This window comes from Glycomyces mayteni, assembly GCF_042428885.1.
Lineage (GTDB): Bacteria > Actinomycetota > Actinomycetes > Mycobacteriales > Micromonosporaceae > Glycomyces > Glycomyces mayteni.
Genome location: NZ_JBHMBP010000004.1, coordinates 951,214 through 1,008,884 on the forward strand (window position 1 = coordinate 951,214; position 57,671 = coordinate 1,008,884).

45 protein-coding genes (2 of these 45 only partly in view) are annotated in these 57,671 nt (G+C 71.7%); 24 read left to right on the forward strand and 21 right to left on the reverse strand.

Going from position 1 to position 57,671, the window contains the following annotated elements; translation table 11 throughout:
• From ACFFXY_RS19725 to ACFFXY_RS19740, 4 genes are all read right to left on the reverse strand, one after another.
• Nucleotides 1-4, reverse strand: the beginning of a protein-coding gene (locus tag ACFFXY_RS19725; RefSeq protein ID WP_382355529.1) for a peptide ABC transporter substrate-binding protein. 1,661 nt of this gene lie to the left of the window's left edge; 4 of the gene's 1,665 nt are visible here — the first part of the coding sequence; its start codon is at nt 2-4; the stop codon falls past the left edge of the window.
• A gap of 214 nt (nt 5-218) precedes the next feature.
• Nucleotides 219-923: a carbohydrate kinase family protein gene (locus tag ACFFXY_RS19730; protein ID WP_382354477.1), complete on the reverse strand. Its 705-nt coding sequence runs from the start codon at nt 921-923 to the stop codon at nt 219-221.
• A gap of 149 nt (nt 924-1,072) precedes the next feature.
• Nucleotides 1,073-1,456, reverse strand: a complete 384-nt coding sequence (gene erpA, locus ACFFXY_RS19735) for an iron-sulfur cluster insertion protein ErpA (RefSeq protein WP_382354480.1) — start codon at nt 1,454-1,456, stop codon at nt 1,073-1,075.
• Nucleotides 1,457-1,636: 180 nt separating this feature from the next.
• On the reverse strand, nt 1,637-2,755 hold the full coding sequence (locus tag ACFFXY_RS19740) for a glycerate kinase (protein ID WP_382354483.1): 1,119 nt from the start codon (nt 2,753-2,755) through the stop codon (nt 1,637-1,639).
• A 262-nt stretch (nt 2,756-3,017) separates the two neighbouring features.
• Between ACFFXY_RS19740 and nadA the strand changes: the two genes are divergently transcribed.
• The 5 genes from nadA (at nt 3,018) to ACFFXY_RS19765 (ending at nt 8,788) form a co-directional block, all read left to right on the forward strand.
• A complete protein-coding gene (gene nadA, locus ACFFXY_RS19745) occupies nt 3,018-4,184 on the forward strand; it encodes a quinolinate synthase NadA (protein ID WP_382354486.1) in 1,167 nt (388 codons plus the stop codon).
• Between the two features lie 293 nt (nt 4,185-4,477).
• A complete protein-coding gene (gene murA / locus ACFFXY_RS19750; protein ID WP_382355532.1) occupies nt 4,478-5,803 on the forward strand; it encodes a UDP-N-acetylglucosamine 1-carboxyvinyltransferase in 1,326 nt (441 codons plus the stop codon).
• A gap of 69 nt (nt 5,804-5,872) precedes the next feature.
• Entirely contained in the window at nt 5,873-6,523 is a 651-nt protein-coding gene (locus ACFFXY_RS19755) for a DUF3043 domain-containing protein (protein WP_382354488.1), read from the forward strand.
• Between the two features lie 130 nt (nt 6,524-6,653).
• Entirely contained in the window at nt 6,654-7,733 is a 1,080-nt protein-coding gene (locus ACFFXY_RS19760; protein WP_359947689.1) for a WG repeat-containing protein, read from the forward strand.
• A 59-nt stretch (nt 7,734-7,792) separates the two neighbouring features.
• Nucleotides 7,793-8,788 carry an aldo/keto reductase family protein gene (locus ACFFXY_RS19765; protein ID WP_382354492.1) on the forward strand — a complete coding sequence of 332 codons (996 nt, stop codon included), beginning with the start codon at nt 7,793-7,795 and terminating at the stop codon, nt 8,786-8,788.
• Here ACFFXY_RS19765 and miaA read toward each other — a convergent pair.
• Nucleotides 8,745-9,731 carry a tRNA (adenosine(37)-N6)-dimethylallyltransferase MiaA gene (gene miaA / locus ACFFXY_RS19770; protein WP_382354495.1) on the reverse strand — a complete coding sequence of 329 codons (987 nt, stop codon included), beginning with the start codon at nt 9,729-9,731 and terminating at the stop codon, nt 8,745-8,747. The genes ACFFXY_RS19765 and miaA overlap by 44 nt on opposite strands.
• 82 nt (nt 9,732-9,813) lie before the next feature.
• Between miaA and ACFFXY_RS19775 the strand changes: the two genes are divergently transcribed.
• From ACFFXY_RS19775 to ACFFXY_RS19790, 4 genes are all read left to right on the forward strand, one after another.
• Entirely contained in the window at nt 9,814-11,031 is a 1,218-nt protein-coding gene (locus tag ACFFXY_RS19775) for a DUF349 domain-containing protein (RefSeq protein ID WP_382354498.1), read from the forward strand.
• Nucleotides 11,032-11,223: 192 nt separating this feature from the next.
• Nucleotides 11,224-11,973 carry a tyrosine-protein phosphatase gene (locus ACFFXY_RS19780; RefSeq protein ID WP_382354500.1) on the forward strand — a complete coding sequence of 250 codons (750 nt, stop codon included), beginning with the start codon at nt 11,224-11,226 and terminating at the stop codon, nt 11,971-11,973.
• Nucleotides 11,974-12,151: 178 nt separating this feature from the next.
• On the forward strand, nt 12,152-13,870 hold the full coding sequence (locus ACFFXY_RS19785; RefSeq protein ID WP_382354503.1) for an ABC transporter ATP-binding protein: 1,719 nt from the start codon (nt 12,152-12,154) through the stop codon (nt 13,868-13,870).
• Entirely contained in the window at nt 13,867-15,729 is a 1,863-nt protein-coding gene (locus tag ACFFXY_RS19790) for an ABC transporter ATP-binding protein (RefSeq protein WP_382354506.1), read from the forward strand. Before ACFFXY_RS19785 ends, ACFFXY_RS19790 begins: the two co-directional genes overlap by 4 nt.
• Nucleotides 15,730-15,778: 49 nt before the next feature.
• Here ACFFXY_RS19790 and ACFFXY_RS19795 read toward each other — a convergent pair whose 3' ends face one another.
• Nucleotides 15,779-16,582 carry a class I SAM-dependent methyltransferase gene (locus ACFFXY_RS19795; RefSeq protein ID WP_382354508.1) on the reverse strand — a complete coding sequence of 268 codons (804 nt, stop codon included), beginning with the start codon at nt 16,580-16,582 and terminating at the stop codon, nt 15,779-15,781.
• 46 nt (nt 16,583-16,628) lie between these two features.
• Entirely contained in the window at nt 16,629-18,137 is a 1,509-nt protein-coding gene (gene miaB / locus ACFFXY_RS19800; RefSeq protein ID WP_382354511.1) for a tRNA (N6-isopentenyl adenosine(37)-C2)-methylthiotransferase MiaB, read from the reverse strand.
• Nucleotides 18,138-18,459: 322 nt separating this feature from the next.
• On the opposite strand from miaB, the gene ACFFXY_RS19805 reads away from it, so the two are divergent.
• The 6 genes from ACFFXY_RS19805 to ACFFXY_RS19830 are packed head-to-tail and all read left to right on the forward strand — an operon-like array spanning nt 18,460 to nt 25,951.
• The gene (locus ACFFXY_RS19805) at nt 18,460-19,635 is read left to right on the forward strand and encodes an ABC transporter substrate-binding protein (protein ID WP_382354514.1); all 1,176 of its coding nucleotides are present in this window, start codon (nt 18,460-18,462) and stop codon (nt 19,633-19,635) included.
• Nucleotides 19,636-19,686: 51 nt separating this feature from the next.
• Nucleotides 19,687-20,565, forward strand: a complete 879-nt coding sequence (locus ACFFXY_RS19810; protein WP_382354517.1) for a branched-chain amino acid ABC transporter permease — start codon at nt 19,687-19,689, stop codon at nt 20,563-20,565.
• On the forward strand, nt 20,565-22,253 hold the full coding sequence (locus ACFFXY_RS19815) for a branched-chain amino acid ABC transporter ATP-binding protein/permease (RefSeq protein ID WP_382354520.1): 1,689 nt from the start codon (nt 20,565-20,567) through the stop codon (nt 22,251-22,253). Before ACFFXY_RS19810 ends, ACFFXY_RS19815 begins: the two co-directional genes overlap by 1 nt.
• Entirely contained in the window at nt 22,246-22,956 is a 711-nt protein-coding gene (locus tag ACFFXY_RS19820) for an ABC transporter ATP-binding protein (protein ID WP_382354523.1), read from the forward strand. The genes ACFFXY_RS19815 and ACFFXY_RS19820 overlap by 8 nt, the downstream gene beginning before the upstream one ends.
• 29 nt (nt 22,957-22,985) lie before the next feature.
• Nucleotides 22,986-25,517, forward strand: a complete 2,532-nt coding sequence (locus tag ACFFXY_RS19825) for a sensor histidine kinase (protein WP_382354526.1) — start codon at nt 22,986-22,988, stop codon at nt 25,515-25,517.
• A 14-nt stretch (nt 25,518-25,531) separates the two neighbouring features.
• On the forward strand, nt 25,532-25,951 hold the full coding sequence (locus ACFFXY_RS19830; protein WP_382354528.1) for a roadblock/LC7 domain-containing protein: 420 nt from the start codon (nt 25,532-25,534) through the stop codon (nt 25,949-25,951).
• A gap of 89 nt (nt 25,952-26,040) precedes the next feature.
• Here ACFFXY_RS19830 and ACFFXY_RS19835 read toward each other — a convergent pair whose 3' ends face one another.
• From ACFFXY_RS19835 to hemE, 13 genes are all read right to left on the reverse strand, one after another.
• The gene (locus tag ACFFXY_RS19835) at nt 26,041-26,472 is read right to left on the reverse strand and encodes a type II toxin-antitoxin system VapC family toxin (protein ID WP_382354531.1); all 432 of its coding nucleotides are present in this window, start codon (nt 26,470-26,472) and stop codon (nt 26,041-26,043) included.
• Complete coding sequence (locus ACFFXY_RS19840) at nt 26,469-26,723, reverse strand: type II toxin-antitoxin system VapB family antitoxin (protein WP_382354534.1); 255 nt, start codon at nt 26,721-26,723, stop codon at nt 26,469-26,471. The genes ACFFXY_RS19835 and ACFFXY_RS19840 overlap by 4 nt, the downstream gene beginning before the upstream one ends.
• An 82-nt stretch (nt 26,724-26,805) precedes the next feature.
• Complete coding sequence (gene ilvC / locus ACFFXY_RS19845) at nt 26,806-27,786, reverse strand: ketol-acid reductoisomerase (protein WP_382354537.1); 981 nt, start codon at nt 27,784-27,786, stop codon at nt 26,806-26,808.
• Between the two features lie 19 nt (nt 27,787-27,805).
• Nucleotides 27,806-28,327 carry an acetolactate synthase small subunit gene (gene ilvN, locus ACFFXY_RS19850; protein WP_359948678.1) on the reverse strand — a complete coding sequence of 174 codons (522 nt, stop codon included), beginning with the start codon at nt 28,325-28,327 and terminating at the stop codon, nt 27,806-27,808.
• 3 nt (nt 28,328-28,330) lie between these two features.
• Nucleotides 28,331-30,211, reverse strand: coding sequence for an acetolactate synthase large subunit (locus tag ACFFXY_RS19855; RefSeq protein WP_382354540.1), 1,881 nt, complete (start codon nt 30,209-30,211; stop codon nt 28,331-28,333).
• 227 nt (nt 30,212-30,438) lie between these two features.
• A complete protein-coding gene (locus ACFFXY_RS19860; RefSeq protein WP_382354543.1) occupies nt 30,439-33,156 on the reverse strand; it encodes a putative bifunctional diguanylate cyclase/phosphodiesterase in 2,718 nt (905 codons plus the stop codon).
• A gap of 96 nt (nt 33,157-33,252) precedes the next feature.
• Nucleotides 33,253-34,830: a hypothetical protein gene (locus ACFFXY_RS19865; RefSeq protein ID WP_382354546.1), complete on the reverse strand. Its 1,578-nt coding sequence runs from the start codon at nt 34,828-34,830 to the stop codon at nt 33,253-33,255.
• A gap of 103 nt (nt 34,831-34,933) precedes the next feature.
• Nucleotides 34,934-36,712, reverse strand: a complete 1,779-nt coding sequence (ilvD, locus tag ACFFXY_RS19870; protein WP_382354548.1) for a dihydroxy-acid dehydratase — start codon at nt 36,710-36,712, stop codon at nt 34,934-34,936.
• Between the two features lie 65 nt (nt 36,713-36,777).
• Nucleotides 36,778-37,218, reverse strand: coding sequence for a S26 family signal peptidase (locus ACFFXY_RS19875; RefSeq protein ID WP_382354551.1), 441 nt, complete (start codon nt 37,216-37,218; stop codon nt 36,778-36,780).
• On the reverse strand, nt 37,205-37,417 hold the full coding sequence (locus ACFFXY_RS19880; protein WP_382354554.1) for a hypothetical protein: 213 nt from the start codon (nt 37,415-37,417) through the stop codon (nt 37,205-37,207). The genes ACFFXY_RS19875 and ACFFXY_RS19880 overlap by 14 nt, the downstream gene beginning before the upstream one ends.
• A gap of 9 nt (nt 37,418-37,426) precedes the next feature.
• Entirely contained in the window at nt 37,427-38,140 is a 714-nt protein-coding gene (gene hemQ, locus ACFFXY_RS19885; protein ID WP_382354557.1) for a hydrogen peroxide-dependent heme synthase, read from the reverse strand.
• A gap of 12 nt (nt 38,141-38,152) precedes the next feature.
• Nucleotides 38,153-39,550, reverse strand: coding sequence for a protoporphyrinogen oxidase (hemG, locus tag ACFFXY_RS19890; protein ID WP_382354560.1), 1,398 nt, complete (start codon nt 39,548-39,550; stop codon nt 38,153-38,155).
• Nucleotides 39,547-40,587, reverse strand: coding sequence for a uroporphyrinogen decarboxylase (hemE, locus tag ACFFXY_RS19895; protein ID WP_382354563.1), 1,041 nt, complete (start codon nt 40,585-40,587; stop codon nt 39,547-39,549). Before hemE ends, hemG begins: the two co-directional genes overlap by 4 nt.
• Nucleotides 40,588-40,797: 210 nt before the next feature.
• Between hemE and ACFFXY_RS19900 the strand changes: the two genes are divergently transcribed.
• The 6 genes from ACFFXY_RS19900 (at nt 40,798) to ACFFXY_RS19925 (ending at nt 52,664) form a co-directional block, all read left to right on the forward strand.
• On the forward strand, nt 40,798-42,012 hold the full coding sequence (locus ACFFXY_RS19900) for a ribonuclease D (protein ID WP_382354566.1): 1,215 nt from the start codon (nt 40,798-40,800) through the stop codon (nt 42,010-42,012).
• Nucleotides 42,013-42,222: 210 nt separating this feature from the next.
• Complete coding sequence (locus ACFFXY_RS19905; RefSeq protein WP_382354569.1) at nt 42,223-43,410, forward strand: thiolase family protein; 1,188 nt, start codon at nt 42,223-42,225, stop codon at nt 43,408-43,410.
• Nucleotides 43,410-45,488: a 3-hydroxyacyl-CoA dehydrogenase NAD-binding domain-containing protein gene (locus ACFFXY_RS19910; RefSeq protein ID WP_382354572.1), complete on the forward strand. Its 2,079-nt coding sequence runs from the start codon at nt 43,410-43,412 to the stop codon at nt 45,486-45,488. The genes ACFFXY_RS19905 and ACFFXY_RS19910 overlap by 1 nt, the downstream gene beginning before the upstream one ends.
• Before the next feature lie 249 nt (nt 45,489-45,737).
• On the forward strand, nt 45,738-46,550 hold the full coding sequence (locus ACFFXY_RS19915) for a hypothetical protein (RefSeq protein ID WP_382354574.1): 813 nt from the start codon (nt 45,738-45,740) through the stop codon (nt 46,548-46,550).
• Between the two features lie 290 nt (nt 46,551-46,840).
• Entirely contained in the window at nt 46,841-49,096 is a 2,256-nt protein-coding gene (locus ACFFXY_RS19920; RefSeq protein ID WP_382354577.1) for an SCO7613 C-terminal domain-containing membrane protein, read from the forward strand.
• A gap of 829 nt (nt 49,097-49,925) precedes the next feature.
• Nucleotides 49,926-52,664, forward strand: coding sequence for an SCO7613 C-terminal domain-containing membrane protein (locus ACFFXY_RS19925; RefSeq protein WP_382354579.1), 2,739 nt, complete (start codon nt 49,926-49,928; stop codon nt 52,662-52,664).
• 95 nt (nt 52,665-52,759) lie between these two features.
• On the opposite strand, the gene dxs is transcribed toward ACFFXY_RS19925, so the two are convergent.
• A complete protein-coding gene (gene dxs / locus ACFFXY_RS19930) occupies nt 52,760-54,697 on the reverse strand; it encodes a 1-deoxy-D-xylulose-5-phosphate synthase (RefSeq protein WP_382354582.1) in 1,938 nt (645 codons plus the stop codon).
• Between the two features lie 297 nt (nt 54,698-54,994).
• On the opposite strand from dxs, the gene ACFFXY_RS19935 reads away from it, so the two are divergent.
• From ACFFXY_RS19935 to ACFFXY_RS19945, 3 genes are all read left to right on the forward strand, one after another.
• Nucleotides 54,995-55,894: a hypothetical protein gene (locus tag ACFFXY_RS19935; RefSeq protein ID WP_382354585.1), complete on the forward strand. Its 900-nt coding sequence runs from the start codon at nt 54,995-54,997 to the stop codon at nt 55,892-55,894.
• Between the two features lie 283 nt (nt 55,895-56,177).
• A complete protein-coding gene (locus tag ACFFXY_RS19940; RefSeq protein WP_382354588.1) occupies nt 56,178-57,227 on the forward strand; it encodes a quaternary amine ABC transporter ATP-binding protein in 1,050 nt (349 codons plus the stop codon).
• Nucleotides 57,224-57,671, forward strand: partial view of an ABC transporter permease gene (locus tag ACFFXY_RS19945; protein WP_382354591.1) — the beginning only. Its footprint extends 452 nt past the window's final position; only the first 448 of its 900 coding nucleotides appear in the window; it begins with the start codon at nt 57,224-57,226; its stop codon lies beyond the right edge, outside the window. Before ACFFXY_RS19940 ends, ACFFXY_RS19945 begins: the two co-directional genes overlap by 4 nt.

Sequence of the window (57,671 nt, forward strand, 5' to 3'; positions counted from 1 at the left end):
GCATTCGTCGCACTGGGAACGCTCCAGGGTGTGAGTGGGTCGTGGGATAACTCACACCATGTCGCACAACACAACAGAATAAAAGAGTGCGTTGTGAAATCGTTACCTGTCGGACGGTAAGCAGAGACCTTTCGCGCGGGATGTCACGGCGGTATTACCGGCTATATCCCGCTTTGTGAGACGAGTGTTTCCGTTGCGGGTCAATACGACGCGTGAGTTCACTCGGGCAACAGGTATGCGGACGCCTCGGCCGCCGCGGCGGGCCCGTAGGACTGCTCCAGGCGGTTGACGAAGTCCACCGGGTTGACCGAGTACCCCTGCGGGCCGACCGATTCGAGCGCCAGCGCGGTGAGCTGGCTGCCGACCTCGGAGGCGCGGCGCAGGCTCATGCCCCACCCGAGCCCGGCGAGGAGCCCGGCGGTGAACGCCTCGACGCCCCCGGCGGGGTCGATGATCTCGCGGGCGCGGGCGAAGGGGACGCGCACGCGGTCCATGTCGTGGCCGGCGATCTCGACGCCGTCCTGGTCCAGTGTGGTCACGCGGACGCGGACGCGCTCCAGGATCTCGTCGTCGGCGAGGCCGGTGGTGGCCTGGAGCAGGTGGTACCGGTCCTCGCTGGTGACGAGGAACTTGGCGCCGGAGAAGAACTCGACGGCCTCCTCGCCCTCCAGGTCGCCGGGGTCGGCGCTGAACTCCAGTCCGAGGTCGCGGGCCTGGTCGGCGTAGGCGTGCATGGCCTTGGCCTCGGACGGTCCGATGTGGATGAGTCCGAGGGAGCCGCCGCGCTCCATGACCTCGATGAGGTCGAGCTCGTCGCGGCCGAGGACGACCGGGGCCTGCCCGAGGCGGGCGAGGCCGTTGCCGACGGCTTCGGCGGTGGTTCCGGTGACGGCGGTCTTCATGCCTTGCACGACAAGTGCCACTGAGCTGGTCCTCGCATCGGGGACGGGAAGATCGGAAAAGGAAAGCGCGGGACGAAAGTGGTGCGTCCGGCGGGGGGCGCCAAGCCTAGCGCACGGCGAAGCCCGGTCGGCGAAAGCGTCCGACCGGGCTGCGCGAGTCTGGCCGGGGCCTAGTGGAACGAGTCGCCGCAGGCGCAGGAGCCCTGGGCGTTCGGGTTGTCGATGGTGAAGCCCTGGGCGTCGATGCGGTCGGCGAAGTCGATGTTGGCGCCGATGAGGTACGGGACGCTCATCTTGTCGACGATGACGCCGAAGCCCTCGTAGTCCTGGACGACGTCGCCGTCGCGCACGTCGGTGTCGAAGTACAGGCCGTAGCGCAGGCCGGAGCAGCCGCCGGGGCTGACCTCGACGCGCAGGCGCAGGCCCTCTTCGCCTTCCTGCTCGATCAGGGCTTTGACCTTGGTGGCGGCGGCGTCCGTGAGCACGACGCCGACCTTGGCGGTGTCCTTGGCGTCGGTGGACTGCTCGGTGTCAGCCTGCTGAGTGGCGCTCACTTGCTACTCCTCTGATGTGTGCGAGACCCGGGTCGACCGGGCCGATTCGACCCGTCAACAGTACCCAACCGCATCGGCAGTGTCCCTATTCCCTGAGCGAAGCGGCGGGAATCCGGAACGGCGTCCGAGATCACTCGTGGAGTGCGGTGACGTGCTTGAGCGGCCGGTGTCCGACGGTACCTATTCCTGCCATTCCTTCGCCACTTTCTCGGCGAGTGCGGTGAGTCCCTCGACCGGCCTGGCCATGGCCTCCTTCGCGCTGCCGAGCAGTTCGGTGACCGAATGCACGCCCACGAGGTCCGGGTGGGTGTCGTTCGGAAGCATCGCAAGATCGGAGCGCCCGGCCATGACGAGGCAGGGCTTCCCGTGGGCGGCGGCGCCGGAGGCGACCTCGGCGGCGAGCTTGCCGCGCAGGCTCTGGGCGTCGAAGGAGCCCTCGCCGGTGACGACGAGGTCGGCGGCGGCGATCTTCGCGTCGAGTCCGACGGCGTCGCAGGTCAGGCGGGCCCCGGAGGCGCGGGTGCCGCCGAGGAGGAACAGCGCGAAGCCCATCCCCCCGGCGGCTCCGGCGCCGGGGCTGTTCACCGCGCCGGTGCGCCCGGCCGCGGGTTCGACGGTGCCCGCGAAGTGGGCCACGGCCTGTTCGAGGAAGGCGACCTGCCGGGGGTCGGCGCCCTTCTGGGGGCCGAAGACGTGGGCGGCGCCGTGGGGGCCGAGGAGGGGCGAGTCGACGTCGGTGGCGGCGATGAACTCGGCGCCGCGGGTGCGCGGGTGCCACTCGACGGTCGCGGTCTCGGGGAGGCCGATGCCGCCGTAGGCGATCGGGCGTCCGGCGGCGTCGCGGAAGGTGCAGCCGAGGGCGGTGAGCATCCCGGCCCCGGCGTCGGTGGTGGAGGAGCCGCCGAGGCCGACGACGACGCGGCGCGCGCCGTGCTCGACGGCGTGCGAGACGAGGAGGCCCACCCCGTAGGTGGTGGCGCCGAGCGGGTCGCGCTCGCCGGGGCCGAGGAGGTGGAGGCCGCAGGCGGCGGCGGACTCGATGTAGGCGGTGTCGCCATCGAGGAGGTATTCGGCCTCGATCCTGCGCCCGAGGGGGTCGGTCACGGCGACCGTCTGGAGGGCGGCGCCGGGCTTGGCGCGGGCGAGGACCTCGACGAACCCGGGGCCGCCGTCGGCGAGCGGGAGGGTCTCGGCGGTGTCGCCGGGGCGGGCGCGCAGCCAGCCTGCGGCGATGGCGTCGGCGGCCTCGCCGGCGCTCATGGTTCCGGCGAACTTGTCGGGGGCTATGAGGATGCGCACATCTAGAGGGTAGTGGATGGCCCGGAACGAGAGGTAACCGCTTGCCGGTGCTGAGTCGCCCCCGGCTTCAACGGTGCCTGCCGGGTACGACATCGGGGATCGGGCCGGTGTGCGCGGGCAGCCGCGATGGTGGCGATCCCTCCGGGCCCCCGGACTCTAGGGTGACCCAGGGGTGCGACAAAACGGCCGGGGAGGGCCGAGGCGGACGGACGGTGGATTTCTTCGACCTGAGCGGGGCTCGGAAAGGTCTAGGATTGCGGCCATGACGGGCTTCACTGAACCTGCGAACACCCAGACCGCGCTCCTGCTCCTCGGCCGCGGCTCCGACGCCGGGTCCGAACGCGGCGTCGACTGCCCCGGCGAGCTGCCCGCGCCCTCCGACCCCGACCTGGTCGCGCGCGCGAAGGCGGCGAAGGAGGCGCTGGGCGGCAACGTGTTCGTCCTGGGCCACCACTACCAGCGCGACGAGGTGATCCAGTTCGCCGACGTCACCGGCGACTCGTTCAAGCTCGCGCAGCAGGCGGCGGCGCGGCCGGACGCCGAGTACATCGTGTTCTGCGGCGTGCACTTCATGGCCGAGAGCGCCGACATCCTCACCGGCGACCACCAGCAGGTGGTCCTCCCCGACATGGCCGCGGGCTGCTCCATGGCCGACATGGCGACCGCCTCCCAGGTCGAGCAGTGCTGGGAGGACCTCCAGCGCGTCGGGATCGCGGAGGTCACCGTCCCGGTCACGTACATGAACTCCACCGCCGCGATCAAGGGCTTCGTGGGCCGCGAGGGCGGCCTGGTGTGCACCTCCTCGAACGCCGAGCGGGCCCTGCGCTGGGCCTACGACCACGGCGAGAAGGTCCTGTTCCTGCCCGACCAGCACCTGGGCCGCAACACGATGGTCCGCGACATGGGCTACTCGCTCGACGACTGCGTGCTCTACAACCCGCACAAGCCCAACGGCGGCCTCACCGACGACGAGCTGCGGAACGCGAAGATCATCCTGTGGAAGGGCCACTGCTCGGTCCACGGCCGGTTCACCCTCGAATGCGTCGAGGAGATGCGCCGCGTCGACCCCGACGTGAACATCCTCGTCCACCCCGAGTGCAAGCACGAGGTCGTCGAGGCCGCCGACTACGTCGGCTCGACCGAGTACATCATCAAGCTGCTCGAAGCGGCCGAGCCCGGCTCCTCGTGGGCCATCGGCACCGAGCTGAACCTGGTGCGGCGCTTGGCGAACCGCTTCCCGGACAAGAAGATCTCGTTCCTGGACAAGACGGTCTGCTACTGCTCGACGATGAACCGGATCGACCTGCCGCACCTGGTGTGGGCGCTCGAAGAGCTCGTGGCCGGGCGCGTGCCCAACGTCATCACCGTGGACGAGCAGACCGCCGTCTACGCGCGCGAGGCGCTCGACCGGATGCTCGCACTGCCGTAGCGCCGGAGGCCCGGAGTCGTTCGCCACAAAGTCGTCCGCGAGGTGAACGGTTCCGGGTCCCTCGAACGTGTATCCATGGAGGCCGCGGGTGCGCATGATCACCGAGGGTTATACGGCTACCTGGGCGTTTTCCATGTGGCTATTCCGTTATCGTTGGTCCGCCAAGTTGTTTCCCGGTGAACGAGACATCGCCGCGAGACGGCCGTCGCATTGACGCTTCCCGGCTTCCGTAACCAGTACTCCCTTCCATCCGAGGAGATCTGTTGAGCAGCACCGACGCCACCCCCGAAGACATGCTGATCATCCACGGCGGCACCCCCCTGGAAGGGGAGGTGACCGTCCGCGGGGCGAAGAACCTCGTCTCGAAGGCGATGGTCGCCGCCCTCCTGGGGACGTCGCCGTCGGTCCTGCGCTCGGTGCCCGCGATCCGCGACGTCGAGGTCGTCACCGGTCTGCTGCGCGTCCACGGCGTCGACGTCGAGCTCGACGGGGACACGCTCTACATGGACCCGACCTCGGTCGAGTCCGCCGGCGTCGAGGAGATCAACGTCCACGCCGGGACCAGCCGCATCCCGATCCTCCTGTGCGGGCCGCTCCTGCACCGCCTCGGCCGCGCGTTCATCCCCGACCTCGGCGGCTGCAACATCGGCGGCCGCCCCATCGACTTCCACCTCGACGCGCTCCGCCAGTTCGGCGCGGTCGTCGAGAAGGACGCCTCCGGCACGCACCTGTCCGCCCCGAACGGCCTCCACGGCATCCGCTACGAGCTGGAGTACCCGTCGGTCGGCGCCACCGAGCAGGTCCTGCTCACCGCCGTCATGGCCAAGGGCACCACCGAGCTGCGCAACGCCGCGATCGAGCCCGAGATCGTCGACCTGATCTGCATCCTCCAGAAGATGGGCGCGATCATCAAGGTCCACACCAACCGGGTGATCGAGATCGTCGGCGTCGACGAGCTCAAGGGCTACCGGCACCGCGCGCTCCCCGACCGCATCGAGGCCGCCTCCTGGGCGTCCGCAGCGCTCGCGACCGAGGGCAGCGTGTTCGTGCGCGGCGCGCAGCAGGCCGACATGATGACGTTCCTGAACGTGTTCCGCTCCATCGGCGGCGCGTACGAGGTCGACGACGACCCCGTCGAGGGCGGCATCCGCTTCTGGCACCCGGGCACGCCGCTCAAGCCGGTCGCCCTGGAGACCGACGTCCACCCCGGGCTCATGACCGACTGGCAGCAGCCGATCGTGGTCGCGCTGACCCAGGCCGACGGCCTGTCGATCATGCACGAGACCGTGTACGAGAACCGCTTCGGCTACACCTCGGAGCTGCGCCGCATGGGCGCGAACATCGAGCTGTACTCCGACTGCCTCGGCGGCACGCCGTGCCGGTGGGGCCGCCGCAACTACCTGCACTCGGCCGTCATCGCCGGGCCCTCCAAGCTCCACGCCGCCGACCTCCAGATCCCCGACCTGCGCGCGGGCTTCAGCCACCTCATCGCGGCCATGGCCGCCGAGGGCACCTCCCGCGTCTACGGCGTCGACCGCTACATCTCCCGCGGCTACGAGAACTTCGAGGAGAAGCTCCTCGGCCTCGGCGCGAAGATCGAGCGACCTGTCACGAAATAGGCGATGTTCGGGGCGTAGGTATGCTTGCAGGACCACCGCCCGCAGCGAGTTGAGGAAGGCCGATCGTCCGTGGCCAAGAAGTCCGTCCAGGCAGCACCCGAAACCGAGGAACCGAAGCCGGTTTCGGCCACGGACAAGAAGGGGAAGGCCACGCCCAAGCGGCCCAACCAGTCGAAGGCCCGCCCCCCGGTGAACCCGCCGCTCACGAACAAGGAGAAGCGGGAGGCCGCGAAGAAGTCCGGCCCGCTCACCAAGGAGCAGAAGAAGCAGGCGCGCGAAGACGTCAGGGCCGAGCGGGCCCGCATCGCCGAGGGCCAGTGGAAGGGCGACCCGCTCTTCGACAAGTACCACCTCCCCCGCGACCGCGGGGCCGAGCGGCTGCTCGTGCGCGACATCGTGGACGCCCGCTGGTCGATCGGCCAGTACTACATGTTCGCCGCGTTCGCGATCCTCATCCTCTCCACCGGCTCGGTCCAGCTCCAGAGCTACCTGTTCATCGCGCTCCTGGTGCTCACCGGCGCGATCGTGATCGAGTCGGTGTTCCTCACCCGCAAGGTCAAGCGCATCGTCCTCAAGCGCTTCCCGAAGACCACGCAGCGCATGGGCGGCCTGAACTGGTACGCGATCCAGCGGAGCATCATGCCCCGCTCGATGCGCAACCCGCGCGCCCGCATGAGCTACAAGGCCACCGAGGACGACCTCGGCAAGATCGTCAAATGACCAGGCGGGGCCGCCCGGCCCCGCCGCAACGAAGCGATCGCGCCCGGGGTCGCTCGACTGTCCCTCCCCGGTCCCGATGGCTTACCCTCGATACTGACGTAGCCCTCTCTGACCCCGGAAAGTAGTCAACGTGGTTGATGTCGCGGCGGACTTGCGGGCGGGGCTGTTCCGCGCCCTCGGCCCACTCGATCGCGCCACCATGCGCCACGCCATCGCCGACACCGTCGCCCTCCAGCAGATCCGCGAGGAGGCCACGCTCCGGCTCGCACGGCACGCCGCCGAGGCCGACCAGTCGCGCCTCCTCGGAGTGCGGGCCGTCATCCTCCGCGTCCTCGGCGACTTCGACGGCGCCGAGGTCGACGCCGCCGCCGCCGTCAAGTACGCCGAGGCCGTCGGCGCCGACCTGCTCCTGGCCCCCGCCCGCGCCCGCCTCGCCCAGATCCTGCGCGTGCGGGGCCGCTACGAGGAGGCCGACCAGCTCTTCGCGCTCGCCGAGGCCGGGGAGCTGCCGCGGACCCTCACCGGGGCCGTCCGCGCCTACGCCGGGCTCTCGTGCATCGCGCAGGGCCGCATCACCGAGTCGCTCATCCACGTCCAGCGCGCCTCCGAGCAGAACCCGCACGGGTTCGTCATGCAGATCGTGGAGACCGCGCTCAGCCTCATCGAGGAGCACGCCGCGAAGTACGGGTTCGGCGCGCCCCCGCGCGGCTGGGCCGAGCGGGCCGGGCACCCCGCGCCCGAGCGGTTCCAGGACCCCCAGACCGGCCGCTTCGGATACCTCGGGCACGACGGGCGGCCCGTCGTGCAGGCCGCGTTCAGCCAGGCCGGGGACTTCCGCGGCGGCGTCGCCGCCGTCTGCCAGGCCGACTGGGGCGCCATCGACCGCAACGGCACCGTCGTCGTCCCCATGCTCTACGGGTCCATGGAGACCCCCACCGCCGACGGGCGCACCGTCACCGGGTTCGTCAACGGCGTCGCAGTCGCCGCCCAGCGCGGCCGCGTCATCGTCGTCCACAAGACCGGCCGGGTCGTCGTCCCCCCGCGCTACCAGCGCGTCGAGGTCCACCCCGCCGGGTTCCTCGTCACCGACGGGTACTCGTGGGGCGCCCTCGGGTTCGACGGCAACGAGCTCATGCCCGTGCGCTCCGACCGGGCCGAGTCGCTGCGGCACCTCGACGCGGCCGTGTCCATCGACGACGGGCCGCTCTAGACCCCTTGTGATCGCGGTTGCCTTTGCGGCTAGCCGCACGGCAGGTAGGCTCTGTACCCATGGAATTCCGTCATCTCGGCCGCTCTGGCCTCGTTATCTCCGAACTGGTCTACGGCAACTGGATCACCCACGGCGGGCAGGTGGAGGAGGACGCCGCGATCGCGTGCGTGAACGCCGCCCTCGACGCCGGGATCACCACCTTCGACACCGCCGACGTGTACGCCCAGGGCGCCGCTGAAGAGGTCATCGGCCGGGCGCTCAAGGACCAGCGCCGCGACGGCATCGAGATCTTCACCAAGGTCTACTGGCCGATGGGCCCGGGCAAGAACGACCGCGGCCTGTCCGCGAAGCACATCAAGGAGTCGATCAACAACTCCCTGACGCGCCTCCAGACCGACCGCGTGGAGCTGTACCAGGCGCACCGCTGGGACGTGGAGACCCCGCTTGAGGAGACCATGCAGGCGTTCGCCGACGTGGTCCACTCCGGCAAGGCCCACTACATCGGCGTGTCCGAGTGGAACGCCGAGCAGATCCGCGCCGCGGCCGCGCTCGCCAAGGACCTGAAGATCCAGCTCGTGTCCTCGCAGCCGCAGTACTCGCTGCTGTGGCGGGTCATCGAGGAGGAGGTCGTCCCGGCCTCCGAGGAGCTGGGCATCGGCCAGATCGTGTGGTCCCCGCTGGCGGGCGGCGTGCTGTCGGGCAAGTACAAGCCGGGCCAGGCGGCCCCCGCGGGCTCGCGCGGCGCCGACCCGAAGTTCGGGCGGTTCGTCGAGGCGTGGCTCAAAAACGACGTGCTGGAGCGCGTGCAGCAGCTCGGCCCGATCGCCGAGGAGCTGGGCCTGACCATCGCGCAGCTCTCGCTCGCGTGGGTCCTCCAGAACTCGAACGTGTCCGCGGCGATCATCGGCGCGACCCGTCCCGAGCAGGTCGTGGAGAACGTCAAGGCCGTCGGCGTGAAGCTGCCCGAGGACGTCTACGCGAAGATCAACGAGCTGTTCGCGCCGGTGTCGGTCACCGACCCGAAGGAGACGACGGCGCCGAACCCGCGCGCGTGATCGCCTTTTCGACCAGCTGAGGATCGGCCGCATCGAACCATTCGATGCGGCCGTCCCTTTTGAACCAGGAGCGCTGGCGGCGCACGAACCGGCGGGTGCCCTGCGCGGTCAGCCGGAACGCCTCGTCCTCGTCGTACTCGCCCGCGAAGTGCGCGAGCACCTGCTGGTAGCCGAGGGCGCGGGAGGCGGTGCGGCCCTCGCGCAGGCCCTTGGATTCGAGGTCGCGGACCTCGTCGAGGAGCCCGGCGTCCCACATGGCCCGCACGCGGCGCTCGATGCGCTCGTCGAGGGCGGCCGTGTCGAGGTCCACGCCGATGCGGACGGCCTCGAAGTGGGCCTTGGGCTCGGGGAGCGAGGCGGTGAAGGAGCCGGTGAGCTCCACGACTTCGAGGGCGCGCACGACGCGGCGCCCGTTCGAGGGGAGGATCGCCTTCGCGGCCTCGGGGTCGCAGGCCCGGAGGCGCTCCCAGAGTGCGGCGGAGCCGTCGCGGTCGAGGTCGGCTTCGAGGCGGGCGCGGATCGCGGGGTCGGTGCCGGGGAAGTCCATCTCGTCGAGCGCGGCCTGCACGTACAGGCCGGAGCCGCCGACGAGGATCGGCCGGTTGCCGCGGGCGCGGATCTCGCCGATCGCCCCGCGGGCGAGGCGCTGGTAGGCGGCCACGTCGGCGGCCTCGGTGACGTCGAGGACGTCGAACACGTGGTGGGGGACGCCGCGGCGCTCGGCCGCGGTGATCTTCGCGGTGCCGATGTCCATGCCGCGGTAGAGCTGCATCGAGTCGGCGTTGACGACCTCCCCGCCCAGGGCCTCGGCGAGCGCGACCGACAGGGCGGTCTTCCCGGCCGCGGTGGGGCCTACGACGGCGATCACCGGCGGTTGTAGGGTTGGGTTGCCGCCGACTACGCTCCTCAATTGAATGACCCCCTCGGTTCGCGCGGCCCCCACCCGGCTGGCGGCGACCCGCCGACCACCGTAAGGTACGGGAAATACGTCCCTAAGTTCGTGTGAAGGATTTGAGATTACCGCGATGAGTGACCTCGGAGACTGGACCAGCTTCGGCCGCATCGACGCCGACGGCACGGTCTATGTGAAGACCTCCTCCGGCGAGCGCGCGGTCGGCTCCTGGCAGGCCGGCTCCACCGATGAGGGCCTCGCGCACTTCGCGCGCAAGTACGCCGACCTGGTGGTCGAGGTCGATCTCATCGCCGCCCGCCTGAACTCGGAGTCCGCCGACGTCGAGCAGGCCGCCTCGCAGCTGCGCAAGCTCCGCGAGGGCCTGGACACGGCCGCGGTGGTCGGGGACGTCGAGGGCCTGGCGACCCGCCTCGACGGCCTGTCGAAGCACGCCGAGGACAAGCTCGGCGAGTTCAAGGCCGCCAAGGAGACCGAGCGCGCCGAGGCCGTCGCCGCCAAGGAGGCCCTGGTGGCCGAGGCGGAGGACCTGGCGTCCCGCGACAGCCACTGGAAGGCGTCGGGGCAGCGCTTCAGCGAGATGATCGAGGAGTGGAAGGCGATCCACGGGGTCGACCGGAAGACCGATCAGAAGCTGTGGCGGCGCTTCTCCGCCGCGCGCGACACGTTCACGCGCCACCGCGGGGCCTACTTCTCGCAGCTCGATGCCGAGCGCAAGGTGATCGGCTCCAAGAAGGAGGAGCTGATCGCGCAGGCCGAGGCGCTGTCGACCTCCACGGACTGGGGACCCACGGCCGACGCGCTCAAGGGCCTCATGGCCGAGTGGAAGGACGCCGGGCGGCTCGCGCCCGACGCCGAGCAGAAGGCCTGGAAGCGGTTCCGGGCGGCGCAGGACGTCTTCTTCAACGCGCGCTCCGAGGTCTTCTCGGCCCGCGACGCTGAGCTGGAGGCGAACCAGGCCGCGAAGGAGGAGCTGCTCAAGCAGGCCGAGGCCCTCGACATCGAGGCCGACCCGAAGGCCGCGCAGAACGCGTTCCGCGACCTCCAGGCCGGGTGGCACGACATCGGCGCGGTCCCGCGCAAGAACCAGGCGAAGCTCCAGCGGCGCCTGCGGACCGTCGAGGACAAGCTCCGCGACGCGCTCGACACGGCGTGGCGCAAGGTCCCGGTCGAGGAGAACCCGCTGCTGCTCCAGATGCGCCAGCAGGTCGCCGAGGCCGAGGAGAAGCTCGCCCGCGCGAAGGCCGACGGGAACGCCGGCCGGATCAAGAAGGCGGAGTCGGACTTGGCTTCCAAAAAGCAGTTCCTGCAGCTTGCGGAAGGAACCAAGTAGCGCAGCCTGCAGTTGGCTGAGGGCTCGAAGTAGACGACCGCTGCCGTTTCCCCGGGGTTCGCTGGGACGCATGAGGGCGTTCGGCGACCCGTCGGGATAATGGAGCAGGGCTACGACGGCGTGGACCGCACCGGTCTGCGCCGTTCGCTTTGCCCGCAACCGACCATGTCCCCCAGACAGGAAGGCGGCATCATGTCGTTCAAGAGCACCGCGCTTGAATCGCTCCCCCACCAGTTCATCGACGCCGAGAAGGTCTTCAACCTCCGCGACGTGGGCGGCTGGGACGCCGCGGACGGGAAGAAGGTCAGGACCGGCCGGGTCTTCCGCTCCGACAACCTCGGGATGGTCACCGAAGCGGACGTGGACCTGCTGGTGAACCGGCTCGGCGTCCGCCACGTCATCGACCTGCGCCGCGCCGAGGAGTGGGAGGTGGCCGGGCGGTTCCCCGAGACCCCGGGCGTCGAGTTCCACCACTTCGAGCTGCTGCACGTCAGGTGGGAGGCCATCGGCCGCGAGTACCCCGAGGGCGCCGACGTCGTCCCGTTCCTGCGGCAGCGCTACTCGGGCATGTTCGAGTCGGGGTACCGGTCGGTGCGCGACTCGCTCGACGTGATCGCCTCCGGTGAGCCGGTCCTGTTCCACTGCATGGCCGGGAAGGACCGCACCGGCCTGGTCGCGGCCGCGCTCCTGTCGGTGCTCGGCGTCGACGAGGCCGACATCGCCGCGGACTACGCGCTCTCGAACGTCGGGATCGCCCGCTGGCGCGCGTGGCGGGACGCGAACCTCGGCAAGCCCGCCGCCGAGAGCGGCCTCACCACCCCGGCCGAGGCGATGGCCGCGACGATCGCGGAGATGAAGGAGCGCTTCGGGTCGATGCGGGACTATGTGCGGGCCACCGGGTTCGACCGGGCCGAGGCGCTGCGCGAGCAGCTCCTCCACTAGCAGCGGCGCGGGCGGGGCCCGGCCCCGCCCGCTCCTTACCGGTCGGCAGGTGGGAAATCGATTGCGGAATGTCGTAGGCCGCTCGTAGGTTTGAACAGTGGGCTCAGAGCGGTTGAAAACTCCAGAAGAATCCGACAATCCCCCCGAACGTCAGACGGCGCTGACGAACCTCTGGCGGATGAAGAAGTACCTCCATCCGTACCGGTACCGACTCGCACTGCTGTGGTCGATGGTGCTGCTGAACATCGTCTCCGGCCTCGCGATCCCGCCGCTCGTCGGCCGGGCCATCGACGGGCCGATCGCGCACAAGGACGTCGCCGCGCTGTGGGCGATCGTCGGCGCCATCGCCGTGCTCGGCCTCGCCGACGCGGTCCTCAACCTGGTGCGGCGCTACTTCCAGACCACCACCGCGATGGCCATCGAGGCCGACATCCGCGGCGCCCTGTACGAGCACCTCCAGGTGCTCCACACCGGGTTCCACGACCGGTGGCAGACCGGGCAGCTCCTCGCCCGCGTCACCTCCGACCTCGGCATGGTCCGGCGGTTCTTCGCCGGCGGCCTGGTCTTCGCGATCACCTCGATCGGCATGATCACCATCATCATGGGGCAGCTGCTGTTCATCGAATGGCGCCTGGCCCTCATCGTCGCGGCCTCCGCGGTCCCGCTGTTCCTCATCGGCCGCAAGTTCTTCCGCGAGTACCTCCCCGCGGCCCGGTCCGAGCAGGACCAGTCCGGCGAGGTCTCCAGCGCCGCCGAGGAGTCGGCGCTCGGCATCCGCGCCATCAAGGCGCTCGGGCGCGGCCCGCTCATGGCCGCCCGCTTCGAGAAGGAGGCCGAGGAGCTGCGGTCCCGCTCGATCTTCAAGAGCATGATCGCGTCCCGCTCCTGGTCGGGCTATGACGCCATCGCCACCGCCGCGGTCGGCGGCGTCCTCGTGCTCGGCTCGGTCATGGTCGCGAACGGCTCGATGTCCGTGGGCGACCTGACCGCGTTCATCATGCTGCAACTGGCGCTCCTGTGGCCGATCGAGGCCTCCGGCTGGGTCATGGCCCACGGCAACGAGGCCATGACGGCGGCCGACCGCGTCTACGACGTGTTCGACACCGAGCCGGCGATCAAGGACCGCCCGAACGCCAAGGTGATCGAGCGCGGCGAGGTCCGCGGCGAACTCGTCTTCGAGGGCGTGCGCTTCGCGTTCGAGGACGACACGAAGGAAGTGCTCGCCGGCGTCGACCTGCGCGTCAAGCCCGGCGAGACCGTCGCCATCGCGGGGAAGACCGGCTCGGGCAAGACCACGCTCGTGTCCCTGCCCTCGCGCCTGAACGACCCCACGGCCGGACGCATCCTCCTGGACGGCACCGACATCCGCGACCTCAAGCTGGAGAACCTCCGCTCGGTCGTGACCACCGCGTTCGAGGAGGCCACGCTCTTCTCCATGAGCGTGCGCGAGAACCTCGCCCTCGGCCGCCCCGGCGCGAGCGAAGCGGACCTCGAAGAGGCCGTGCGCGTCGCCCAGGCCGAGTTCGTCTACGACCTGCCCTACGGCCTCGACACCCGCATCGGCGAGCAGGGCCTGTCCCTGTCCGGCGGCCAGCGCCAGCGCCTCGCGCTCGCCCGCGCCGTCGTCGTGCGGCCCGCGGTGCTCGTCCTCGACGACCCGCTGTCGGCGCTCGACGTGCACACCGAGGAGCTCGTGGAGCGGGCCCTCGCGGAGGTCCTGCGCGACACGACCGCGCTGGTCGTGGTCCACCGGCCGTCCACGGTCGCCCTGGCCGACAAGGTGGCGCTGCTGCACGAGGGCCGGATCGCGGCGTTCGGGCGCCACTCCGACCTGATGGCGTCCAGTCCCGAGTACGTCGACGTGCTGTCGGCCGAGTCCGAGGAGGTTGCGGCGTGACCGTCACCGAGACCGAGAAGCCCGACAAGCACGCGGCGTGGCGCGGGCGCGCGGAGTCCGCGGAGGCGGACCGCACCAGCGCCGAAGTGGACGACGCGGAGTCGATCAAGGAGCTGCGGCTCAAGAGCCGCGCGCTGCTGGGCTGGATGATGCGCCCGCACAAGAAGGGCATCGCGTTCCTGTGCGCGATCCTGGTGGTGCAGAACTTCACGAGCATGGCGACGCCGCTGCTGGTCATGTTCGGGATCGACAACGCGATCCCGGCGATCTCCGAGCGCGGCGACTACTCGATGCTCATCGGGATCGGCGCGGTGTTCGCGGTCGTGTCGGTCCTGAAGTACGTGTGCGTGCGGCTGTACATCGCGCAGTCGGCGAAGGTCGGCAACGCGATGCTGTTCGCGCTGCGCGGCAGGGTGTTCCGCAAGTTCCAGGACCTGTCGGTGTCGTTCCACGAGCGGTTCACGTCGGGGCGCGTCACGGCCCGGCAGTCCTCGGACATGGAGTCGATCCGGGAGATGACGGAGAACGGCGTCGACGACCTGGTGCTCGCGGCGCTCAACGTCGTGACGATCACGATCGTGATGCTGGTGATCGACCCGCTGCTGGCGGCCGTGTCGCTGCTGACGTTCCCGCTGATGCTGATGCTGGGCCGGTGGTTCAGCCGGGTGTCGGCGGTGGCGTACCGGAAGGCGCGCGAGACCGTGGCGCTCCTGATCGTGTACTTCGTGGAGTCGATGGGCGGGGTGCGCGCGGTGCAGGCGTACCGGCGCGAGCCGCGCGACCGGGAGCTGTTCGCGGGCCTGAACACCGACAACCAGTTCGCGCAGGCGAAGGGGCACCAGCAGAACGCGTTCATGTCGGGCGGGATGCGCGGCATCGGGCACCTGGCGACGGTGGTGGTGCTGCTGTTCGGCGGCTGGCAGGTCATGCAGGGCAACACCGAGCTGGGTGTGCTGGCGGCGTTCCTGCTGTACATGAAGCGGTTCTTCGACCCGCTGAACGAGCTGGTGCAGTTCTACAACGTGCTCCAGTCGGCGACCTCGGCGCTGGAGAAGCTCTCGGGCGTCCTGGACGAGCCGGTGGAGGTGCCCGAGCCCTTGGAGCCCAAGGCGATCGCGTCGCCTCGCGGCGAGCTGCGGTTCGACGCGGTGGAGTTCCGGTACCGGGAGGACCAGGTGGTCCTGCCGGGTCTGGACCTGCGCGTCCCGGGCGGGCAGACGCTCGCGCTGGTGGGCGCGACGGGCGCGGGGAAGACGACGATCGCGAAGCTGGTGAGCCGGTTCTACGACCCGGGTTCGGGTTCGGTGTCGCTCGACGGCGTGGACCTGCGGGACCTGTCGGAGGCGGACCTGCGCGGGAACATCGTCATGATCACGCAGGAGAACTTCCTGTTCAACGGCACGATCGCGGAGAACATCGAGCTGGGCATGCCGGGCGCGCCGCGGGAGCGGATCGTGGAGGCGGCCAAGGTGGTCGGGGCGCACGAGTTCATCGACGCGCTGCCGGACGGGTACGACACGCACGTGCGCAAGCGCGGCGGGCGCCTGTCGGCGGGCCAGCGGCAGCTCGTGGTGTTCGCGCGGGCGTTCCTGGCGGACCCGCGGGTGCTGATCCTGGACGAGGCCACCTCGTCCCTGGACATCCCGTCCGAGCGCCTGGTGCAGCGGGCCCTGCGCACGATCCTGGCCGACCGCACGGCGATCATCATCGCCCACCGCCTCTCCACTGTGGAGATCGCGGACCGCGTCCTGGTCCTGGAGCACGGCCGCATCATCGAGGACGGCCGCCCCGACGAGCTCATCGACCACGGCGGCGAGTACGCGACCCTCCACCGCCAGTGGGAGGACTCGCTCGTGTAAGCGCGCGCCAGGGGCCGGGCCTTCGGCCCGGCCCTGCGGCGTGTCCGGCTCAGCGCGCGCTGACGATGTAGTAGTCGATCCAGCCGTTCTCGTAGCAGCGCAGCCAGTTGCGGCCCCAGGAGTCGCGGAACTCGGTCTGGGACATCCAGCGGTCGAACTGACGCCAGACGTGGTCGCCGACGGGTTCGACGGCGACGTGGGCGAATCCGGCGGCGTCGAGGTCGGCGGCGAAGGCGGTGGCGGGGCGGAGGACGTCGATGCCGGAGGCGACGGTCTCCAGGAGATCGGCGAGGGGGCGGTCCGCGGCGGCGTCGGTGGTGAAGAACGTGGCGGCGGCGAAGTGGCCGCCGGGGCGCAGGACCCGGTGCGCCTCGCGGGCGACGGCGGCGAGGTCGTCGACGTGCTGGAGGGCCTCGACGGAGTAGAGGCCGTCGAAGGAGTCGGCGGGGAAGGGGAGGTCGGTGACCGAGCCCTCCTGGAACTCCAGGCGGCCCGAGAGCAGTTCCAGCGCTTCGGCGTTGACGTCGGCGGCGCGGGCGAGCTGGGCCTTGGAGCGGTCGAGGCCGGTGGTGTAGGCGGCGTACTCGCGGGCGACGAGCGCGGTGCCGACGCCGATGCCGCAGCCGAGTTCGAGCAGCTGCGCGCCCGGGGGCGTGGGGAGGCGCGCGAGGACCCGGCGGTAGAGCTCGGCCTGGCTGGCGGTGCGCTCGGCGAGGGTGAGGTCGCGGCCCGGGTCGATCTCGTCCCAGTACCCGTAGTTGATGAAGGACCCGGAGAAGAGCGTCAGCGAGCCCAGGTCCAGCTCCCCGTACATCTGGTCCCGCTTGGCCTGTACGTCGATTTCCTGTTCCATCGCCCGATTCTGGCACGGGCGGCGGCGGCGCGGATCATGCGCCGGGTCAGCACGACCCGCAGCCGGGGGCCTCCTGCTGCGGAAGGGCCTTGCGGCCGATCGAGGGCATGCCGAGGCTGACGCCGGGGAGCTTCGTGGCCTTGCCGGAGGCCCACGCGTCGCCCGCGCGGGTCGCGCGGTGCGACAGGACCGGGCCGTCGGCGACGAGGTGGTGCGGGGCGCCGTAGGTGATCGCGGTGGTGATGACGTCGCCGGGGCGCACGCCCTCGGCGTTGCCGCACGCGTCCGTTTCGGAAGGGGTGACGTTGAAGTGGACGAGGCGGCCGTCGCGGGCGCGGCCGGAGAGGCGGCCGGTGGCCTCGTCCTTGCGGCCGTCCCCGGCGGTCACCAGGACCTCGACCTCGGCGCCTTCGAGCTTGCGGTTCTCCTCCCAGGAGACGCGCTCCTGGAGGGCCACGAGCCGCTCGTACCGCTCCTGCACGACGGCCTTGGGGATCTGGCCGTCCATGGTCGCGGCGGGCGTGCCGGGGCGGATCGAGTACTGGAACGTGAAGGCGCTGGAGAAGCGGGCCTTCTCGACCACGTCGAGGGTGGCCTGGAAGTCCTCCTCGGTCTCGCCGGGGAAGCCCACGATGATGTCGGTGGTGATCGCCGCGTCGGGCATGGCCGCGCGGACCTTGTCGAGGATCTCCAGGTACTTGCCGGAGCGGTAGGACCGGCGCATCTCCTTGAGGACGCGGTCGGAGCCGGACTGGAGCGGCATGTGCAGCGAGTGGCACACGTTCGGGGTCTCGGCCATCGCGCTGATGACGTCGTCGGTGAAGTTCTTCGGGTGCGGGCTGGTGAAGCGCACCCGCTCCAGGCCCTCGATCTCGCCGCACGCGCGCAGGAGCTTCCCGAAGGCGAGCTTGTCGCCGAACTCGACGCCGTAGGTGTTCACGTTCTGGCCCAGGAGGGTCACCTCGGAGACGCCCTCGGCCGCCAGCGCGCCGACCTCGGCGAGGATCTCGCCGGGGCGGCGGTCCTTCTCCTTGCCGCGCAGCGAGGGCACGATGCAGAACGTACAGGTGTTGTTGCAGCCCACGGAGATCGACACCCACCCGGAGTAGGTGGACTCGCGCTTGGTCGGCAGCGTCGAGGGGAAGGTCTCCAGGGACTCCAGGATCTCGACCTCGGCGGCCCGGTTGTGGCGGGCGCGCTCCAGCAGGACCGGGAGCGAGCCGATGTTGTGCGTGCCGAAGACCGCGTCGACCCAGGGGGCGCGCTTGACGATCTCGCCGCGGTCCTTCTGCGCCAGGCAGCCGCCGACGGCGATCTGCATGTCGGGGTTGGCGCGCTTCGCGGGCGCGAGGTGGCTCAGGTTGCCGTACAGCTTGTTGTCGGCGTTCTCGCGGACCGCGCAGGTGTTGAAGACGACGAGGTCCGGGGCGGACTCCCCCTCGACCGGGACGTAGCCCGCCGCTTCGAGCAGGCCCCCGATGCGCTCGGAGTCGTGCACGTTCATCTGGCAGCCGTACGTCTTCACCTGGTACGTCTTCACACCGTTCGCAACCACTCCCCCAGGATAGACGCGAGGCGCGTCACACGATCAGGGCCGGGAGCGCGACGGGCCAGTGACGCTCCGCTGTCGTCAGACCGCCCACAGTGCACTGTCGTTCGTCCGCCTGTTCACAACCTTTCACAGAGTGCGCGATGTTCACCCTGATTGTTCACGGTAAAGCCCGCTAGTCGCCCAAACTTATCCTTGTCCGGTCTTGTGCGGCTCTCACCGTCCTTATAAGGTGGCCTGCGTGCCGCCTGATCCCCCACGAGACGGTGGCTTCCCCACCAAAGACCCCACGAGCCTCTCTCATCATCATTTCCATTCAAGGAAGAACATGCGCCTCAAATCCACCACCGGCGCGGCTCTGGCCGCCGCCGCACTGCTCGCGACCGGTGCCTGTGTCTCAGACGACACGAACCAAGCCTCCTCCGACAGCGCCCTCTCCGGCTCGGGCACGGGAGCGGACTGCACCATCGACGAGACCGTCAAGATCGGCGCCGTCTTCAGCCTCACCGAGGCAGCCGCATTCGCCGGCACCTACCAGCAAGAAGGCCTCGCGATGGGCTTCGAGGAGCTCAACGCCGCCGGGGGCATCACCTACGAGGTGATCCAGGAGGACGACAAGACCAGCGTCGAGGACTCCGTGGCCGCCTTCGGGAAGCTCATCGACCGCGACGAGGTGAGCGCCATCGTCGGCCCGACCCTCTCGAACATGGCCTTCACGACCTACACCGACGCCGAGAGCGCCGGCGTGCCCGCGCTGGGCGTCTCGACCACCGCCGAGGGCATCCCGGAGATGGGCGACTACATCTTCCGCGCCTCGCTGCCCGAGGAGGTCGCCCTCGCCGCGTCCATCCCGGCCGCCAAGGAGGCCCTGGGCCTCGCCAAGGTCGCCGTCCTCTACGACAACGCCGACGAGTTCACCACCTCCGCGGCCAACACGATCAAGGACGTCCTCACCGACGAGGGCATCGAGATCGTCGCCGAGGAGACCTTCGAGACCGCCGACACCGACTTCGCGGCGCAGCTCACCTCCGTGCTCGAAGCCGAGCCCGACGCCGTCATCCTCTCGGCCCTGCCCGGCGCGACCGTCCCGCTCGTGAAGCAGGCCCGCAACCTGGGCATCGAGGCCCCCATCGTCGGCGGCAACGCCTTCAACTCCCCGGTCCTGGTCGGCGCGCTCGAAGACGCCTCCGAGGGCCTGATCGTGGGCGGCGCGTGGAGCGCCGCCGCCGACACCACCGGCAACGCCGAGTTCATCGCCAACTACACCGAGAAGTACGGCCGCGCGCCCGACCAGTTCGCCGCCCAGGCCTACACCGCCGCGTACCTCCTCGACCAGGCGATCCGCGCCGACTGCGACGCGAACCGCGAGGCCATCAAGGACAACCTCGGCCAGATCCTCGAATACGACTCCATCCTCGGCCCGATCTCGATCGACGAGAACGGCGAGGTCACCCAGGAGGCCGTCGTCCAGATCGTCCACGACGGCGCCTTCACCCTGCTGTAACCGCCTCGCCCCGGCGAGTCCCCGTCCCCATCCCCGTACAGGAATCCAGACATGCTGCAACAGTTGGCGAACGGCGTGTTCGCAGGCTCGATCTACGCGCTCTTCGCGATCGGCTTCACGCTCGTGTTCGGCGTGCTCCGACACCTGAACCTCGCCCATCCGGCGGTGTTCACGGCCGGCGCGTTCGTCGGCATCGAGGTCGCGGCGCGGACCGCGATCCCGATCTGGATCCTGTTCCCGGTGGTGGCCCTGTTCGGGGCGCTCGCCGGGGTCCTGGTGGAGCGCATCGCGTTCCGGCCGCTGCGCGGCCGCGACGACGAGCACTTCGCCGGCCTCATCTCCTCCGTCGCGCTCGGCGGCATCGTCATCGCGCTCCTCCAGGCGCGGTACGGCACCGACCCGCAGCACTTCGCGGCGGACTACTTCCCCAACCGGCTCTTCGAGGTCGCCGGCGTCAGGGTCACCCTGACGCAGCTGGTGACGCTCGGCCTCGCGCTGGTCCTCATGCTCGGCCTCGCGTGGCTCGTCTCGGCGACCTCGCTGGGCCGGTCCATGCGGGCCGTCGCGGAGAACCCGACCGCGGCGAAGGTCCTCGGCGTCAACGTGGGGCGGGTGACCGCCGGGACGTACGCGCTCTCGTCGGCGCTCGGCACCGTCGCCGGGGCCCTCCTCGCGCTCAACCTCGGGCAGGCCGGGCGCGACCTCGGCGCCTCGATCGAGCTGGTCGGATTCGCGGTGATCATCCTCGGCGGCCTCGGCTCATTGTGGGGCGCCATGGCCGCCGGGGTGGTCCTCGGCATCGCCGAGGCCCTGACCATCCACCTGTTCGACTCCACGTGGAAGAGCATGGTCGCGTTCGCGCTGCTCTTCGCCGTGCTCGTGCTGCGCCCGCGGGGCCTGTTCGGCCACGTCAAGGTCAGGGAGGTCTGATGCTCGCCGGATACGAGGCCCTCATCACCACGATCGCGCTCGGCGCGATCCTCGCCTACTCGTTCCACGTGGTCCTCATGGCCGGGCAGCTCAGCCTCGGCCAGGCCGGGTTCGCGTCCCTCGCGGCCTACGTCTCCACGCTGGTCGTCCCCACCGAGCCCATCGCCGGGTCGATCTCCCCCGTCCTCGTCGGCCTCCCCGCCGGGGCGGTCGTCGGCGCCGCCGCCGCGTTCGTCGTCGGCCTGCCCGTGCTGCGCCTGCGCGGGGTCTTCCTCGCCATCGCGACCATCGCCTCCGCCGAGATGATCCGCGTGTTCATCAACAACGCGGAGTGGACGAACGGCGCGCTCGGCATGCGCCTGGAACGCTGGGTCACCTTCGACTTCGCGTGGGCCGTCGTCGCGGTCCTCGCGTACCTGTTCTGGCGCCTCGGGCCCTCCCGCTCGGGCCGCGCGTTCGCCGCCGTCCGCGAGGACGAGCTCGCCGCCGGGTCCATGGGCGTGGACGTCGCCCGCACCCGCATGGCCTCGTTCGTCGCCTCCGGCGCCATCGCGGGCGTCTACGGCGTCATGTTCGCCTACTTCTTCGGGCGCATCACGCCCGTCTCGTTCGACTTCAGCCTCACCGTCAACGGCCTCGTCACCGCCGTCCTCGGCGGCTACCTCGTGTTCTTCGGACCCATCCTCGGCGCCGGATTCCTCTGGGCCGTACCGGAAGTGCAGAACCTGCTGGGCCTCGAAGCGGGCTGGATCCACCCGCTCGTCACCGGCGTGCTCCTGCTCGCGGTGATCCTGTTCCTCCCCGGCGGCCTCTCGACCCTGTTCGCGCGCCTGCGCCGCGCGCCCGAGCGGCCCGGCCCCGACTACGCCCCGCTCGACGCCCTCGACCCGCTCCCCGACCCCGGGACGCCCCTCGCCTCCGTGACCGGCCTCGCCAAGACCTACGGCGCTGTCAAGGCCGTGCGCGGCGTCGACCTGGAGATCCGCGCCGGAGAGGTCCTCGGCGTCATCGGCCCCAACGGCGCCGGGAAGACCACCCTCGTCAACATGGTCTCCGGCCTCGAACCCCCCACGGCCGGAGAGGGAACCGTCCTCGGCGTCCCGATCGGCTCGCGGCCACACCGCTTCGCGCAGGCCGGGGTGAGCCGGACCTTCCAGCACTCCAAGCTGTTCGAGCGCCTCACCGTCCTGGAGAACGTCCTCGTCGGCACGCACGTCGTCAGCCGCCCCACCTACCTGCGCCGCCTCCTGTGGCTCCCCTCGGCCCGCCGCGACGAGCGCCGCGCCCTCGCCCTCGCCTGGGCCCAGCTCGAACGCGTCGGCCTCGCCGAGCGCGCCGGCGTGCGCCCCGGGGCGCTCTCCTACGGCGACCGCCGCCGCCTGGAGATCGCCCGCGCCCTCGCCGCCCACCCGACCCTGCTCATCCTCGACGAGCCGGCCGCGGGCATGAACCACGTCGAGGCCGCCGAACTCGCCGCACTCATCCGCGGCCTCGCCGACGACGGCGTCACCGTCCTGTTCATCGAGCACAACGTGAAGATGGTCCTCGAAGCCTGCACCCGCCTCGTCGTCCTCGACTTCGGCGAGGTCATCGCCGAGGGCGAGCCGCGCGAGGTCGCCGCCGACCCGCGGGTCATCGAGGCGTACCTGGGCACCGAGGCAGAGCACGAGGAGTCCGAACATGTCTGAACCGATCCTCGAAGTCGAGTCGCTCAAGGTCGCCTACGGGCGCGTGCAGGCCGTCAGAGACGTGTCCTTCAGCGTTCCCGAAGGCGGCCTCCTCGCGCTCGTGGGCGCCAACGGCGCGGGCAAGAGCTCCGTGCTCGCCGCCGCCTCCGGCCTCGTCCGGCCCTCCTCGGGCCGCATCCGCTTCCAAGGCGAGGACGTCACCCGCCGCCCCGCGCACCGCCGCGTCGCCGCCGGGCTCGTCCTCGTCCCCGAGGGCCGCCAGATCCTCGGCACCCTCAGCGTCGCCGAGAACCTGCTCCTCGGCGCCCACCGGCGCCGCCGCCTCGCGGCCCCCGAATCCGAGATGTACGACCTGTTCCCCGTCCTGGCCGAGCGGCGGGCCCTGCCCGCCGGATCGCTGTCCGGCGGCGAGCAGCAGATGCTGGCGATCGCCCGCGCGATGATCGCCAGGCCGAGGGTCGTCCTCCTGGACGAACCCTCGATGGGGCTGGCCCCCAAGATGGTCGACGAAGTGTTCACGGTCATCGAGAAGATCCGCGCCTCGGGCGTGACCGTCGTGCTGGTCGAGCAGAACGCCCGCCGGGCGCTGCGCGCGGCCGACACCGGACACGTCCTGGAGACCGGGGAGATCGCCCACAGCGGCCCCGCCTCCGAACTCCTGCAAGACCCCCGAGTCGTGAAAGCCTATCTGGGCGTCGAATAGCGCCGGCGCCCGCCGAAGGAACCCCTGAGATGAACGATGAGCTAGCCGAGTCCCCGCCGTCGCAGTCCAAGCGGCGCCAGCGCGGCGGTCCCTGGTCCCGCATGAGAATCCGGACCAAACTGACGATCATGCTGCTCGTCCCGGCGCTCACCCTGGCCGGGATGGTAGCGCTCCGTCTCGTCGAGTCCGCCGACGAGGCCCAGGACATCGGGGCGACCGCCGACGCGGTCGAACTCGCCCGCGACGTCAACGACGTGATCGTCGCGATCCAGGCCGAGCGCAAGGACGCCGCCAGGCTCGTGTACCAGGAGCAGACCGGCGTCACCGACGTCGAGTCGATCCAGAACTCCTTCAGCGGCAACGAGACCGACACCGGCGACGCGCTCGAATCGCTCGCCGCGACCCGCGCCGCCCTCGACCTGGACGCCGAGTCCGAGTCGCTCCTCCACCGCGCCGACGCGCCCCTGGAGCGGCTCGGCATCGCCCGCGAGGCCGTCCACGACGGCTCCGTCGCCGCAGTCCACCTCACGGTGTACAACTCGGTCGTCTCGCGCCTGGCGGCCGTCCTCGACCACGCCGTCGACCTGGCCGGGACCTCCGAGCTGACCCGGATCGTGCGCACCGCGGCGCTCCTGTCCGCCATCGACGAGTCCTCCGAGCAGATCCGCATGCTCGTGCTCTCGCTGGAGGACGGCAAGCCGCTCGCGGGCAAGCACCGGACCTTCATGCGGCTCACCGCCGCCCGCGAGGAGTCGCTCGCCGAGTACCGGCGCATCGCGGCCCAGACCGACCCCGACGCCGCCGTCTTCGAGGTGGGCGGCCTCGGCGCGGGCGACGCCCGCGAGGCCAACGCGTTCGAGAGCACCATCGCCGGGTCCCGCTCCGACGAGGAGCAGGAGGTCGAGCACTACGCGCTCATGGCCGCCTACGACGCCCGGCACGCCGCGACCGCCGAGCTCGTGGGCGCCTCGCTCGACGAGGCGACCGCCGAGGCGCAGGCCGTCAGCGCCGCCGCGATCCGAAGGCTCGCCACGGAATCGATCATCGCGATCGTGGCGCTGGCCATCGCGTTCCTCATCGCGTTCACGATCGGCCGCTCGGTCACGCGGGGTCTGCGCGACCTTTCGGGCTCGGCCCGGCAGATCGCCATGGTCGACCTCCCGCAGGCCGTCAAGCGCGTCGACCAGCAGCAGGGCCTGGGCGGGCTCAGCCCGTTCGAGTACGCCGCCCGCACGACCCCGCCGATGGCGGTGCGCGGCGACGACGAGCTCAGCGAGGTCGGCGAGGCGTTCAACATCGTCCACCGCGAGGCCATCCGCGTCTCGGCGCAGCAGGCCCTCCTGCGGTACCACGTCGGCGCGATCTTCGTGCGCCTTGCCCGCCGCGGCCACTCGCTCACCGGGCGGCTCACCGCCGAACTCGACGCGGCCGAGCAGAACGAGCAGGACCCCGAGCGCCTCCAGCGGCTGTTCCGCCTGGACCACCTCGCCTCGCTCATCGGGCGCGCGAACGACTCCCTGCTGGTCCTCGGCGGCTCCTCGGCCGCGAAGGTCCGCACCACCGACGCCTCGCTCGACGACGTGCTCATCGCGGCCCAGAGCCGCATCGAGTACTACACGCGCATCGAGGCCGCCGCCGACGAGGGCGCGTGGGTCAAGGCCGACCACGTGGACGACGTCGTGCAGCTCCTCGCCGAGCTCATGGACAACGCCACCCGCTACTCCGAGTCCGCCGCCGAGATCACCGCCCGGGTCCTGACCGGGAAGGTCATCATCCAGGTGCGCGACCACGGCATCGGCATCGAGCCGGACCGGATGGAGCGGTTCAACGACCGCCTCCGCCGCGACACCCCGGTGGACCTGGAGGCCATGCAGGCCATGGGGCTCACCGTGGTCGGGTTCCTCGCGGGGCGCCACGGCATCGAGGTCGAGCTGCGGCCGTCGATCGGCGGCGGCGTCGTCGCCGAGATCGCCGTGCCCGGCACGCTGCTGTCGTTCACGCCGCCGCCGCGCAGCCAGCGCCAGGCGAGCCTGACGGGCGGGACCGCCGGGGCCCGGACCGTCCCGCTGCCGCGCCCGCGGCGCAACGCCCCGCTGTTCGGCCGCCCCGACGGCGCCGACGCCCCGCCCGCCGCCCAGGTGCCGGGGCAGCGCCAGCCCGCCAAGCACGTTGCGCCCGAACCGAAGGCGCTGCCCGCGGGTCCGAGCCCGCGTGTCTCCGCTGTGGACGATACCCGTCCGCTCCCGGTACTCTCCTCCTCGACGACGGCCGTGCTCTCCGAGCTCCCGGAGATCAAGTTCGACGTGACCGTGGTGCACGCCGACCCGTCCCTGCGGGCCGGTCACGCACTCCCCCAACCGAAGAAGCCCCCCACCTTCGGGCCGAACGGCCTGCCGCGGCGGGACCCGATGACGAATCTGGTCCCGGGCGCGGTCGCCCCCAGCCCGGGTCAGGACGGGATGGTCATCGAGCGCAATCCCCGGAGCATCGGCGCGACGTACTCCGCGTACGCCCGCGGCCTTTCGAGCAGCAGGACCGCTGGACCCCAAAATGAGAAATGACCCGGAGAACGATCATGAACACCACTAGTGCGCAACTGGACTTCCTTCTCAACGACTTCGTCGGCCGGGTGCCCCACGTGACGCACGTGATCGCCGTGGCCGCGGACGGGTTGCTCATCGCCTCGAACAACACGCTGCCGCGCGATGAGGCCGAGCGCCTGTCGGCCATCGCGTCCGGTCTGACGAGCCTCCTCGCCGGTGCGGCCCGGTCGCTCCAGGCCGACCCCGTGATCTCGAACCTGACGGAGATGAACGGCGGCTTCATGTTCTCGATGTCGGTGTCGAGCGGCGCGAGCATCCTCGCGCTCGCCGGCCTCAACTGCGACATCGGCCAGGTGGGCCACGAGCTCGCCAACCTCATCAACCAGGTCGGCCCGGCCCTCACCCCGGCCGCCCGCCAGGTCTACGCCGCCCAGTACCAGCAGCAGCGCTGACCTTCCTCCCGCACGCCCGCGGTCATGCAGATCGCACTTGCAAGAAGGGGCCGGGAGCCGCTGAGCGGCTCCCGGCCCCTGCCGGTGGTTCAGGCGGGTTCGGTGGTCCCGGGCGGTCGGAGGACGCCGATGTCGGTCTGGACGAAGTCGTCGCCGACGCACAGGACCGGCCAGTCGAGTTCGGCGGCGACGCCGTAGACGATGCAGTCGCCGAAGTTCAGTTTCGCGGGGTGCCGCCCTTTGCCGAACCGGCGCCATGATTCGAGTGCGCGTTCGGCCGACTTGGCCGTCACATCGACGATGTCGATCTCGGCGTCGCGGGCGAACCGGGCGGCGATCCCGGTCTCGCGCGGGCCGAAGCGGGACTCCAGGACCATGCTCAGCTCAAGATAGGTCGCCGCGGGCATGACCGCCGCGGTCGTCTGCGCGAGCGCGTCGGCGAGCCAGTCGGCGCCGGGCTCGTCGCTCAGGACGGCGACGGCGGCGGAGGTGTCCACCACGAGGAAGTCGGCGTCGGTCACGTGGGGAGGCCGTTCTCGTCGTATCCGAGGATCTCGTCGGGGGCGCGGTCGTCGACGACCGGCGCCTGCCGCAGCTCGGCCCGCAGTGCGTCGAGCCGGTGGCGGATGCGCCGGGAGCGCGCGCCCTGCGTCTGCCGCTCCAGCCGTTCGCGGATCGCGGTCTCCACGGCCTCGGTCAGGGACTCGCCGGTGGCCGCGACCAGTTCGCGCGCGAGCTGATCGGCCGCCGGGCTCTTGATGCTCAGTGCCATGTCCGCCATTCTACCTTTCTTTCTAGAAAGGTAGAAGCGGTTCTGGGGGCGAGGTCCCGGAACGGCAGGGGCCGGGAGCCGCTCAGGGCATGAGGTCGCGCATCTTCTTGCCGACCTCTTCGAGCTGGTTGTCGGTCTGGACGGCCTGGAGCTTCTTGAAGTTCTCGCGCTTCTCGGACTCGGCGACCCACTCCTTGGCGAAGGTGCCGTCCTGGATCTCGCCGAGGATGCGCTTCATCTCCTTGCGGGTGTCGTCGTTGATGATGCGCGAGCCGCGGGAGACGCCGCCGTACTCGGCGGTGTCGGAGACGGAGTACCACATGTTGGTAAGGCCGCCCTCGTAGATCATGTCCACGATGAGCTTGAGCTCGTGCAGGCACTCGAAGTAGGCGGCCTCGGGCGCGTAGCCCGCTTCCACCAGGGTCTCGAAGCCGGCGCGGATGAGCTCGGCGGTGCCGCCGCAGAGGACGACCTGCTCGCCGAACAGGTCGGTCTCGGTCTCCTCCTTGAAGGTGGTCTTGAGGACGCCGGCGCGGGTGCCGCCGATGGCCTTCGCGTAGGAGAGCGCGACGGCCTGGGTGTCGCCGGACGGGTCCTGCTCGACCGCGACGAGGGCGGGGACGCCCTTGCCGTCGACGAACTGGCGGCGGACCATGTGGCCCGGGCCCTTCGGGGCGACCATGGCGACGTTGACGTCCGCGGGGGCCTGGATCAGGTCGTAGCGGATGTTGAAGCCGTGGCCGAAGAACAGGGAGTTCCCGGCGGACAGGTTCGGCGCGATCTCGTCGGCGTACAGCTTGGCCTGCACGGTGTCGGGGACGAGGATCATGATGACGTCGGCCCACGCGGCGGCCTCGGCCGGGGTGAGCACCTTCAGGCCCGCCTCCTCGGCCTTGGGGCGGGACTTCGACCCTTCCTGGAGGCCGATGACGACCTCGACGCCGGAGTCCCGCAGGCTCAGCGAGTGGGCGTGGCCCTGCGAGCCGTAGCCGAGGACGGCGACCTTCTTGCCCTGGATGAGGGCCAGGTCGGCGTCGTCGTCGTAGAACACTTCAGCGGACATGCAAATGCTTCCTTCTTGACTAGCTATTCGGTGAGACGTAGCGCGACAGCGAGGCCATCGATTTGGCCCCCCGCCCGAGTGCGACCGTCCCCGACTGGACGAGCTCCTTGATCCCGAACGGCTCCAGGACTTCCAGGAACGCCTCGATCTTGTCGTGGTTCCCGGTGACCTCGAAGGTGACCGTGTCGGGTGTGACGTCGACCGAGCGGGCCTTGAACAGCTCGGCGGCGGCGATCACCTGGCCGCGGGTGGCGGCATCGGCGCGGACCTTCACCAGCAGCAGTTCGCGCTGCACGGAGGAGCCCGCTTCCAGTTCCACGATCTTGAGGACGTGGACGAGCTTGTTGAGCTGCTTGGTGACCTGCTCCAGCGAGCCCGCCTCGACGTCCACCACGATGGTGATGCGGCTGACGCCGGGGTGCTCGGTCAGTCCGACGGCGAGGGACTCGATGTTGAACCCGCGCCGGGAGAACAGCGCGGAGACGCGGGCGAGGACGCCCGGCTTGTTCTCCACGAGCACGGAGAGCGTGTGCTTGCTCATCATCTAGATCTCCCCCTCGTCGTCGAAGTTCGGGCGCACGTCGCGCGCGTAGAGGATCTCGTCGTTGGAGACCCCCGCGGGGACCATCGGCCACACCATGGCGTCGGGGCCGACGGTGAAGTCGACGACGACGGGCCGGTCGTTGATCGCGTTGGCCTGGGCGATGACCGCGTCCACTTCCTCGGCCGTCTCGGCGCGCAGGCCGACGCAGCCGAGGGCCTCGGCGAGCTTCACGAAGTCGGGGATGCGCGGGGACGCCTCGGAGTGGTGCGTCGACAGGTTCGTGTTGGAGTACCGCTTGTCGTAGAACAGGGTCTGCCACTGGCGCACCATGCCGAGGTTGCCGTTGTTGATGACGGCGACCTTGATCGGGATGCCCTCGACCGCGCAGGTCGCGAGCTCCTGGTTGGTCATCTGGAAGCACCCGTCGCCGTCCACGGCCCACACGGTGCGGTCCATCTCGCCGAGCTTGGCGCCCATGGCCGCCGGAACGGCGAAGCCCATGGTGCCCAGGCCGCCCGAGTTGAGGAACGTGCCGGGGGCCTCGTACTTGATGAACTGGGAGGCCCACATCTGGTGCTGGCCGACGCCCGCGGTCCAGATGGTGTCCTCGGGGGCGAGCTCGCCGAGGCGCTGGATGACCCACTGGGGGGTCAGCAGCCCGTCGTCGATGTCGGTGTAGCCCAAGGGATACCGGCCGCGCAGGTCGTCGAGGGTCTCCCACCAGGTCTTCAGGCGCTCCTTGCCCGGGTCCGCGTAGGCCTCGGTCATGGCGGCGATCGCGGCCTGGCAGTCGCCCACGATCGGGACGTCCACTTCGCGGTTCTTGCCGATCTCGGCGGGGTCGATGTCGACGTGGACGATCTTCGCCTCGGGCGCGAACGTGTCGAGCTTGCCGGTGACGCGGTCGTCGAAGCGCGCGCCCAGGGCGACGATGAGGTCGGACTTCTGGAGCGCGTGGACGGCGGGCACCGTGCCGTGCATCCCGGGCATGCCCAGGTGCTGCGGGTGCGAGTCGGGGAAGGCGCCGCGGGCCATCAGCGTGGTGATGACGGGCGCGCCGGTCAGCTCGGCGAGCTCGCGCAGCTCGGCGTGGGCGCCGGACTTGACGACGCCGCCGCCGACGTAGAGCACGGGGCGCCTGGCCTCGGCGATGAGCGCGGCGGCCTCGCGGATCTGCTTGCCGTGCGGCTGCGTCGTGGGCCGGTAGCCCGGCAGGTCCATCTTGGGCGGCCACACGAACGGCGCGGTGCCCGAGAGGATGTCCTTGGGGATGTCGACCAGGACGGGCCCGGGGCGGCCGGTGGCGGCCACGTGGAACGCCTCGGCGAGCACGCGCGGGATCTCCTCGCCGGTGGTCACCAGGTACGAGTGCTTGGTGATCGGCATGGTGATGCCGACGATGTCGGCCTCCTGGAACGCGTCCGTGCCGATCGCCGTGGAGGCGACCTGGCCGGTGATGGCGACGATCGGGACCGAGTCCATGTGGGCGTCGGCGAGCGGGGTCACCAGGTTGGTCGCGCCGGGCCCGGAGGTGGCCATGCACACGCCGACCCTGCCGGTGGCGAGTGCGTAGCCCTGGGCGGCGTGGCCGGCGCCCTGCTCGTGGCGGACGAGGATGTGGCGCACCTTCTCGGAGTCCAGGAGCGGGTCGTAGGCCGGGAGGATCGCGCCGCCCGGGATGCCGAAGACCGCTTCGACCTCAAGCTCTTCGAGGGCGCGGACGACGGCCTGCGCCCCGGTGAGGACGGGCGCGGCGGCGGGAGCGCCGAGCGGGGGTGCGGGCCTGGGTGCCTTCGGCCTCGCGGGCTGAGCTTTGGCAGCCTGCGTCCCTGCCGTTTTGGCCTGCGGCCCTGGCTTGGGTGCCTTCACTGGTGTGCTCATGTCCTTCGTCCAATAGGGAGATGTGGCTGGTTCGACATGCTGCGTCGTTCCCCGGGCAGAAAAAATCGCCCGCGTGCTAGGACGCACGGGGCGAGCGCACCGTCAGAGAACGACGGTGCGCTAGGTAAGTACTACGACGAGCGGCCGGGCGGCGAGGGCCTCGGTCGCGTTCTGGTCGTAGTTCTGCTGCGGCACGCCCCCCATGATTCACGATTCCGGCCCGTGAGTCAACTTTTCTCAGACTCCGGGACGTCGGTCGGCGTGTCGCGGGGCCCGGGGACGCCGTACGGCTCGGTGGTGAGGGCCCTGGGCTCCTCGGTGAGCCAGCGCGTCAGGTCGTCGGGGTCCATGGGCTTGGCGAGGAGGTAGCCCTGCACGAGCGGGGCCTGGGCGGCGATCATGGCGTTGAGCTGGAGGTCGGTCTCGACGCCTTCGGCGATGACCTCCATGCCGAGGATGCGGCCGAGGGCGACGGTGACGGCCGCGAGGGGGCCGACGCCGCCGTCGTCCTTGGCGATGAGGTCGCGGTCGATCTTGAGGATGTCGACGGGGAGGCGGTCGAGCTGGCCGAGGGAGGAGTACCCGGACCCGAAGTCGTCCAAGGCGATCCGCACTCCGGCGCCGCGCAGGGCCCCGAGCTGGGCGATGAGGGTGTTCATCTGGTGGGAGAAGTCGTGCTCGGTGACTTCGAGCACGAGGCGCTTGGCGGGGACGCCCGCGGCGATGAGCGCGGTGTTGACCTCGGTGGCGAACAGGGCGGTGTGGAGCTCCTTGACGGAGACGTTCACGGAGATCCAGGCCTTGATGCCCGCGGAGTGCCACTGGGCGAGCTGCTCGGCGGCGCGGTTGACGGTCCACACGGCGAGGTCCTGGGTGAGGCCGGACTCGGTGGCGGCGGGGATGAACTCGCCGGGGCTCACCTGGCCGAGGCGGGGGTGGTGCCAGCGCATGAGGGCCTCGGCGCCGACGATGGTGCGGTCGGAGACGGAGAACACGGGCTGGTAGACGAGGTGGAGCTCGTCGCGGTCGATGGCCCCGCGCAGCTCCTGGGTGAGCTCGTTCTTGCGGCGCACGACGCGGTCGAACTCGGCGTCGTAGGTGGCGTAGCGGTTCTTCCCGGCCTGCTTGGCGGCGCGCAGGGCGAGGTCGGCGTTGCGCAGGAGCAGTTCGGGGTCGCCCAGTCCCTCTGCGGCGGTGGCGATGCCGACCGAGCCGGTGACGAAGACGGTGGACTCGTCGTGGAACTCGTACGGTTCGGCGAGGCGGTCGACCAGGGCCTTGGCGGTGGCGACGGCTTCGGAGCGGCTGGCGCGCAGCAGGATCGCGAACTCGTCGCCGCCGAGGCGGGCGCCGACGTCGGTGGGGCGCAGCAGTTCCTTGATGCGGCGGGAGACCTCCACGAGGAGTTCGTCGCCGAAGTCGTGGCCGCGGGTGTCGTTGACGTTCTTGAAGCCGTCGAGGTCGAGCAGGAGCAGCGCGGTCTGGTGCTCCTCGGCGGCGACGCCGTCTTCGAGGCTCTGGAGGAGCGCGCGGCGGTTCGCGAGGCCGGTGAGGGGGTCGGAGTAGGCCATGCGGGCGAGCTCGGTCTCCAGGCTCCTGCGGGCGCCCACGTCCTCGATGCGGGCGACGAGGCCGCGCACCTGGGGGCGGCCGCGGAGGTCGGAGACGACGGTCTCGGTGTGGCGCCAGCGGCGGGAGGCGTCGCGGACGCGGACGTTGAGGGAGACCTGCCCGGTGTGGCTGAGGCCGTTGAGGAGCGTGTGGAGGTCCTCTTCGGCGTGGCGGCGGTCGTCGATGTGGACGAGGTCGAGGAAGGACGCGCCGAGGCACTCCCCGGCGTCGGTGGCGGGCCGCCACGCGGAGTCCTCGGGGTGCCAGGTGACGGTGAGCTCCTCGTCCAGGACGAGGACGGTGTCGGAGGCGACGCCGACGATGGCGGAGAGGCGGCGCTGCCGGGCCGTCGCCTCGCCGGTGACGCGCCTGACGTCGAGGTAGGTGAGGACCAGGCGCGCGCCGAGGGCGCCGACGGCGGCGAGGCCGAGGAGGGCCGCGTCGAGCGGGAGGGCCCCGCGGGTGGCGCCGTTGATGAGGACGGTGGCGGCGGCGAGCGCGCCCGCCCCGGCCATGACGGTGTAGTGGACGCCGGGGTAGTTCGGCTTGTCGATCGGGGCGGGCTTCTGGTGGCGGGCGGCGAGGTAGGTGACGCCGAGGAGGGCCGCGCAGGTGGCGACCCAGGCGACGGACCACCACAGGACGCGCTCCTCGGGGCGCAGCCACTGCCAGGCGACGAACGTGGACAGGCCGGTGAAGTGGACGGCGAACACGGCGAGGTACGCGGAGGCGTGGCGGCGGCGCCAGCGCTGGATGCGGAAGGTGGTGGTGAAGCCGACGCCGAGCATGACGACGCCCATCATCCCGGGGATGACGATCGCGAGGTCGCCTTCGCCGAGGGGGCCGCGCATCTGCGCGAACAGGGGGCGCGCGAACAGGGTCCAGGCGAAGAAGAGCACGCACAGGCCGACGAAGGAGCCGTCCACGAGGCGCCGCTGCACGGCCTGGGGGGCCCAGCCGCGGTCGGGCAGGCGCAGGAGGGCGAGGGCCCAGAGGACGACGGCGGCGGCGAACCCGGACCCGGCGACGGCGTCCCCGGCGGCGTCGGGGAGCCAGCACGCGGCCGCGAAGGACGCGGCCATGGTCTGGATGCCCGCGGCCATGAGCTGGTAGGTGGTGCGGCGGCCGGGCTCGATCCGCTTGGCGGCGCGCCACATGAGCGAGCCGGCGCAGGCGGCGCCGAGGGAACCGAGGGCGGCGGCGGTGCCGGGGGCGATGGTCCCCGGCACGGTGTCGAGGGCGACCGTGACGGCCGCGGCGAGCACGGAGCACCACACTGCGGCGGTCGCGGTCCACGACAGCGATTGCCGGACGCGACGGGGGGTTGGCGTCATCCACTGGTCCGATCGTAGGAAGCCTCGTGCATTACAGGATGCCGCATGGTCCGCCGTTTCCGTATCGGGCCCTCCGTGATTCCCGTTCGCGTCCGGTCAGTCGGACCCCGGCAGGGCCGTGATGAGGCGTTCGAGGGCGGTGCGGTCGGCGAGGTGGGCGGCCGCCCGCTTCTGGTCGGCCGCGGAGGCGTCGGCGCGGGCGGCGAAGAGCGCGGCGCGCAGGTCGGCGATCTGGGCGTCGCGCTTCTCGGCCTCCCGGCGGGCCTTCTTCGCGTCGCCGCGGTACATGAGGAGCGGGATGAGCGCCCCGAGCGCGACGGGGACCGCCAGGCCCCACAGGCCGATCGCGGCGACGGCGGCGGCGAGCGCGAGGAGTCCGGCCCCGGCGGCGGTGAACCGGGGCTTCGAGGGGCCGTCGGTGTCGAAGCCGCGGCCGATGCGGTCTTCGAGGGCGGCGGCCTCGTCGGCGTCGTGCCCGGCGGCGGTGACGTCCACGGAGCCGCCGCGGCGCTTGACGGCGACGACGGCGGGCGCGGGGGCCTCCATGGCCTCCAGGAGGCGGTCGAGGCGGGCGCGCAGGAGCGGCGCGGCGAGGTCGAGGGCCATGCGGCGCAGGGCGATCGGCGTCTCGGGGTCGAACACGTCGCGGCGGATGAGCTCGGCGGCGGTCCCGGCGGACTCGGCCCAGGCCGGGCGGGAGCGCAGCGGGGCCTCGCCGACGGCGAGGTCCTCCAGGCGCCGCACGAGCGGGAGCTCGGCGGGACTGGGCTCCTCGATGAGGTCCTGGAGGCACCGGCGCCAGCGGCCGTCGAGATCGGGCAGCTCGCCCGCGGTCTCGGCGGTGAGGTGCAGGCGCAGCGAGACGAGGGCTTCGGCGAGGGGCGGCTCCGCGCCGCCGACGGACCCGAAGGCCTCGATCGCGCGGTCCCACTCCTTCACATCGGTCTCGTCGAGGCCGGGCGCCGACCCGTCGGCGCCGGGGGCGAACAGCTCGCGCAGGCGCCCGGTGAGCTGCACGGCCGCGGCGGGGCCGAACTCCCCGAGGGCCGCCTGCTCCCACAGGCCCCGCCAGCCGTCCGCGACCTGGCCGGGCTCGGCGGCGCCGAGGTCGGGCGCGTCGGCGATGAGCCGCAGGAACGCCGCGTCCACGAGGACCGCCTGCCCGAAGCAGCGTCCGACGGCGAGGTTGAACAGCTCGGCGCGGACCGCGTCGCGGGCGCGGGCGGCGGCGAGCCCGGTCGTGAGGTCCGCCGGAGGCACGGTCCCGCCCGCGGGGCGGCCGCGCAGCACCAGCGGCAGGGTCGCCGAGGCGGCGGGCAGGAGCCAGTACCCGGGCAGGTCGTGGAGGTCCGGGAGCCGGGCAGGACGGCCTTCCGCCAAGGCGCGGAACGCGTTCCGGATGTGCTTGCGGGCCTCGTACTCCTCGAATTCGAGGAGCCGGAACCGCAGGTCGGTCCAGGCGAACAGCGTCTCGATGCGTTCGGACAGGCGCGTGGAGGCCGCGTCGATGCGGCCTTCGAGGCGCAGCTGCGCCTCCCGCTGCCGCTCCTCGGACTCAAGGGCCTGGCGGCGCTGCCTGCGGGCGAGCTCGCCGATGGCGTGCTCCTGCCTGCGGTCGCGCCCTTCTTCGGTCCAGACCCAGCGGTTCCTGGCGATGTCGTCCAATGCGCTCACGCGGGCACACTCCGGGGGCGAGGGGATGAGAGGACTTCATTCTGCCCCGGGAACGCCAGCGGCGGAGCCCTCCGTTCGGAGGACCCCGCCGCATCGTGTGTCCTTAGTCGACCTTGCGGACGGCGCCGTCGCTCGCCGGGGTCGCCATCGACGCGTACGCCTGGAGCGCACGGGAGACGACCCGGTCGCGCGCGACCGGCGTGTACGGCTGCTCGCGCTTCTCCTGCGCGACCCGGCGCTGCTGGAGCACCGCGTCGTCCACCTGGAGTTCGAGCCTGCGGTTCGGGATGTCGATCGCGATGACGTCGCCGTCCTCGACCAGGGCGATCACGCCGCCGCCCGCGGCCTCGGGGCTGATGTGCCCGATCGACAGGCCCGAGGTGCCGCCGGAGAAGCGGCCGTCGGTGATGAGCGCGCACTTGCGACCCAGGCCGCGCCCCTTGAGGAACGAGGTCGGGTACAGCATCTCCTGCATGCCGGGGCCGCCCTTGGGGCCCTCGTAGCGGATGACGACCACTTCGCCCTCGACCACGGACTTGTCCAGGATGCCCTGCACCGCGTCCTCTTGGGACTCGAAGACGTGCGCGGGACCGGTGAACGTCCAGTTCTCCTCCGGGACGCCCGCGACCTTGACGACCGAGCCGTCCTCGGCGAGGTTCCCGAACAGGACCGCCAGGCCGCCGTCCTTGGTGTAGGCGTGCTCCACCGAACGGATGCAGCCCTCCTCGGCGTCCGTGTCGAGGGTCTTCCAGCGGTTCGAGGTCGAGAACGCCTGCGTGGTGCGCACGTTGCCGGGCGCGGCGTGGAACAGCTCGATCGCCTCGGGCGCCGGGGCCTCGGAGCGGATGTCCCACTTGGCGAGCCACTCGGCGAGCGAGGGCGAGTGGACCGAGCCGACGCCCTCGTTGAGCAGGCCGCCGCGGCGCAGCTCCCCCAGGATCGCGGGGATGCCGCCGGCGCGGTGGAAGTCCTCCATGTGGAACTTGGGCGAGTTCGGGGCGACCTTCGCCAGGCACGCGACGCGGCGCGAGATCGCGTCGATGTCGGCGACCTGGAAGTCCAGGTCCGCTTCGCGGGCGGCGGCCAGCAGGTGCAGGATCGTGTTGGTGGAGCCGCCCATGGCGACGTCCATCGCCATCGCGTTCTCGAACGCGTCCTTGGTCGCGATGCTGCGCGGCAGGACCGACTCGTCGTCCTGCTCGTAGTAGCGGCGGGCCAGGTCCATGACCGTGCGCCCCGCCTCCTCGAACAGGGCCCGGCGGGAGGTGTGCGTCGCGAGCGTCGAGCCGTTGCCCGGCAGCGACAGGCCCATGGCCTCGGTGAGGCAGTTCATGGAGTTCGCGGTGAACATGCCCGAACAGGAGCCGCAGGTCGGACACGCGTCGAGCTCCATCTGGCGCAGCTGCGCGTCCGACACGTCGTCGTTCGCGGCCGCGACCATCGGGTCCACCAGGTCGAGCTTCTGGACGACGATGCCGTCCTTGTCGACGGTCTTCCCGGCCTCCATGGGCCCGCCGGAGACGAACACGACCGGGATGTTCAGCCGCAGCGCGGCCATGAGCATCCCCGGGGTGATCTTGTCGCAGTTGGAGATGGACGGGAGCGAGTAGAGCATCCCGGAGTGGCCCATCGCGATGCCGTCGTCGACGGCGATCGTGTGGAACTCCTTCGAGACGCCCCCGGCCTCACTGATGGCCTCGGCGACGATGTCGCCCATGTTCTTGAGGTGGACGTGCCCGGGGACGAACTGGGTGTAGGAGTTGGCGATGGCCACGATCGGCTTGCCGAAGTCGGAGTCGGTCATTCCGGTGGCGCGCCACAGCGCGCGAGCGCCCGCCATCTGGCGGCCGTGCGTGGAAGTGCGAGAACGAAGCGCTGGCATGCCTCCAGTCTGCCACGTCTCGCATACCGGGACGACGCGCCCGGTGGTTAGGATCGCCTATCCCGTCAGAAACCGTGCACCATCGTGCCGAAGATCATCTGCTCGGGGCAGGGGCCGTGGCGCCGCGAGTCCTCCCCGTCGGGGTTGTCGCTGAGGAGGTAGTAGTGCCCGGCCGGGACGGTCCCGCCGCCGCCGGGGAGGGCGCCGTCGGGAATCGGGTCGCCGGGTCCGGCGGCGACGCGCTTGATCCACCAGGGGGCCTTGGCCCGCCGGACCTCGGCCCAGCCGAGCGCGGGGTCCGGGGCGGCGACCACGACCACGTCGCCGACCGCGATCCGCCTGGTGCGCTTGGCGAGGACCTCGCCGCCGTCCTTGAGCGAGGGCTCCATGGACCGGCCCTCGACCTTGACGAGGGTCCAGCGCCGCCGCAGCTGCCGGACGCTCTCGGCGACCAGGGCCGCGGCGGCGATGAGCAGGAGCGGGAAGAGCCAGCTAGAAGAGGTCATCGAGCCCGCCGTCGTCGGCCGGCTTCTCGGACCGGCGCCCGAACAGGCGGGCCACGGAGAAGCCGGTGAGGCCCAGCAGCGCCGAGACGGCGAGGACGCCGAAGGCGAAGAGCAGGAGCATCCCCCCGCCGATGACGATCCAGCCGACCAGGATGCCGAAGGCGGCGCCGTCGGCGTTGTGGACGTTCGTCGGATCCATGCCGGGATCTTACGGGAGGTCGTTGATGATGTCGGTGATCGTGCGGCGCTTGCCGGTGAAGAACGGGATCTCTTCGCGCACATGGCGTCTCGCACCGGAGGCGCGCAGCTCGCGCATGAGGTCGACGATGCGGTGCAGCTCGTCGGCCTCGAACGCGAGGATCCACTCGTAGTCGCCGAGGGAGAACGCCGGGACGGTGTTGGCGCGCACGTCGGGGAAGTCGCGGGCCATCTGGCCGTGCTCGCGCAGCAGGTCGCGGCGCTCCTCGTCGGGGAGGAGGTACCACTCGTAGGAGCGCACGAACGGGTAGACGCTCACGTAGCCGCGGGGCTCCTCGGTGAGGAACGCGGGCAGGTGGCTGCGGTTGAACTCGGCGGGCCGGTGCAGGGCCATGTTCGACCAGACGGGGGCGAGGTGGCGGCCCAGCGGGGAGCGCCGGAAGTCCGAGTACGCCTTCTGGAGGTCGTCGCTGGACTCGGCGTGCCACCAGACCATGAGGTCGGCGTCGGCGCGCATCCCGGTGAGGTCGTAGGTGCCGCGCACGGTGACGCCCTGGTCGCCGCAGTGCTTCTTGAAGAACGCCTCCATGTCGCTGGCGAGGTCCTGCCGGATCGACGGCATGGGCTCCTCGGCGCGGAACACCGACCACAGCGTGTACCGGATCGTGTCGTTCAGCTCTTTGATCCGCGCGGCGTTGGGGTTGTTGGACTGGCGTTCGGTCACGATGCGGCCCTTCTACTTCGGTGAAAGCTGTTGAGCAATGTCGTCGGCGGCGGCCTGGCCCGAGGCGATGCACGCGGCGATGCCGACGCCGTCCACGGCGGCCCCCGCGATGGCGACGCCGCGGTGGCGGGCGAGCGCGGCGCGCGCGGCCTCGACGCGGGCGACGTGGCCCGGCGAGTACTGCGGGAGCGCCCCGCCCCACCGGTCGACGCGCTGCTCGACGGGGTCGGGCAGGCGCCGCCCCAGGTGCTCGCCGAGTTCGCGCAGGGCGGTCTTGGCGAGGGTCGCGTCGTCGTACTGGAGGAGCGCCTCCTCGCCGAGGCGGCCCATGGAGACGCGCACGATCTGGCGGCGGCGGCCCAGGTGCGGCCACTTCTTGGACGCGAACGTCGCGGCCTTGACGGTCTTGCCCTCCGATGCGGGCGTGAGGAACCCGGAGCGCTCGGGCAGCTCGACGGCGTCGAACGCGAACGCGGCCAGGGCGACCGAGGCGTAGGCGACGCCCGAGAGCGCGGCGGCGGCCTCGGGGGCGACGGCGCGGAGCAGGTCGGCGGCGGGGGTCGCGGGGACGGCGAGGACCACCGCGTCGGCGGTGACCCGGATCGGGTCGGGGACCGGGCCGGTGATGACCTCCCAGCCCTCGGGGGTCTGGCGCAGCTCGCGCACGGTCATGCCGAGGCGGATCTCCGCGCGCGCGGCCGCGGACGTGGCGGTCACGAGCCGGTCCAGGCCGCCGTCGATCGTGGCGAACACGGGCTTGCCGGTGGCGGGCCTCTTGATCTCGGCGACCGCTTCGGTCAGGCGCGCATGGCGTTCGAGCGCGGCGGCGAGCTGCGGCATGACGGCCCGCACGGAGAGGCGGTCGACGTCCCCGGCGTAGACGCCCGCGAGCATCGGGGACACGAGCCGGTCGAGGACCTCGTCCCCCAGGCGCGAGCGCACGAGCGCGCCCACGGACATGTCCTGGCCGGGCTCCAGGATCGGGAGGCCGTTGTCGGGGCGCTCCTTGGCGTTCGCGATGGCGGCGACGTCGGCGGGGTCCCCGGGGATGCCCATCATGTGCCCGGCCGGGAAGTCGACGAGCTCGCCCCCGAGGCTCAGCGCGGGCTTGAGGGACGCGGGGTGGACGATCGCGTCGCCCAGGCCGACCGCCTCGGCGAGGCGGATCGCCTCGGGCCGCGCGGCGAGGAGCGACTCGGCGCCGGTCTCGACGGGCCGCCCGGCGAAGTCGGCGGTGCGGATCTTGCCGCCCAGGCGCATCGACTGCTCGGCGACGATGATCTCCGCGTCGGGGCCGAGGCGCTCGCGCAGGCGGTGCGCCGCGGCGATGCCGGTGATGCCGCCGCCCGCGACGAGGACCCGGGTGCGCCCCGGGGTGCCCGTGACGCGGGCGGGCGTCATGGGGCTCATCGGGTCGTGGTCTCGTGGACGCGGTCCACCACGAGCTTCAGCTTCGCGGGGTCGGAGTACGGGAGGACGCCGTGCCCGAGGTTGAAGATGTGGCCCTTGGCGGCCCGGCCCGCGGCGACGACCTTGTCGGTCTCGGCGATGAGCGCCGCGTCGTCGGCGAGGATGAGCGCCGGGTCGAGGTTCCCCTGGAGGACCTTGCCGGGCAGGCGCTTCGCGGCCTCGTCGAGCGGGGTGCGGAAGTCCACGCCGGAGATCTCCGCGCCGGTCTCGGCCATCGCTTCGAGCAGGTGCCCGGTGCCGACGCCGAAGTGGATGCGCGGCACCGACTCGGCGACGCCCGCCAGCGCGGCGGTGGAGTGCGGGAGGGCGAACTCGCGGTAGTCGGCCTCGGAGAGGGCCCCGGCCCAGGAGTCGAAGAGCTGCACGGCGTTCGCCCCGGCGTCGACCTGGACGCGGAGGAACTCGCCGCAGATCGCGGCGAGGCGGGAGGCGAGGGCGTGCCAGACGTCGGGGCGGGACTTCATGAGCGCCTTGGTCTTCGCGTGGTCGCGGGAGGGGCCGCCCTCGACGAGGTAGGACGCGAGGGTGAACGGGGCCCCGGCGAAGCCGATGAGCGGGGTGGAGCCGAGCTCCTTGCCGAGCAGGCCGACCGCCTCGGTGATGTAGGGGACGTCGCAGGGGTCGAGGTTGCGCAGGCGCTTGACGTCGGCCTCGGTGGCGAAGGGCTCGGCGACGACGGGGCCGACGCCGGGGACGATCTCGATGCCGACGCCGATGGCGGCGAGGGGGACGACGATGTCGGAGAAGAAGACCGCGGCGTCGACGCCGTGGCGGCGCACCGGCTGCATCGTGATCTCGCAGACGAGCTCGGGGGTGCGGCACGCTTCGAGCATGGAGGTGTCGCCGCGGGCGGTCTTGTACTCGGGGAGGGAGCGTCCGGCCTGGCGCATGAACCAGACGGGTGTGCGGCTGGGCTCCTCACCGCGGCAGGCCGCGAGGAACGGGGACTCGTGCGATGAAGGAACGGCGTTGACCACAGGGCCATCCTTGCACGCGGCGGGGCGGGCCGCCCGCAGCGGCGAGTGCGATGTGGCCCGCACCGGGAGGGGCACTGTGAGGGAGGTCGGCGGGGGTGGCCGTCCACCATGGAGGAGAAATAGGGTGATTAACCCACTATCGGGTGGAAATCGGTCTCCTGCGCGGCGGGGCAGTAGCGCGCGCAGGTTACCTGCCCGTACGGTGAACAGGTGACCGATCCCCAGCCCGAACCAGAAGCCGTTCTCCTCACCGAGCCGCGCGAAGGCATGCCCCCGCTCGTCCAGACCTCCGCGGACCTCGCCGAGGCGGCCGAGCGGCTCGAAGCCGGGTCCGGTCCGATCGCGGTGGACACCGAGCGCGCCTCCGGCTTCCGGTACTCGGGCAGGGCGTACCTGATCCAGCTGCGCCGCGCCGGCACGGGCACGATCCTGGTCGACCCCATCCCGATCGAGGACCTCGACCCGCTGCGCCGCGCGCTCGCGGGCCCCGAGTGGATCCTGCACGCCGCCAGCCAGGACCTGCCGTGCCTGGAGGAGCTCGATCTGCACCCAGCACGCCTGTTCGACACGGAGCTGGCCGCGCGCCTGTGCGACTTCGAGAAGGTCGGGCTCGCCTCGATCACCGAGCAGCTCCTGGGGTACCGGCTGGAGAAGCAGCACTCGGCGGCCGACTGGTCCTCGCGCCCGCTCCCCCACGACTGGCTCGTGTACGCCGCGCTCGACGTGGAGCTGCTGACGGAGCTGCGCGGCAAGCTCGCCGCCGAGCTCTCCAAGCAGGGGAAGTCGGCGTGGGCCGAGGCCGAGTTCGAGCACGTGCGCACCGCGGGCCCGCCCAAGCCCCGCAAGGAGCCGTGGCGGCGCACCAGCGGCATCCACAAGGTCCGCGGCGCGAAGGCCCTGGGCCGGGTGCGCGCGGTGTGGGAGGCCCGGGACGCCTTGGCGCGCAAGCTCGACCGCGCGCCCGGGAAGGTCCTGCCTGACGCGGCGATCGTGGAGGCCGCGACGGCCGACCCGACCGACTTCGCGGAGCTGATGGGCCTGCCCGGGTTCCGCCGCCGCGGCGGGCGCACGAACGCGCGGCTGTGGCTCCAGGCGCTCGCGGACGCGCGCCTGGTCCCGGCCGACGAGCTGCCGTCCACGACCCCGCCGCAGGACGGCCCGCCCGCGACGCACCGCTGGGCCGACCGCGACCCGGTCGCGGCCGAGCGCCTGGCCGCGGCCCGCGAGGTCGTCACCGAGATCGCCGGGAAGCACCGCCTCCCGGCCGAGAACCTCATCTCGCCCGCGCTGGTGCGGGGCCTGGCGTGGGAGCCGCCGAAGAAGGTCTCCGAGAAGCACGTGCGCACGGTCCTCGCCGAGGGCGGCGCCCGCGAGTGGCAGATCGAGCTGCTCGCCGAGGGCCTCGCCGAGGCGCTCAAGGACTGACCCCCTCCCGACGGAACGGCCCCGCCCCGGCGGGGCCTTCGCCGTCCCCGGGGCGTTCGCGAGCTGGGCGGACGTTTGGCCGCAGACGGATGTCCGACACGCGGCGGGGGGCCGTGACACTGAACTTACTAACGGGTAACATCGGTTGTGACGTTGCACTCGCAAGACATGCACTCACACCGACGCTGCATACCCAAAGGAGGGGCTGGCGTGAACGACACCATCCGCGATGTCGTCTTCGTCGACGGGGTCCGCACCCCGTTCGGCAAGGCGGGCAAACTCTTCGAGGACACCCGCGCGGACGACTTGATCATCCGCGCCATCAGGACGCTGCTGCGCCGCAACCCGGGGCTGCCGCCTGAGCGGGTCGACGAGGTGGCCCTGGCGGCCACCACGCAGATCGGCGACCAGGGCCTGACACTGGGCCGCACCGCGGCGCTCCTGTCGGGCCTGCCGCGGTCCGTCCCCGGCTACTCGATCGACCGCATGTGCGCGGGCGCGATGACCGCGGTGACGAGCGTGGCCTCCGCGATCGCCTCCCGCCAGTACGACATCGCCATCGCCGGCGGCGTGGAGTCGATGTCGAACCACCCGATGGGCGAGGGCGTGGACCCGAACCCGCGGATCATCGCCGAGCGCCTGGTCGACCCGGACGCCCTCCAGATGGGCGTCACGGCCGAGAACCTGCACGACCTGTACCCGCAGCTCACCAAGGAGCGCGCCGACGCCTACGCGGTGCAGACCCAGCAGCGCTACGCCGCCGCGGTCGACAAGCTCGCGGGCGACATCACCACGATGGCCGCCCGCTCCGACGAGGGCTGGACGATCGCCACCGGCGACGAGCTGCCGCGCCCCTCGACCAGCATGGAGGGGCTCGCGAACCTGCGCACCCCGTTCCGCCCGCACGGCCGCGTCACCGCCGGGACCTCCTCGCCGAACACCGACGGCGCCACCGCGTGCCTGCTCACGGACGCCGAGACGGCCGCCGAGCTGGGCCTGCCGGTCGCCATGCGGATGGTCGGCTTCGCGTTCGCGGGCGTGGACCCCGAGACCATGGGCGTCGGGCCGATCCCGTCCACCGAGAAGGCCCTCGCGCGCGCGGGGCTCACGATCGACGACATCGGCCTGTTCGAGATCAACGAGGCGTTCGCCGTCCAGGTGCTCGCGTTCCTCGACCACTTCAAGATCGCCGACGACGACCCGCGGGTGAACCCGTGGGGCGGCGCCATCGCGATGGGCCACCCGCTGGCCGCCTCGGGCGTGCGCCTCATGACGCAGCTCGCCCGCGAGTTCGCCGAGCACCCCGAGGTCCGGTACGGCATCACGACCATGTGCGTGGGCCTCGGCCAGGGCGGCACGGTCATCTGGGAGAACCCGAACTTCAAGGGGGCCAAGTAATGTCCGCGACGCCGCTCGACCTTCCCGACTTCGAGGCAGAGGTCGTCACCGAGTCCCACGTGCGCTTCCTGGAGCCCCGCGGGCTCGGGGGCAAGGCCGCGATCATCACCCTCGACAACGGCTACGACCACACCAAGCCCTCGTCGTTCGGCCCCGGCGGGCTCAAGGCCCTGTGGCGGGCGATCGACGAGGTCGAGGCCGAGGAGGGCGTCAAGCTCATCGCGGTCACCGGCAAGCCGTTCATCTTCCTGGCCGGCGCCGACATCAAGCTCATGCCGAGCCTGGAGACCCGCGAGCAGGGCCTGGCCCTCGCACAGGCCGGGCACGCGCTGTACAAGCGGCTCAAGGACTCCGCGGTCCCGACGTTCGCGTTCGTCAACGGCACGGCCCTCGGCGGCGGCTTCGAGCTGGCGCTGCACTGCCACTACCGGACCGTCTCGACCACCGCGGTCGGGCTGGGCCTGCCGGAGGTCTCCATCGGGCTCATCCCCGGCTGGGGCGGCTCGCAGATCCTCCCGAACCTCATCGGGGTCGAGAAGGCCGCGCAGGTCATCATCGGGAACCCGCTGAACCAGAACCGGATGCTCAAGGGCGCCGACCTGGTGCCCCTGGGCATCGCCGACGCGCAGTTCGAGGGCGCCGACTTCCTGGAGGAGTCCCTCGACTGGGCCGTCAAGGTCGCCACCGGCGAGATCACCGTCGAGCGCGAGCCGGTCGACCGCGACGCGTGGCCCGCCGTCATCGCCGGGGCTCGCAAGCTCGTGGACGAGAAGGTCCACAACGCCTCCGCAGCCGCGGTGCGGGCCCTGGACCTGCTCGAACTGGCGCAGCACGCCACGTTCGAGGAGGGGTCCCTCGCCGAGGACGAGGCCCTCGCCGACCTGGAGGCCGGGCCGCAGTTCCAGGCCAGCATCTACGCGTTCAACCTGGTCCGCTCGCTCGGCAAGCGCCCCGAGGGCGCCCCGAGCCCCGGGCTCGCCAAGGACGTCACCAAGGTCGGCGTCGTCGGCGCCGGGCTCATGGCCGGGCAGATCGCCCTCATGTTCGCGCGCCGCCTCGAAGTGCCGGTGGTCATGACCGACCTCGACGAGGAGCGGGCCCAGAAGGGCCTGGCGTACGTGCGGGCCGAGATCGACAAGCTCGCCGCCAAGGGCCGCACCTCCAAGCTCAAGGCCGCGAAGCTCCGCGCGCTGGTCTCGGCCAGCTCGGACAAGTCGGTGTACGCCGACTGCGACCTGGTCATCGAGGCCGTGTTCGAGGAGCTGGGCGTCAAGCAGGCCGTGTTCGCCGAGGTCGAGTCGATCGTCTCGGACGAGGCCCTGCTCGTCACCAACACCTCGGGCCTCTCGATCACCGCGATGGCCTCGCAGCTCAAGCGCCCCGAGCGGCTCGTGGGCATGCACTTCTTCAACCCGGTGGCCGTCATGCCGCTCGTGGAGGTCATCGCGACCGACTCGACCGACGACGAGACCCTGGCGACCGCCTACGCGGTCGCGAAGAAGCTCAAGAAGACCGCCGTGGGCTCCGCGGACCGGCCGGCGTTCATCGTGAACCGCCTGCTCGGGCGCATGCTCGCCGAGGTCACCGGCGCGGTCGACGCGGGCACGCCCGTCGAGACCGCCGACGTGGCCCTGGACGGGCTGGGCCTGCCGATGCGCCCGTTCGCGCTGCTGGAGCTCGTGGGCCTCCAGGTCGCCTGGCACCTGTGCCAGCACCTGAACGAGGACCTCGGGCCGCGCTTCCCCGCCTCGGAGAACCTGCGGAGGATGGCCGAGGCCGACTTCCCGGTGTTCGACCCGGCCGCCAAGGGCAAGGGCAGGCTCACCGACGAGGCCAAGGCGCAGATCGCGCTCGGGGACTCGCCGCAGAGCGCCGAGGAGGTCCGGGAGCGCGTGCTGCGCGGCCTGACCGAGGAGATCGGCCTCATGCTGGAGGAGGGCGTCGTGCCCTCGGCGAAGCAGATCGACCTCGCGATGATCCTCGGCGCGGGCTTCCCGTTCTGGCTCGGCGGGCTCACGCCGTACCTGGACCGCGAGGGGATTTCTACCGATGTGACCGGAAAGCCCTTCGCCTCGTAGCGCCAGGTGTGCCCGGTCACATTATCTTTGCGGCGAGCCCGGACTCCTCCGAAAGGACGAGTCCGGGCTCGTCCCGTGTACCGACGGGGGCGGACGGCAGCGGTGACGCGCTCGGGCGAGGGCGACGATAGGTCCGGTACCCGGCAAATGCCATAGAGGCTACTCGCGGGTAAGGAAACCCCTTGCCACCTGGGTTTCCGCGGACGCGACCCGGTTTTACCTGGGGATTTTCGCCCCTAGGTTTGCCCAGTGCATTTTCGCAAGATCATCGAAGGCGTGACCGGTCCGGTCCGGAGCGCCGCCGCCGCGCTCTCCCAGCGGCTGTCCTTCCATGACGAGTCCGGCGAGCACCACCGCTTCCGCCGCACCGCCACCGTCGGCCTCGCCGCCGCCGTGTTCACCGTCTCGGGCGCCACCGCCGCCTGGGCCATCTCCAACACCGACGAGCCGGTCGAGGAGACCGCCGCGGTCGAGGAAGTCCCGGCGACGACCGAGGAGGCGACCACCACCGAGGAGGCGGCCCCCGCGACCGAGGAGCCGACCGAGGAGGCCACCACCGAGCCCGCCCCCGAGCCCGTCGTGGAGGAGACCACCGAGGAGCCCGCCGGGCCCGTCGACATCGACGTCGCCGACATCGACGACGAGCAGGAGGCCAACGCCGTCACGATCATCGAGACCGGCAAGGACATGGGCTTCGACGAGCAGGGCTGGGCCGTCGCCCTCGCCACCGCGATGCAGGAGGCGAAGCTCTACAACGCCGCCTCCGACTCCGTCCCCGAGTCCTGGGACTACACCGACTCCTCGGTCCACTACGAGGACCACGACTCGGTCGGCATCTTCCAGCAGCGCACCTCGATGGGCTGGGGCTCGGTCGAGGAGCTCATGGACGTCTCGACCTCCGCGAGCAAGTTCTACGGGACCCTTGAGGACGTCGACGGCTGGGAGGGCATGTCCATCGCCTCCGCCGCCCAGGCCGTCCAGGTCTCGGCCTTCCCGGACTACTACGCGCAGTGGGAGGACCTCGCCTGGTCCATCATCGACGCCTACGAGAGCGCGTCCTAAGTACTTATCCTCCTCCCGACGGAACGGGCCTCGCGATCTCCACATCGTGAGGCCCGTTCCCATTTCCACGGAATGTCGTACCCCTGCGGGATAATGAAATCCGGGGGTCCCTTAGGCGCTCCGATGCTCGGTGCCCTCGATTCGGGGGCGGCGGGGCCGCGGCGCGTTTGGAGGAACCCGAGAAAAACGGCGCGGCCGGGCGGCGCGGCGGGTCGGGACACTGTCGGAACCCCACAAAGTCTGCCTGATTTGTCCGGTTACTGGTTTGACATGGTCCCGACACTGAGCGTATGGATCAGCCCATCGCGCCGACGGAACACGTTCCGCACCAAGCCCCTCCGCCCCCGGCGGACCCGCCCGGCCGCCGCGCCGAGGTCACCGCCAAGTCCGTGCAGATCGTCCTGCTGTGCCTCGGCGGGCTCCTGCTCACCGCGGGCGTCATCGTCTTCACCGCCGTCGCCTGGCGCCAGCTCGGCGACGGCGGGCGGCTCACCATCCTCGCCGGGACCACCGGCCTGCTCCTCGCGGTCCCCTTCGCGCTCACCAGGTTCCGCCTGTGGGCGACCGCCGAGACCCTCGCCGCCACCGCCACCCTCGCCATGTGGTGCTCAGCGCTCGCCGGGTACTACCTGTACCTGCCGAGCGGCACCGGCCTGACGGCCGTGTCCGTCGCCCGCTGGACCGCCGCCGTGCTCGCCGCCGCCGCGCTCTACCGGGTCGCCGCCCGCGTCGCCGCCCCCGCCTGGGCGCTCCTCCCCCTCGCCGCCGCCGGCGCCGCGTTCGCCGCCTTCGGCGACGCCCTCGAAGCCGCGCTCCACATGGGCGCCGTCGGGCTCCTCCTCGGCGGCGCCGCCTGGACAGTCAAGGCCGCCCCGACCCGGCACGCGAACGCCGACCGGTGGGCCGCACGGGTCCTTCTCGCCGCCGGGGCGACCACGGTCTTCCTCGCGGGCCTGCGCGCCGCGTTCGGCCTCGAAGCCGCGGTCCTGCCGACCGCGGCCGCGCTCGCCTGCGTCCTCGCCGCCGCCTGCATGCTCGCGACCGCCCACGCCCGCCACGCCGGCGCCGGGCCCGCCGCCGTCGGCGTCCTCGCCGCCGCAGCGGGCGCCCTCACCGCGGCCTCCTGGGTCCTCGCCGCCCGGGCCGCCGAACCGCTCATCGCCGTCCCCGCGTTCGGGCTCGCCGCGGTCGCGGTCATCCTCACCGCCTCCTGGGCCGACCCGAACGGCTACGAGCGCCTGCCGCTCAGCGCCGCCGCCACCGGCCTCACCGCCGCCCTCGCGGTCCTCGGAGCCGTGACCACCGGCGCGTACGAGCTCACCGCGTTCGCCGCCGCCATTCTGCTCGTCATCGCCGCGTCCCCGATCTTCCCGAGCGCGCTCGCCGACGCGCTCCGAAAAGGCGCCGCGGTCCTCGGCGCGGCCGTGCTCGCCTGGTGCGCCTTCGTGAGCGCCGCCGCGGTGCCGTTCGCCTTCGGCGCGGCGCCGAACCCGCTGCTGCGCTGGGAGATGCCCGCCATCGCCGTCCTCGGCGGGGCCGGGGTCCGCTTCGTCGCCCGCGGCTGGCGCCGGGACTTCCTGGTCCTGTGCGCCGCGGTCGCCGCCCTGGGCGCGGGCGGGCTCGTGGAGGTCCGCTGGGCCCCCTCGCTGTCGCTCGCCGTCGTGGCCGCCCTGGCCGTGTTCACCGCGTTCGCCTCCCCGGGCCCGGGCCGCCGGGTCCTCGCCTGGACGACGGCCTACCCGGCGATCGCCGCCGCGGCCCTCGCCGCCGCCTACCGCCCCTTGACGAACGACATCGACACCGGACCGGCGCTCGCGCTCGCCGCGGCCACCGCCTCGGTCCTGCTCATCGCCACCCGTCTCGTCCCGCGCACCGGAGCGGACGTCGCCTGGGCCCGCATCGGCGCGCACACCTCCCTCGCGGTGTACCTGCTGTGGCTCACCGTCGCCGCGCTCGTCGAGGGCGTGGACCTCTACGCGCCCACGGCGTTCACGGTCTACGCGTGCGCGCTCGCGGCGGTCGCGATCGTGGACCCCACGGCCCGGCTCGGGCACGCCCTCGGCTCGTGCGGCGCGCTCATCGTCGCCTCCCTCATGTTCGCCGCGGACGCGGGCGCCGCGGCCGTCGAGTGGTACACCGTGCCGCCCGCGGCCGTCCTCGCCGGACTCGGGCTGTGGCTGCTGCGCCGGGACGCGGGCACCAGCTCCTGGCTCGCGCTCGGACCGGCCCTGGCGGTCGCGTTCGCGCCCTCTCTGGCGACGGCGCTCGGCCCGGACGGGGACCCTTGGCGCCGGGCCGCCATCGGGGTGGTCGGCGTCCTGGTGCTCCTGGGCGGCGCGGGGAAGCGCTGGCAGGCGCCGCTCGTGCTCGGCGCGGTGGTGCTGGCCGCCCTGGCGGTCAACGAGATCGCGCTGGTGTGGAGCGCCGTCCCGAGGTGGATCCCACTCTCTGCGGGCGGCGCGGTCCTCATCGCCGCGGGCGCGACCCTGGAGCAGCGCCGCCGCGACCTCGCCCGGATCGGGCGGTCGCTCAAGGCCATGCGCTGACAGCGGGATGGGCGTGACGGAACGGTCCCTGTGCTGTGTGGCGCGGGGGCCTTTCCGTGTTTCGGGGGGTCGTGGGCGGGGTTCGAGCGGGCGGCGACGAAGGGGTGGGAGGGTGGTTCGGGTGGGTTGGGTGTCCTTGGGGCGCAGGGGGGTTGGGGCGGCCCCGGGGCGGAATGTGAGGACATTGCCCACCTGCGGGTGATGACAGTCCGGGCCTGCACGAGGGACACTTGGGGTACGCACAAGGACATGGAATTCGTACAGGTGTTGAGTAGGTGCAAGCAGACTAAGCCAAGCCTCTGGCCTCTCGCAAACCGGACCGATTCCGAGACATCAAGCCATCGTTCAGGGCTTTGGATCTCATCCTCTGGTGCTATCGCGACCCGCAGCAGCCGACGACCCTCTCAGGGCGTCACCGGGCGGCAGACCTCCGGTTGGGATCACCTCGACCGCAGGCAGTGCTCCTTACGAGGCACACGACCTGACAGCCATTGCTACCGATGAGGCCGATCAAGACCGCCAGCGCGACCAGGGGTGCCACCCGCCGGGCATTAGAGGACCCGGCATCGGCGACGCAGGCAGTGCACAGCGGCAAGGGCCCACGCGCAAATCGCACCACCTCAGATTGGGCACCAGTGCGCCTGAGAGGAGCAAGATGCGCAGCCAGGAGACAGCATGCCCGGCCACCGTTCGACCGTGGTCCGTTTGGAGGAAACCTGACAAATCCCGGGGCCGGAGCGGACGGGTGGGGCGGGTGCGTTGTAGGACGTGCACAACTGATGCCGGTTTTGTTCGGTCACCGATTTGACAGGCCCAGCACACTGTGCACATGACGACGTACAACTGCCCCCGCTGCGGGCGCCCCTCGACGGCCGCCGGGTGCGCGGCCTGCGGGCGCGGCCCCGAGCCGCTGCTCCAGCGGCTCGGCGACCTCGACGCGGTCCTGGCGTCGATGCCCACCGCCCTCACCAGCCGCGCCGCCGTCGAAGCCGAGCGGATCGAGGTCCTCGGCGGGCTTCGTGACGTGGCCTCCAGGTATCTGGCCGAAGCGGAGCGGCAGGCCCAGGCCGCTCCGGCGCCCCAGGTGCCGCAGACGCCGGCGAGCGGCGTGCCGCAAACCGCGCCGGGTGCTGTCGGACTCGCGCCTGGCGGGCCGGATGCCGCTGGCCAGCCCGGGGCGGCCACGAGCCCGGTCGCTCCTGGCGCTGCCGCGCCCATGCCGGGCACGCCGACGGCCGCCGGCCTGCCCGCGCCCGGGACGCCGCCGCACGGGCAGCTCGGCGTTCAACCGCCGCAGCCGCACACGCCGCCCGGCGGCTCTCCGGTGGCGTCCTACTTGCCGCCGCCTCCCCCGCCCCCGCGAGGCGAGGTCGGCAACAAGACCGTCCAGACCGTGCTCCTGAGCCTCGGCGGGCTGCTCGTCGCCGCCGCGCTCATCATCTTCACGGCCGTGGCGTGGCGCAACATGGGCAACGGCGGCCGCGCCGCGGTCCTGAGCCTCGTGACGATCCTGCTCCTCGCGGTCCCCTTCCCGTTCAAGCGGTTCAAGCTGTGGGCCACCGCCGAGACGTTCGGCGCGCTCGGCGCGCTCGCCCTGTGGTGCACCACCCTCGCGGGCTACTACCTGTACCGCCCGCCGGGCACCGACTTCGGCCCCGACACCGTCGCGGCCTGGACCGCCGGGGTCCTCGCCGTCCTGGCCGCCTATCGCGGCGTCTCCCGGCTCAGCGCCACCAGCTGGGCCATGCTGCCCCTCGCCGCCGTCGGCGCCTCCTACGCCGCCGCCAGCGGCCTCGGCCTGGCCGTGGTCCTCATGCTCACCATCGCGCTCGCCCTCGGCCTCGCCGCGTGGCTGACCGCCCGCTTCCCCGGGCGCTTCACCCGCTCCGACCTGTGGGCCTCGCGCCTCCTCACGTGCGCCGCGGTCGTCGTCGCCTGCTCGGCGGGCCTGCGTGCCGCGTTCGGGCTCGACGACCCGGTCGTCCCCACCGCCGCCGCGATCGTCGCGCTCCTGGCCGCCGCGAACCTCGTCGGCATCGGCTTCGCCCGCCGCCTGCGGGTCACCGGCACCCCGATGCTCATCGCCGCCTCCGCCGCCGGGTCGCTCGTGCTGTGCGCGTGGACCCTCGCGATCCGCTCAGGCTCCCCGGAGCTGGTCGTGCCCTCGCTGGCGCTGCTCGTCGCCGCCGTGATCCCTTTGGCGACCTTCGGGTCCCGCGACGACACGTGGGCCTTCACGCTCGCGCAGGCCGCCGGGCTCGCCTCGCTCGCGGCCTTCGCCGCCGTCGCGTTCGACGCCCCGGACCTGAGCGCCTACTTCGCCGCGTTCCTCATCGCGCGCCTGGCCGCGCCGCTCCTGGGCGACCCGCTCGGCGGGCCGCTCAAGCTCGCGTCCTACCTCACCGGGGCCGGGACCGCGCTCGCCGCGTCGGTCACCGCGATCACCGGCATCGGGGTCCTGTGGTCCGGGGACGCGCCCTCGGGGCTGTTCACGTGGGAGGTCCCGATCGTCCTGGTGGCCCTGGGCTTCGCCTCGGTGCTGCTCCCGGCCCGGTTCCGGGCCGAGGGGGCGGCGCTGGCGGTGACGTTCGCGGTCGTGTCCGCGTCGATCCTGGTGTGGGCCGCGGACCCGCAGCGGTGGGACGCCGTGCCGTTCTTCGGATTCGTACTGTGCGCGGTCATCGGGCTCGTCGCGGCGTTCGCGTCCCGCACGCTCGGCGGCCGGTGCGCGGGCTGGGCCGCGATCGCGGTGTGGTCGGGGGTCGCGGCGCTGACCGCCGTGGACACCGCGAGCGTGAACCCCGGCGACGGCGGCATCCCGTTCTGGCTCACCGTGACCGCCGCCGCGATGCTGGTCGTGGCGATCGGCGCGCCGCGGCGCTCCCGGCCCGACCGGGTCCTGGGGGTCGTGCTCGCGCACGTCCTCGCGGGGATCGCGGCGTTCGCCGGGCTGTGGGCGTGGGTCGAAGGGCTCATCGGCTCCTCGCCCTCGCGGTACCTCCTGTCGGCGCAGATCGGCGTGTACACGCTCGCGCTCGTCGGCGCGGCCCTCATGGCGCCGGTCCGCAAGTGGGGCTACGTGATCGCGGCCCTGTGCACCGGCACGCTCGGCTGGTGGGCGCTGCTGGCCGCGAACAGCGTCACGACCCTGGAGTTCTTCACCGGGCCGCCCGCCGCGATCCTGTTCGCCATCGGCCTGTGGCGCTTGGAGAAGCGCCCGAACGCCGGGTCGTGGGCGGCCCTCGCCGCGCCGATCCTCGTCGGCATCGGCCCCTCGCTGCTCCTGGCGCTCGGGGACGGCGAGCCCGCCCGCCGCGTCGGCGTCGGCGCCGCCGCGATCGCGGTCATCGTCGCCGGGCTGGGCCGCCGCTGGCAGGCGCCGCTCGTGCTCGGGTCGATCGCGCTCCTGGTCCTCACGGTCAACGAGCTGACGCTGGTGTGGGACTACATCCCGGTGTGGATTCCGCCCGCGATCGGCGGCGTCGTCCTCATCGGAGCGGGCGCCACGTTCGAGAAGCGCCGCCGCGACCTCGCCCGGATCAGGCAGGGGCTGAAAGCGATGCGGTGAGGATGCAACCGTCCGGCGCCCCGCGGCGTCTGAATGAGTAGCACCGGGCGCGGCGGTTCCACCAGGACCGCCGCGCCGCTTTCATGCCCGGGGCCCTAGTGGTGGTGGTGCGCGTCGGCCTCGCCGCGGCGGTGGACCTCGGCGGCCAGGCGCTCGGCGATGGCCGCGGGCGTCAGGCCCAGGTCTTCGAGGAGCTCGGCGCGGGAGCCGTGCGGGTGCCAGCCGCGCTCGACGGCGAAGTCCACCAGCGGAATCTCGTCGCCCGTCGCGGAGGCGTAGTCGCGCAGGGACTGGGCCAGCGCGTCGCCGAATCCGCCGGTGCGGATGCCGTCCTCGACGGTCGCCACGAGCGGGTACTGGCCCGCGAGCTTGACGAGCGCCTCCGGGACCGGGGAGATCCAGCGCGGGTCCACGACCGTGGCGCGGATGCCCTGGGCCGCGAGGAGGGCCGCGGCTTCGACGGCGGTGCCCGCGAGCGAGCCGCAGGCGACGAGGAGCAGCTCGTCGTCCTCGTGCTTGACGAGCAGGTCAAGTCCTTCGTGGACGTCGACGGCCGCGATGTCCTTCTCGGGCACGGCGCCGGTGGGCCAGCGCAGCATCGTGGGGCCGTCGTCCACGGTGAGGGCCTCGGCGAACTCCTCGCGGAGGGTGGCGGCGTCGCGCGGCGCGGCGATGCGCAGGCCGGGGACGACGCGGAAGATCGAGGTGTCCCAGATGCCGTAGTGGCTGGGCCCGTCGGGGCCGGTGATCCCGGCGCGGTCGAGGACGAACGTGACGGGCAGCTTGTGCATGGCGACGTCGAGGACGGTCTGGTCGAACGCGCGGTTCATGAACGTGGAGTACACGGCCACGACGGGGTGCATGCCGTTCATGGCCAGGCCCGCGGCGGAGGTGACGGCGTGCTGCTCGGCGATGCCGACGTCGAAGACGCGGTTCGGGTGCAGTTTCATGAGCTTGTCGACGCCGGTGGGGCCGGGCATGGCGGCGGTGATCGCGACGAGTTCGGGGCGCAGGTTGGCCTGGGCGACGAGTTCGTCGGCGAACACGCCGGTCCAGCGGCGCTTGGAGGAGCCGACGGGTTCGCCGGTGATGGGGTCGAACGCGGGCGGGGAGTGCATCTGCTCGGCCTCGTCGGCGCGGGCGGGGGCCCAGCCGCGGCCCTTCTCGGTGAGGGCGTGGACGATGACGGGGCCGCCGAAGCCCTTGGCGCGCTCCAGGGCGAGGGTGAGTTCGCCGAGGTCGTGGCCGTCGACGGGGCCGACGTACTTGATGCCGAGGTCGGAGAACATGCCTTGGGGGGCGAGGGCGTCCTTGAGGCCGGTCTTGGCGGCGTGGAGGCCCGCGTAGGCGGCGCGGCCGAAGACGGGGATGCGCTCGACGAGCTCTTGGATCTTGCGGAGCGCGGGCTCGTAGCCGGGGTTGAGGCGCAGGGCGGAGAGGCGCTTGGCGAGGCCGCCGACGGTGGGGGCGTAGGAGCGGCCGTTGTCGTTGACGACGATGACGAGCTTGAGGTCGTCGCGGGCGGCGATGTTGTTCAGGGCCTCCCAGCACATGCCGCCGGTGAGGGCGCCGTCGCCGACGAGGGCCACGACGTGGCGGTCGGAGCCGGAGAGCGCGTGGGCCTTGGCGAGGCCGTCGGCGTAGGAGAGGGAGGTGGAGGCGTGGGAGTTCTCGACGAGGTCGTGGGGGGACTCGGCCCGGCTGGGGTAGCCGGTGAGGCCGCCGCGCCCGCGCAGGCCGGTGAAGTCGCCGGCGCGGCCGGTGAGGGCCTTGTGGACGTACGACTGGTGGCCGGTGTCGAAGACGACCTGGTCGTGGGGGGAGTCGAAGACCCGGTGGATCGCCATGGTGAGCTCGACGACCCCGAGGTTCGGGCCGATGTGGCCGCCGGTCCTGGCGACCGCGTCGACGAGGAACCGGCGGAGCTCGTCGGCGAGCTCGGGGAGGTCGTCCTCGTCCAGCGACTTGAAATCGGCCAGTGCGCCGATGCTCGACAGCAGCGGGCCCATCTCGGGTTCGTCGTGCGGGTTCATAACGCGGAAGTCTATCCGCGGCGCCGCCCGGAGGGAACCTCCGCGAGGGCGGCTGGGACGTGTCTCATGGGCGTGCGGGGGCCGTGATCAGGGAGTCATTCCGGGGCCGGGGGGCGGTCACGGTCCACACGGGCGGCGGTCACGGCGGCACGTGTCCGGCCGGGTCGGCGGCGGGGCGCCGGAAATTCATCCGAAGGAGGGACACCGCGCCTGACTGTCGGAAAGCGGTCAGTCCCCGAAAGGGACACGCCGTGCGAATGTCCGGCCCCTCCGTGATCGAAATGTGATCATCCCAACATGGACCTCATCGACCTGCACCAGAACACGGAATGGCCCGCGCGCCTCGATCAGGTGTTGAGCTCCTCCCCGGTGGACTGGGGCGACCGGCGCGAGAGCGTGCGGGACGTCTCGCCGGGGCTGGCGCGGCTCCAGCGGATGTCCGCGGTGCCGCGGTTCGACCTCGACGCGGTGGACCCGGAGGTCTACGAGGGCATCCTCGTGGACGCGCTGGCGGCGGCGGCCCGCGGGGGCGCGGTGTACACGGAGCTGCGGCTGCCGCAGGAGTCGGTGGTGTACCCGCAGTTCATGGAGCGGTTCGAGGCGGCGCGGGAGCGGGTGGCGGAGGACTTCCCGGAGTTCGACGCGGGCGCCGTGCTGAGCATGAACCTGTGGGACCCGATGCTGCGGGAGCTGTGCGACGCGTTCGCTGACGCGGCGGCGGCGGGCCTGTCGGGGGTGGAGATCATCTACGTCCCGTATGCGGCGGAGGCGGACTGGACGCGGGGCCGGGTGGTGGCCGAGGCGGCGGGCGCGGCGGGGCTGGGCGTGACCGTGCCGGCGGGGGCGTTCAACGCCTCGAACCTGGCGTCGCTCGCGGAGATCGAGCAGATCGGGCGGATCGGGCACGCCGTGGGGGCGGCGACGGACCCGGGGGTGATGCGGCTGCTGGCGGAGCGGGGCGTGACGGTGGAGGTGTGCCTGACGTCGGCGGTGGTCCTGGGGATGGTGCCGGCGCTGGAGGCGCATCCGCTGCCGCGGTTCCTGGAGGCGGGGATCGCGGTGGTGCTGGGGACGGACTCGCCGATGCGGATGGGCACGAACATCGCCGGGGAGTACGAGAAGGCGCGGGGACTGGGGCTGAGCGACGCGGATCTGGCGGATCTGACGCTGCGCGCGAAGGCGTCGCGGCTGCCGTAGGGCCGCTGCGGGAGGTCACGGCCCGGCCTCGGCGGGGTCTCCGCACGGTCTCAATTCTGTCGAATGTCTGTTTGTAGACAATCGAACTGGAAACAATCATAAGCTGAATTTCACGACTTCTGCCAGCGGAAACACTGGAACGCAACGTCCCGTGTCGATCTTCTCACGCGATGCTCGGGGTTGAAAAACCACAGTTGTTGACTACTGTTCCAAGTGTTGCCGCCCCCGGAAGACGCCCCGCGCCGTGCCCCCTCCCCCAAAGGCCGGGCAGTGAAAGGAAGCAATGCCAGCGATCGAAGTGGAGTCCCTGTACAAGGTCTTCGGCAAAGGCGCGAAAGGCGCCGTGGCCCAGCTCAAGAGCGGTGTGCCCCGCGACGAGCTCGCCAAAGGCGTCACCGCCGCCGTCATCGACCACAACTGGTCCATCGAGCCCGGTGAGACCTTCGTGGTCATGGGCCTGTCCGGGTCCGGGAAGTCGACCCTCATCCGGATGCTCAACGGGCTCATCAGGCCCACCTCCGGGTCGGTCCGAATCGGCGGCGAGGAGCTGAGCACGCTCTCGCACCCGTCGCTGCGGCGCCTGCGCCGCGAGAAGGTCTCGATGGTGTTCCAGCACTTCGCCCTCCTCCCCCACCGCACCGTCGTCGAGAACGTCGCGTTCGGCCTGGAGATCAAGGGCGTCAACAAGACCGATCGCCTCGCGCGCGCCAGGGAGGCCGTGGAGCTCGTCGGCCTCGCGGGCGACGAGGACAAGCTCCCCGCGCAGCTCTCGGGCGGCATGAAGCAGCGCGTGGGCCTGGCCCGGGCGCTCGCGGCCGACACCGAGATCCTGCTCATGGACGAGGCGTTCAGCGCCCTCGACCCGCTCATCCGCCAGGAGATGCAGGACCAGCTCCTGGACCTCCAGGGGAAGCTCGGCAAGACCATCGTGTTCATCACCCACGACCTCAACGAGGCCATGCGGATCGGCGACCGGATCGCCATCTGCGACGGCCGCGTCAAGCAGCTCGGGACCGCCGAGGACATCCTCATGCACCCGGCCGACGAGTACGTCGCCGAGTTCACCGCCGACGTCGACCGCACCCGCGTGCTCACCGCCGAGGCGGTCATGGAGCCGTGCGGGACCCGCGACACCAGCGCGTTCCCGAAGGTCGAGTCCGGCGTGCCCGTGAACGAGCTGTACGAGCCGGTCCTCAACTCGAAGGCGCCGCTCCTGGTCGTCGACGACAACGCCGACCCGCTCGGCGTGGTCACGCCCCGGTCCATCATCAAGTCGCTCGCGCCCGACCCCGAGTCCGCGGGCCGCACCGAGCAGGAGGCCCAGCCCGCATGATCGAGTACCTCCGCAACTGGCTCTGGACCTACATCTGGAAGCCCCTGCCCGACATGCCGTTCGGCGACTGGATGGAGACGTTCATCCGCTGGGCCAGGGACGCGTGGGCCGCCGGGTTCGACGCCGTCGACACCGGCCTGGAGTTCCTGTACGTGCACCTCGCCGACGGCCTGCTGTGGCTCCCCTCGGGGGTCATGGTGCTGCTGTTCGCCGCGGCCGCGTGGGCCGCGAAGGGATGGAAGCTCGGCGTCGGCATCGGCCTGGGCATGTTCGTCGTCGCCTGGACCCCGTACTGGGAGCAGACGATGCAGACCCTGTCGATGGTCCTCGTCGCGGCCGTCATCGCGATCGTCCTGGCGATCCCGCTGGGCATCGCCGCCGCCGAGAACCGCACGTTCTCCGCGATCGCGCGGCCGGTCCTGGACTTCATGCAGACGCTGCCCG

What these genes read in the sequence shown, in the direction of transcription:
- nadA (WP_382354486.1), top strand. Translation starts at nt 3,018, where the DNA reads ATGACGGGCTTCACTGAACCTGCGAACACCCAGACCGCGCTCCTGCTC.
- murA (WP_382355532.1), top strand. Translation starts at nt 4,478, where the DNA reads ATGCTGATCATCCACGGCGGCACCCCCCTGGAAGGGGAGGTGACCGTC.
- ACFFXY_RS19765 (WP_382354492.1), top strand. Translation starts at nt 7,793, where the DNA reads ATGGAATTCCGTCATCTCGGCCGCTCTGGCCTCGTTATCTCCGAACTG.
- ACFFXY_RS19775 (WP_382354498.1), top strand. Translation starts at nt 9,814, where the DNA reads ATGAGTGACCTCGGAGACTGGACCAGCTTCGGCCGCATCGACGCCGAC.
- ACFFXY_RS19780 (WP_382354500.1), top strand. Translation starts at nt 11,224, where the DNA reads ATGTCGTTCAAGAGCACCGCGCTTGAATCGCTCCCCCACCAGTTCATC.
- ACFFXY_RS19785 (WP_382354503.1), top strand. Translation starts at nt 12,152, where the DNA reads ATGAAGAAGTACCTCCATCCGTACCGGTACCGACTCGCACTGCTGTGG.
- ACFFXY_RS19795 (WP_382354508.1), bottom strand. Translation starts at nt 16,582, where the DNA reads ATGGAACAGGAAATCGACGTACAGGCCAAGCGGGACCAGATGTACGGG.
- ACFFXY_RS19805 (WP_382354514.1), top strand. Translation starts at nt 18,460, where the DNA reads ATGCGCCTCAAATCCACCACCGGCGCGGCTCTGGCCGCCGCCGCACTG.
- ACFFXY_RS19810 (WP_382354517.1), top strand. Translation starts at nt 19,687, where the DNA reads ATGCTGCAACAGTTGGCGAACGGCGTGTTCGCAGGCTCGATCTACGCG.
- ACFFXY_RS19815 (WP_382354520.1), top strand. Translation starts at nt 20,565, where the DNA reads ATGCTCGCCGGATACGAGGCCCTCATCACCACGATCGCGCTCGGCGCG.
- ACFFXY_RS19820 (WP_382354523.1), top strand. Translation starts at nt 22,246, where the DNA reads ATGTCTGAACCGATCCTCGAAGTCGAGTCGCTCAAGGTCGCCTACGGG.
- ACFFXY_RS19825 (WP_382354526.1), top strand. Translation starts at nt 22,986, where the DNA reads ATGAACGATGAGCTAGCCGAGTCCCCGCCGTCGCAGTCCAAGCGGCGC.
- ACFFXY_RS19830 (WP_382354528.1), top strand. Translation starts at nt 25,532, where the DNA reads ATGAACACCACTAGTGCGCAACTGGACTTCCTTCTCAACGACTTCGTC.
- ACFFXY_RS19840 (WP_382354534.1), bottom strand. Translation starts at nt 26,723, where the DNA reads ATGGCACTGAGCATCAAGAGCCCGGCGGCCGATCAGCTCGCGCGCGAA.
- ilvC (WP_382354537.1), bottom strand. Translation starts at nt 27,786, where the DNA reads ATGTCCGCTGAAGTGTTCTACGACGACGACGCCGACCTGGCCCTCATC.
- ilvN (WP_359948678.1), bottom strand. Translation starts at nt 28,327, where the DNA reads ATGAGCAAGCACACGCTCTCCGTGCTCGTGGAGAACAAGCCGGGCGTC.
- ACFFXY_RS19855 (WP_382354540.1), bottom strand. Translation starts at nt 30,211, where the DNA reads ATGAGCACACCAGTGAAGGCACCCAAGCCAGGGCCGCAGGCCAAAACG.
- ACFFXY_RS19860 (WP_382354543.1), bottom strand. Translation starts at nt 33,156, where the DNA reads ATGACGCCAACCCCCCGTCGCGTCCGGCAATCGCTGTCGTGGACCGCG.
- ilvD (WP_382354548.1), bottom strand. Translation starts at nt 36,712, where the DNA reads ATGCCAGCGCTTCGTTCTCGCACTTCCACGCACGGCCGCCAGATGGCG.
- ACFFXY_RS19875 (WP_382354551.1), bottom strand. Translation starts at nt 37,218, where the DNA reads ATGACCTCTTCTAGCTGGCTCTTCCCGCTCCTGCTCATCGCCGCCGCG.
- ACFFXY_RS19880 (WP_382354554.1), bottom strand. Translation starts at nt 37,417, where the DNA reads ATGGATCCGACGAACGTCCACAACGCCGACGGCGCCGCCTTCGGCATC.
- hemG (WP_382354560.1), bottom strand. Translation starts at nt 39,550, where the DNA reads ATGAGCCCCATGACGCCCGCCCGCGTCACGGGCACCCCGGGGCGCACC.
- ACFFXY_RS19910 (WP_382354572.1), top strand. Translation starts at nt 43,410, where the DNA reads ATGTCCGCGACGCCGCTCGACCTTCCCGACTTCGAGGCAGAGGTCGTC.
- ACFFXY_RS19920 (WP_382354577.1), top strand. Translation starts at nt 46,841, where the DNA reads ATGGATCAGCCCATCGCGCCGACGGAACACGTTCCGCACCAAGCCCCT.
- ACFFXY_RS19925 (WP_382354579.1), top strand. Translation starts at nt 49,926, where the DNA reads ATGACGACGTACAACTGCCCCCGCTGCGGGCGCCCCTCGACGGCCGCC.
- dxs (WP_382354582.1), bottom strand. Translation starts at nt 54,697, where the DNA reads ATGAACCCGCACGACGAACCCGAGATGGGCCCGCTGCTGTCGAGCATC.
- ACFFXY_RS19935 (WP_382354585.1), top strand. Translation starts at nt 54,995, where the DNA reads ATGGACCTCATCGACCTGCACCAGAACACGGAATGGCCCGCGCGCCTC.
- ACFFXY_RS19940 (WP_382354588.1), top strand. Translation starts at nt 56,178, where the DNA reads ATGCCAGCGATCGAAGTGGAGTCCCTGTACAAGGTCTTCGGCAAAGGC.